We start from the raw sequence: 57,671 nt of genomic DNA on the forward strand, positions 1-57,671 counted from the left end.
AACACAGATTTATTATTTTAGCTAAAGCAGTTTAGTTGGAAATGGAGCCTTTGATATATTTGAAGGCTCCAGCCTAATTTTGAATAGATGCCACCATGAAACAAAAGATGAAAAATAATAAAACGTACGATTCAGTTGATCATATGTTTCCTTTTATTATTGTCGGGCTTGAAAGCATTCTAAAAATAGAGGAGGATAACGATGAGCCAATTTGATAGTCTAACAAAATACATACCGATGCTCCGCGAGGATCATATCGGAGAATGGGTGATCGATCAAGAAAATGATGGAACAGCTGAACGCCCAATCCAGATGCCTTTTGTGCATTATTCCGAAACGGTCCAACGCTTTATCGAAGATATCTATACCTTTGCAGAACAACATCAAGAGCTGGAGCTTATCCGCTACAGAGAAATCCTCAAAGAAAATGGCATTGAAGGTGGATTGAACGAAATCGAGAATGTGGACCTCTCACATTTAAATGCGCAGTGTGTATTTGCTCTCATCATGGGAGTGGTGAGTGCTGAGCGGTTTTGCGATGGTGCCATATTCGATTCTTTTAAAAGTGGAGCCATCTTAAAATGGATTGAAAGATTGAAAAACCTAGATGTATGACATCTAGGTTTTTTTATTTTTGAAACGAGATTACGAGCATGTGAATTGCTCCACTTCTTGACGAAATAGATCAAGCAGCAGCTGCTTGGTGTTTTCCAGAGAGAGATGGCGTTCCTTATGAGTTAAGATTCCTATTGGGATAAAAGGGTCTTCCATTTCAACTGGAACTTTCACAAATTCGTCTGACAATAGAGTAGAAGAAAGAACAACTCCGACAGAGGGGAATTTTTTTAGAAATGATGGAATCGCTGAAATCTGGCTGATGGTGTAAGTGAACGGCTCCACATTTATTCTTGAGAGTTCCTTTTGTAATTTTATGTGATATAAACAACTTTCCCCGCCAATAATCAAAGGCTGTTCATAAAGATCTTTGATCAATGAAATCGGTCCAACTTGATCTGCCTGCTGTTTTGCGATAATAAAAGACATTTCCTCCTTGTACAACTCCTCAAACGGAAGTGTATTCATCACTGGTTCCCCTGAAATGGCAAAATCGAGCTCTCCCTTGAGCAGAAGCTTGTGAAGAAAGTCTGTATTACCAATGATAAAGTGGCATGTGATATTCGGTTTTTGCCTCCTGAATGTTTGAAGGACGGAAGGAAGAATAGTGGCAGCAATTGGTTCTATGACGCCTATATTCAAGGTTCCGATTTCTTCTTTTTGGAGTTTTTGTGATTGCTCTAATACAAAATGCCAATGGAGTATCAGCTGATCAATCTCTTTGGCAAACAATTGTCCCGAAGGGGTTAATTCAGCCTCCCATCCTCTTACAAACAATTGAAATCCTAACTCCTTCTCTAATCGTTTGATCTGATTCGTTATGGTTGACTGTGCATAATTCAATTTTTGAGCGGCTTTTGAGAATGTCCCTTCCTGAATGATGGCTTGAAATGCTTTTAACTCTTTTAAGTCCATTTCTAATAATCTCCATTCATTTTATGAATACAATTTTATATATTATTCAATTATATAAAACAAGTATTAGGATGTAAAATGAATGTAGACAGAAAAAAGGAGATGACATTCATGCCATTTGTAAAAGTCAGCTATATGGAAAATGCGTACGATACAGAAAGCTTAGCTTCTGTTAGCCAAACGATCATGAAGGCGCTGATGAAAGAATTTCAAGTTCCTAAAAAAGACTACTTTCAGGTATTCAGTTCACATAAGAAAGAAGAATTTTTTTATGATCCCCATTATCTTCTTCGTCATGAAAGAGATCATCGTCTTTTATATATCCAAATTACATGTGGTGCAGGAAGAACCGAGGAGCAGAAGCAGTCTTTATATAAGGAAATAGCTGACCAGTTGTATTGCCAGCTTCATATCCCGAAAGAAAATGTATTCATTATGCTGATTGAGACAGGGGTGGAGAATTGGTCCTTTGGAGAAGGACTTGCGCAGATGATCAAGTAACAGAACGAATGAAAGGGGAAATAGCTATGCATCAGCCAATCAAGCCAACTGTAAAATTCACTCTCGGAGATTTTGCCCCAGCATTTGTTGAGTATTCTGAAAAAGTTCTCTTTGGAGATTTGTGGAGGAGAGAGGAACTCTCTCTTAGAGATCGCAGTCTGATTACAGTCTCAGCCTTAGTAAGTACGGGCAGCCTGAATCAGCTGGAATACCATTTACATCTTGCCAAAGAAAATGGTGTCACGAAGAACGAATTGATTGAAGTCATCACTCATCTTAGTTTTTATATCGGATGGCCTAAAGCAGCTTCAGCACTAGAAGCGGCTAAACATATTTTGGAGGACGAATAAAGTTCATCAAACAACGAACCCTATTTGAAATAGGGCTTTTTATATGCGATAAATTGTATTTTAAAATCTCCTGTTGACTTTCCCCTTTACTGAAAGGTTTATACTTTGATCAGATCAACAAAACGGAGGAGATGCAGGATGTTTAAAATCGGTGATTTTTCTATGTTAAGTAAAGTCCCTGTCAAAACCTTAAGGTATTATGACCAAATAGATTTATTAAAGCCTAAGCAGATCGATCAAGAATCCGGATACCGGTATTACTCAGCTGAACAGCTGCTTGAGGTCAATCGGATTTTTCTGTACAAGGAATTAGGTTTTACGTTAAAGCAAATGGGTCAGCTTCTTCGTGAAGATATTTCTGTCGAGCAGATTCAGGGCATGTTTCTCTTGAAAGAGAGTGAGATTCAGCAATTGATCGAGAGAGAACAGCAGAAATTAGCGCGTATTAAGGAGCGAATGCACCTCATCAAACGAGAGGGGTGTGTTGAAAAAGAACAGGAGGTCATCATCAAATCGGTTGAAAGTAAAAACATCATGTCTTTTCAATCCAACGGAACTGTTGACGAAATCCCAACATTCTTTCAAACGTTTCATCATTTGTTACATAAACATCCGCAAGAATTGAACTCTGAGCCGCAAATCGTGCTGTGGAGGGAATCACTTGCTCAAGAAAGTGAGTTCGAATTTGAGGTGGGATATTCAGCGAAAGCGCTAAGGGGCTCTCTGCCTCAGGGTATCACGATGCGTACGTTACCAGCTGAAGAAACCATGGCGACGCTCTTATTTCATTCAGATTCTCCATTTGCACAAACTGCTTGTGTTGATCTGGCGACATGGATTGAACATAACGGATACCGCGTGAAAGAAGATCAGCCGGGGAGAGAGATTTATTACCCATTGTCTGAAAATGAAAAAGGAAGACTCATTGAAATTCAAATTCCTATAAAAAATGAAGTCAAATCGTAAACATTGTCCAAAGGAGAAAAGCCACGATGAAAAATAAAGCCGTTGTCTATTTACTTGCTTTAGCAGCCTTTTTAATTGGAACGATCGAATATATCATTACAGGCATTATTCAAATGGTCGCAGATGATTTACAGGTCACGACATCTGCTGCTGGTTTATTGGTCACATCATTAGCGCTCTCAGCAGCAATCGGCGCGCCGATTGTCATTGCACTGACCATCAATATCGACCGCAGAAAAATATTATCATGGATGCTGATCATTTTTACTGTAAGTAATATCATCACAAGTGTCAGCCATTCGTTTGAAATGGTGTTGATGACTAGGGTTTTACAAGGAATTAGTGGGGGGACTGCCATTGTGGTGGCAATGGCAGTGGCCACTCGTCTTGTCGAACGAGAAAAAAGAGGAACAGCGATTGGCATCATTTTAATGGGATTAAGCAGTTCCTTAGTTTTAGGTGTGCCAATCGGGACATTTCTAAGCAGCATGATTGGATGGAAAGCATTATTTGCAGCCATTGGATTGATCACGCTCATTCCGCTGATTGTTGTGTATAGGCGCATCCCCTCTATGAAAGAACAAGAACCGGTGACGCTAGGTATGCAATTATCGATATTAAAAGATAAGCGAATTTTGCTGGCGGTGGCAGTGACACTTTTTTATGTAGGCGGATATTCCACTTTATTTACCTATTTAACGCCCTTCCTGCAAGAATCAGCAAACCTTAGCATCACAGAAATCAGCGGCATTTTATTACTAGCGGGAATATGCAGCTTTTTGGGCTCCAGTCTTGGAGGGGTTGCAGCAGATAAAAAAGGCCCAACATTCACGATTTTCTCCGGAATTATTCTGCAAATCATCATGCTGATGCTGCTAGCATTTGTGACAGGGAATCTCGTGGTTATGGTGGCGGTGATCATGATATGGATGATCGCTACATGGAGCACATCGCCAGCTCAGCAGCTGTATCTCGTCACACTTGTACCCAAATCTCCTGATATCGCATTAAGTGTCAATACATCGTTTATTCAATTCGGATTTGCTTTAGGCTCGGGTTTAGGAGGTCTTGTATTGAGCAGGACATCTATACTGCACCTGAGCTGGATCAGCGCTGGAACGGTTCTTCTTGCTTTACTCATGACTATCTTGATGGTGGCGTTTGACCGAATCTCTCAGCAGAAGAGTTTGAAGGTGATGGAGCAAGGAAGGTAACATGAACGATTTCACTAGTGAACATACAAATTTAGTTTTGTATTGTGGGAACTACTTATTTAGGGTAGTTCCTTGGCCCATTTCGTGGGCTTTTTTTTATAAAAATTCTTATCTCTGCACTTCTGCTTTATTACTTATGTAAATACCTGATCTCCTTGTCATACTTTTGAATGAAATTGACTCAATAGAATTGACGTAAGAACCGTGAATAGGTGAAGATGAAATAAACTGTAAGATAAAGGGAGACGAATAATGATACATATCATATTTGGGGCGGCAGCTGCCGGTAGTTTAAAACAAGCAGTACGTGAAATGAAGCAAGATCAAATAGATGATATCATCGCTTTTGATGATATTTATTCGATTGGACCACTTCTACATTTACACGAACATAAAGGACAAGCGAACCGTATAGAATGGCTGCGTAACGTGATGTCAAATGAATATGGCTATTTTGACGACATGGTCAACGATCAGCACAGAATGCTTCAGCAAATAAAAGAAATAAAAGCTGGCAGTCGTATACTTCTCTGGACAGGCAGTAATGCCCATGAGCAAATTGGCTTGCGATATGCCGTCTATTTATTAAAAGAGAAAAGCATAGAATTGTCAGTAATCAATACAACGACAGCATTTGATCAGCTGTTCAATACAAATACAAGAAGAATGGATATTCGACATTCCGGAGAAATCACATCTGAAAAATTTAAAATTTTGTACGAGAGTAAAGAGCATATTCACACAATGACAACAGAAGAAAGAGAAAGATTACAAAATGATTGGCTTTCACTTGCTAAAGAAAATCATACGCTGCGGATATGGCAAAAAGGACAAACGATCAGCGTACCAGAAGATGAATTTGATGCTTATTTAGTGAAAATGGCTAAGCGGCTTCATCAGTCCGCGCCAGAAGAGGAGTACATCGTCACTCCACGTCTAATAGGAGAAGTCATTGGTCATTTAGATCAGTATATCGGCGATGATTTTATTGAATATCGACTGAAGACATTAATTGATCAAGGAATTTTTGACATGAAAGGAAAACGAACTTCCATGCGTTATTACTCAATTAAACTGACAGAGTTCGGTCAGAACTTCAAAAAATGGGTATGCTGTCGAGAGTTTGTAGATCATCCTTTTGTGAAAATTGAAGGAGATTACGGTGAACCTTTTCAGTGTGGGTATTGCGAATGTCATTTAGAAAGAGATGATGTACCAATGAGTGATACTCTTTTCTCAAAGATCTGGAATTGGAACATACAGTATGGCCGCTGGTTTGACGAAGAGACCGATGATTTGCTGCCAAATGGCGTAGACATGGAAAGGAAGTTCAATCAAGAAGGAGAGCGTATCACTGAAGAAGTGAAACGAGCCTTATCTCCTGCGTTTCAAATTGAATACAGCCCAAGTGAATACGCGCAATATTATATTTAAAGAATGAATTTTCTTATCACTGCACAAAATAAAGCTTTACACAATCCATCATCATCATGTAAGATATGGAGAAATTAAAAGCGAAGAAAAGGACATGAGCAATTTTTTACTGGTTACCAGAGAGGGAAGTCACGCTGAAATCTTCCTAACGCAGGAAAGTTGTCTTACCACCTTTGAGCTGTATTGGGGAAATCACAGTATCCGATACCGTCAATGCCACGTTACGGCACCAGAGCCATAAAGCGAATACGCGTTATGGGAATTTGGGTGGAACCACGGATATCACATTCGTCCCTTTATGAGGGATGGGTGTGTTTTTTTGTACACTCATATAGGATCATTGCTTTGAAAAGAACATGAGCAGCTTTTACGGTTACCAGAGAGGGAAGTCACGCTGAAATCTTCCTAACACAGAAAAGCTGTCTTACCACCTTTGAGCTGTATTGGGGAAAATTGCAGTATCCAATACCGTCAATGCCACGTTACGGCACCAGAGCCATAAAGCGAATACGCATTATGGGAATTTGGGTGGAACCACGGATTACACATTCGTCCCTTTACGCGGGATGGGTGTGTTTTTTTATTTCAAAAAATAGGAAAGGTGTGTCGGTTATGAGAGAAAACATGGTGAAGATTCAATTTCCGGATGGAAAGATAAAGGAGTTTCCCGCAGGTACGACTGTCGCAGATGTTGCCTCCCATATTAGTCCGAGCTTAAGAAAAAAAGCAGTGGCAGGTAAGGTCAATGATCAAATGGTTGATTTAAGAGAGCAGCTATACAGCGATGTTCGGCTGTCTATTGTCACACTAGATTCAAAAGAAGGGCTTGAAGTGCTGCGCCATACATCTGCACACGTATTAGCTCAGGCTGTGAAAAGGTTATATGACAATGTCACACTGGGGATCGGACCTGTCATTGAAAATGGATTTTACTATGATATGAAGCTCAATCAAACATTAAGTGTAGAGGATTTGGCTGAAATTGAAAAAGAGATGAAGAACATCATTAATGAGAATCATCCTATCCAAAGAAAAGAGGTCTCTTACAAAGAAGCTGAAACGCTGTTTGCACATGATCCATATAAGCTGGATATTTTAAAAGATTTACCCTCTCAAGAAGCCATCACGGTTTATCAGCAAGGAGAATTTGTAGATTTATGCCGCGGGCCGCATGTACCTTCTACAGGGTACTTAAAGTCATTTAAACTAACACGTGTTGCAGGGGCTTATTGGCGGGGAGACAGTCATCAGGATGTCTTGCAGCGAGTGTATGGTGTGGCGTTTCAACATCCAAATCATCTCGCTGAGTATCTTCATTTCATGGAAGAAGCAAATAAACGTGATCACCGGAAATTAGGGAAACAGTTATCCCTCTTTATGTTTTCAGAAGAAGCGCCAGGTATGCCGTTTTATTTACCAAAAGGTCAGATTGTCAGAAATGAATTAATGGCCTTTTCAAGAGAAGTGCGAGGCAAAGCGCAATACGAAGAAGTGAGTACACCGTTTATGATGAACCAAGAGCTTTGGGAAAAGTCAGGGCACTGGGACCATTATCATGAAAATATGTATTTCTCGGAAGTAGACCATACAAGCTTCGCTTTAAAACCGATGAACTGTCCAGGGCATATGCTCATGTTTAAAAACAGCTTATATTCATACAGAGACCTTCCGATTAGAATGGCTGAGTTTGGTCAGGTGCATCGTCATGAATTTAGCGGAGCGTTAAATGGATTGTTCAGGGTCAGAACATTTTGCCAAGATGATGCCCATATTTTTTTGAGAGAAGATCAAATTGAAGCTGAAATCAAACGGATTTTTCAATTAGTTGATCATGTGTATCGGACGTTTGGGTTTGAGTATTCAGTCGAGCTATCCACTCGTCCAGAAAAAGCCTTAGGGGATGACGCTATTTGGGATATATCCGAAACAGCGCTAAAAAATGTGCTTGATCGTCTAAAGGTCGACTACCAGCTAAATGAAGGAGATGGGGCATTTTATGGCCCGAAGATCGATTTTCATATTAAAGATGCCCTGCAGCGGAGCCATCAGTGCGCCACAATTCAGCTGGATTTTCAAATGCCTGAGAAATTTGATTTAACATATATCAACGAAAAAAATGAAAAGGTACGGCCAGTTGTGATTCACAGCGCCATTTTTGGTTCTCTAGATCGTTTCCTAGGTATTCTCATCGAGCATTTTGCGGGCGCTTTCCCATTATGGTTAGCACCAGTACAAGTACAAATCATCCCTGTCTCAACTGTTCACCTTGATCACTGCTTAGAGGTGCAGCAGCAATTAAAAAGTATCGGAATAAGGGCCACAATCGATGAGCGGGATGAAAAACTTGGCTATAAAATGAGAGAAGCACAAATGCAAAAAATCCCTTATATCGCGGTCATTGGCGATAAAGAAATGGAAGACAACACACTAAATATTAGACAGTACGGAGAAAAGACGTCAAAAGAGCTGTCTATTGAGGACTTTAAACACATAGCAGCTAAGCAAATAAAAGAAAGATCGGCTGCTCAGATATGATGTGATGATTTTATGAAGAAGGATCAGACGTTCATTGAATGATGGGCGTCTTTTCATTTGCGAAAAAAGCCGAATTGACAGTAGAAAGGGAAAATATTGAAACATTTTTTCGGTAAAATCGTAATAAAGATAGAGCGTTCAACAGAAACCGTTTAAAACGGAGAGGAGTATTGCATGGAACAAGCAGCACTGAAAAAGATGAGATCGAAACAAGTAGTTACCTCTAATTTACTATTCGGCATGGTGATCTTGATTTTTTTTATTTTGATTCAAAATGTTGAAATTCAATTTACATATTTCTTTCTTTGTTTAGGAATCTTCATGCTCCTTCAAGGTATTTACGGCTTGATCAAAAAAGGATCAACAAAGTCTATCATTCCCATATTTGAGCAGGTAGCCATTTATGAAAAAGAGAAATTAGGAAAAGAGTGGGAGAAAGAACAAAGAGTGGAGAATATTTGGAAATTGGTATTGAGCGGGCTAATGTTCTTCCAGTCATTTAGTTTTCAAACGATGCAAGCCCCATTTTTTCATATAGAACCTAAGTTTCTCATTTTCTTATTTGTTATGGCTCTAGCCATTATCAATATAAGCATGCTCTTTCGCTTTAGAAAAATCGACCGATCGACGGAAGCGCATGGATTAAAAGGCTTTACAAAGGAATCAAACATGATGGCAATGGCTTTAGGATTATTATCAGTGATTGTCATATTCGGATTTATCGTCATCTTTTTTCTTCCATAAAACTGAATTTTGAGGTGAAACAAATGAACGCAAACATTCAACAACTGATCGATCAGACAAAGGCGAAATTTGGTTTAGATCTTTACTATTTAAAAAGACACAGTTTTCATCGCTACGTCAATATGTTCAATGAAACGGTTTATACATTGAATATGGAATGGTTTCCCTCTCATGAAGCTGAACCCGAGGACGATGATCTAAACCCGGACGGCACAGCTGTGATTGACGTGAACTTGAATACAGGCCAGATTGAAACGGTTATTTTTGTCATGGATAAAACCTTCGCGAAGAATGGTGTCACATTTAAGAGGCCTTATCCAGCTCATGTCATTCAATGGATCGAACAAGAAACAGGGTTGGTCTATGGCGAGCACTTTCACATGCAACAAAAGGAGAAAGGGGAACTTTTTTTCGAAGAAGCAATAGATGGTGTGAAAGTGACGCCTTCAGGCAGAATCGAAGTGAAATGGGATGAACATGGGCAGCTCATTCACTATATACATCGAGGGCCATTTATGGCAAAAAAACGACTAAAAACTGAAGAATATGTGCTTTCCATTGATAGGATCGAGGATTTAGCCCAGCAGCAAGTGCAGCGGTTTGATTGGCCATTCTTCGAGCAGAATCGAATCCGCCCTATATATGCGTTAGAAGAAATTTATGTAAAGAACGATGGAACAGGCACGCTTCCGTTTGAAATTGGGCGTGAAGAAACGCATTGCATCCACATGCATCAGGTCATGGAGTGGAATGAATCGTTAAACAAAGCCTTTGAAAAAAAGGAAATCGATATAAACGAGGACATTACTGCTGAACAAGCCTTCTCACTGGAGCCTTCACCAGATACATTCCCGATCTCAAAAGAAGAGCAGGCTGAGTGTATCAAAGCGGTTCGAACCTTTTTGGCGCAAAAATATTCAAAGGATACAGGGAAGTGGGTGCTAAAAACACTCCACCGTGATCATGGCTACATCGAAGCGATATTAAAAACGAATGAGCAAGAAGGCTGTGGTTTTATGGATAAGATCAAGGTCTTCATTGATGCCAGCACCTTTGAAGCTATTAATTACATAGATAAAAAAGAGATGTTTCAAGTATGCGGGATACTCAATCCATCTCAAACAGTTAGTGAAATCACCATATCTCAGAAAGAAGCCTTTGAAACATTGAGAGAACACCTCGAACTTACACCCATCTACGTCTATGACGATGTACAAAAACAATATGTTTTATGCGGAAAGCTCGACTGTCATGATGGTGTTGATGCAATAAGCGGCGAGGTGTTCTCTTTGAAAGACCTTTCATAACTTCTAAAAGAACAGTGAGCAACTGTTCTTTTTTATCCCATTTTCCTCTTTTTAGAATAAAAATGGAATTTTGTAGAAGGAAGTTGTCGTTTCATCACGAAAGAAACAGATAAGAATATGATCATAGGTCCATCGATTGGAATTCGTATTTCATATAGTAAACGTCATACATATTGAAAACCCATTGCAGTCAAGTTGATCTACAAATCTTTTAGAAGAAAAAATGAAATCATGTCTCTAGTAGTAAGCGAAAATAGGCGGACTGAGATCATAGGATGAGTTGAACATGTTTGTTTTTAGGTAAGCTTAAAGCCATAAATAGAAGAAAGTGAGGATATCTACCTTGAGTACATTGGAAGTGTTTCGTCAGTTTTTGGTTGACCATTATCCTGCGTTACAAGATGAGCTTTGGCTAAAAGATGTTGATACCCTTCGAATTTCTCCTATTCTTCATCCTTTTCTGAAAAGCAAGCTGCCAGAAGGAATCGAAAAATTCACCTGTGTTCTATTCACGCAGCAGACAGATCAAACCGCTGCACCGCTCAAAGTCTACCTTTTATTAGATGAATATGAGCAATCGCTTTACGCCATTGATTTGATGAATGAACAAATAGCGCTTCATTAATACAGAAGCAAAAAAGCTGCTTGAGAGCTCCTCAGCAGCTTTTCTTGTGAATATTAGTTTGTCATATCAACCAATCTTGAGTGCAGGTTGTCCAATTCTTTCTTTGTTGGAAAAGAGCTGATCAGCAGCGTAGGGCGTCCTAGTTGATTAGGAAGCTCAGTATCGGTCACAATCATATCAATCCCAAGTCGATCCATTGTCAGTTCATTTAATGTATTTTCTGGACTTGTGAAAATATGAATGAGAGGAGGCAATCTTAATTTAATTAAATCCGCAATCAACAAGCTATGATTATAACCTAATGTTGAAATGACAAAAATGTTCAACACGTTTCTCCGATCCATTTCCAAATGAACAAGCCCCCTCCAGTTAGAAGTAATGATACGAATCAATTCTCGTTCATTTTTCACTAAAGAAGCAAGTATATCGTCTGTTTTTAGCTCTTGGATGATATGAGTAATCCTCGAATAGAAGTAAGGAAGCTGTTTTTTTACCTCTGATAAATACCTCGATTTCTTTTTGAAAAGGAATCCATCTCTTACGGTAATTTCCCTAGAATACACATAATATTGGAGAAGAATCAGTGTCATCGCCTTGCGATTAGCCACCTCTTGATGAAAAATCAACTCCAATTGATTGATAAAGGAATGAATGGCTTCGAAGAGGTGTGGTGTATGCGATTGAAAGAACATCAATTTTTCTTCGACAGTTTCAATTGATTTATAATGGCCAATAGCTGGTTCAATCAATAGTAAAAAGACAAATTCGTGACGATCCAACGTAACACCAAAAGTGTCCTTTGTCATTTGGCAAACGTGTTCTTCCAAGTTTTTGATTTGATTATAGATACCTTTAGCTGTAGATGATTGTTTTTCCTTATCCAATGAGTACCTATAATTGCGTCGTATTGAAAAATTTTTCCTCACTCGGTGTATGGAAACGGCGAGCCATAGGCAAAATTTATCTATAGCCACATCAGGTAGATTGACTTCGAGCACCTGAAAAAGCTTATGTAAAAAATCAACTGCATCTTGCTTTTGAATATCATCGAATGGCCAAAGCCTGCTTCCATAGACTTCAAACAAAAATTCCACAAAAAATTGACGAATCTCCTTCTCATTCCCATGGAACTGCATACTATCTGGTCGTAACTCAATGTCATACGAGATAAGAAGCGAATTGATTTTATGAATGGTGTTATACAATGTGGATCTACTGATATTCAGCGTGTCCATCCATTCATAGAAAGACCTGTTTTGTTCAAAGAAAACGCCGTCAATCAATCGAATTTCAATCGTATCTTTTAGAATTTCTTTGATATAGTAGTCGACTCGTATCGTCTGTGTATAACAAATGGATATGCCTTGTCTTGGCTTTATGTGGATTAACGGCTCTCCGTTCTCTGTTTGGAACGACTTCATTTGTTCTAAATCGCTTTGAATGGCACGAACGGAACCGATATTTTCATTCGATATCTCTTGAAGGCTCCACCACTTATCTTTTGATACAAGCAGTTTTAAAATGTTTATCCATCTCTTTGATTTATTATCAATGAGCTCCATTAAACAACTAACTCCTTCCCTTGGCTTGCCTCTATATGATGAAGTTCACTTAAAGAACATTTGATTTTCTAAATAGGCATAAAATGATTTTAATGTTTAGGCTAAATCGTTTTGTCTTCACTTTTCATGATAAAAGAGAAAAAAATTAGACGAAAACAAATGTTATTCCCTGATTCTCCATATATTTCTTTTAAAAGGTGATAAGTAAGCCATGAATCCTATAAAAATGGATCATTTTAGATATTTAAGTTTATTTTTTTGCTGTTGAAACGGTAAATGTAAGAATAAAACGCAGCAGATTTTTGATTACCATATGAAAGGGAGTAGAAAGGAATGCGATTTATATAATGCTGAACTGACTCACCTTACATACGATATGATACATGCTTGTTTCATATGAACGAACCATATGTGAATACATGCTTATATATGCATGTACACATCGTTTATTGTTCATTCCAGTATAAATATAAAAATTCACATTTAATCTTTTCACGATCCTCTCACTATTCCCCATTTCTATAGACCCCAATCCATTTACTCAATCCACTACTCATGATGACCTTACAAGCTCATGATTGATCAACTCATTTTATTCATAGGGTCTTAAGGTGCAATTTTTAGAAAATATTGATCAGAAGCGGGGTGATTGATCTGACAGTATACTAATGATTTTTTTATCGTTGTTGAAAATTAATTTTAGAAAAGGGTGGATGTATTGAAAAGAATATTGTCGCTGGCACTCATTACAGTGCTAGTCATACAGTCTAGTATATTAGGAGTCTTGCCTTTAGCAGGGGCACAAGCAAAAGAAATTCAAGAAAACATTTATGGGGATATTGAATTTGCTGATAGCGAAGGCAATAAGTTATCAAGCATGGAAGATCAGCAAGTAAGAAAGGCCACTGTGCATTGGTCTATAAAAGGAATTGATCTAAAAAAACAATATCCGTATGTTCTCACTCTTCCTTCAGCCATCCAGGTAGAGAAGGAGCAGAAGGAACCCATTACTGTGGGTGACATACTTGTTGGCGAGTATACCGTTTCAAAACAAAATGAAGTGACGGTGAAATTTAAAGAAGATGTTGAGATCGATCCAAATTTAGAAGGATCAATTGACATCGATGTCACCAGTATAACTCAGCAAGAAGAGAAAACAAAGCAAAATAAGGGTGAAGAAAGCCTTCCAAAAGATGACTCAATCTCATCTGAGAAAGATAAAGCTTCTAACAATCAAGAAGCCGCTCAAACGAAACAAAACGATGAAGATGAATTACTAAAAAACAAAGTGAGCGTATCTAAGCGTGCAGGGCTGCAAAGTGTTTCAAAACAAACGCTGATACAAGAAAATCTCCTCACTGATGCGAAATTAATCTTTGAAGATCAGGAAGGAAATTCAGTTGAGAAACCTGATATCAACTCGCTGATTTCCATTAACTATGAGTGGGCCATCCCGAACGGTCATAGCTATAATGGCGGGGATGAATTCCATTTCAAGGTTCCAGAGGAATTAGTGATTTATGAAAAAATCGATCGTCTTGAGATGAAGTTTAATCAGGCAACCATTGGTTATTTTTCTGTAGATGAGAGCGGAAATGCCTCCATCGAATTCACTGATTTTATTAAACAATATTCAAATATTCATGGAACACTTCAAGTGTGGACGCAATTAGATAAAAAAACTGTCATTACTGAAGAAAAAGAAGTGGTCATTACCCCGATTGAAGGAAAGGATAAAATATCAATCCCGATTCAATACATTCCAAATGGCCCAAACGTCTCTAAAAAGGGAGAACCCAATCGATCTTACAATGCTGAAACCATTCAATGGACAGTAGATTTTAATATGGATTTAGAAGATGTGAAACAAGCGAAACTGTTAGATCCGATTCAAGAAGGTCAAGCGTTGAAAAAAGATTCAATTAAGCTTTATCGTATTGATACAAAGCTAAATGGAGAAACATCGATTGGTCAGCTGCTTGACGAAAACCACTACACAATTGGCCAAACAGCAGATGGTCAAGATTTCACGATTGAATTTAAAGATGACGTTCATCTAGCTTACCGTTTAATGTATGAAACGGATATTACGAATCAGGATCAATCTGCATTTCGTAATAAAGCATCCCTTGTTTCTGGTGATAAAGTGATCAGTTCAGCAGAAGGAACAGTGAATGTGACAAGAGGCAGTCCTTTAAATAAAAAAGCCGCGCACTACGACCCAGTCACACAAACAATTACATGGGAAATTCGTTATAACTATAACGAAAAAAAGATTGCTCAAAAGGACGCTTTGTTAGAAGACTTCTTTAACGGCACACAGGCGCTGATATCTGATTCCATTCAAGTCAAAGAAGTCACAATTGATCAAAATGGCAACGAAGCAGGAACAAAAGCGTTTGAAAATTACGTGGTTCAACCTCAAAAAAAGGATGAACAAAACGGGTTTACCTTGCAATTCAATCAAGATATTCAATCGGCTTATCTCATCACCTATCAAACAAAAGCAACCGAGCGGATTTTTGAAGCTGAAGAGATTATCAATACGGTAACAGCTGGCAAAGAGAGCAAACAAGGGAAGCAAAGAATTGACCAGCAAATCCTAACGAAAAATCATGGAACACCGAATTACAAGACCAAGACCATTCCATGGCGTATCACCTTCAACAAAGATCAACAAACGATGAACAATGTGATATTAAAAGATACGTTTACAAACGAAGGATTGACGCTGCAAAAAGATAGTTTAAAAGTGACGACAGGTAATACAGTGCTTGAAGAAGGCACAGATTATCAAATCGTTGAACATGCAAATGGATTTGATATTCAATTTACGAAAGAAATAAAGACAGAACATACCGTCACATATACAACGTCTTTTGATTATGAAAAAAGAGCAGATAAAGACCAAAAGAACCTGCGTAATCATGTAAAGCTCGAATGGGTAAATGAAGATGGCAAGGATTTAACGAAGGAAAATCAGTCTGTCTTCACGCCTGACACATACACGCAGTCAAATGGCTTCAAAAACGGAACTTATAATGCAAAGAAAAAAGAGATCACATGGAATATCGGTGTGAACTATAACTTGAAACATCTAGAAGAGGCGAGAATCGAGGATTTCATTCAAGGAAACCAGCGTTTGCTTAAAGATTCAATCATCGTCTATTCGCTTGATTTACAAGGCGGGGAAAATGGAGCAGAAGAAAAAGAGGTATTAGCGAAAGAACATTATGATATCAAATTCCTTGAAAATGAAAAGGGAGAAACAGGCTTCGAAGTGATTTTCAAAAAAGCCATTGATTCTCCATACAAAATCACGTATCAAACAAGTGTTGAAGGAATGGATTTAGTACAGAAAACCTACGATAATAAAGCGACCCTTTATGATGGACAGACAAAAGAATCTGATGTGAATGCTGTGGTGTCCATTCCAAATGGGGGGAAATACACGAGCAAATCAGGGAATCAGCAAGGAAAAGTCATTGATTGGAAACTGAATATCAACTTTGGTCAATCAACAGTCCAAGATGCGACGATTATAGATCATCCAAGCAGTAACCAAGCCATAATAGAAAACTCATTTCATCTCTATTCGACGACAATAGATGAAAAGGGGCAAGTGACAAAAGGAGAAGAGCTGGAAAAAGGGAAGGATTATGAACTAGACCTTGAATTCGACCCAGATTCTTTTCAAATCAAATTTAAAGAAGAAATCACAAGACCATATATTTTAGAATACCAATCTCTCATTTTAGATAAAGTGGGAAGTACACTTCAAAACGAAGTAACGTTTAGAGGTGAAAATGTAAAAGAAATCAAAAAGGAATCCGAAGCCTCAATTGTGGTCAAACGCACCGCTGGCATGGGAGATGGCACAGGATCGATTGGTGCTTTAACCGTTAAAAAGGTAGATGCGAGTAGTGGAAAAGCGCTAAAAGGAGCAAGCTTCTCTCTGACAGATGCTGCGAGCGGCATCGTCATTGGTACAAAGACAACAGATGAAGAAGGAGCTCTTCGATTTGATCGTCTTCTGTATGGTGACTATATCGTGACAGAAGAGAAAGCACCTGATGGTTATATTAAAACGAAGGAACCGATCCATGTAACGATTGATCAGCCTTACGAATCTGGAGATCAAGCGAAAACAGGAAATAGCATGACGGTGCAGAACCAAGAAATCCGCCAGCATGTCAAGTTAACGAAAAAAGACAAAGAGACGGGTGCAGCATTAGAGAATGCAGAATTTGAACTGAAAAATGAATCTGGAGAGACCGTCCAAACCGATTTGAAAACGGACGAAAAAGGAGAAATCCTTTTCAAACATCTTGAGCCAGGTTCCTATTATTTTGTTGAGACAAACGCACCGAAAGGCTATCAATTAAATCAGCAAAAATGGCCGTTCACCATTAAAGAAAATCAAACAGAAACAACAATTGTAACTGCATTAAATGACATTATCAAAGGCTCAGCAGAATTGAGCAAAATAGGTGAAGGCGGAGAGCGACTAGAAGGTGCACAGTTCAAGCTCTTAGATCAAGACGGGCATGAGTTAAAAGATTCGCTTGTCACAGGAGAAAATGGCAAGATCACGATAAACGAACTAAGGCCGGGTACGTATCAGCTCGTTGAAACAAAAGCACCAGATGGGTATGTATTAGATGAAACGCCAATCAAATTTGAAGTACCACTTGATCCAAAGGAACCAGTCGTCATTTCGCAAAAGAACCTATATGAGACAAGTGCATTAGAAGTGTTAAAAGAAGGGGAAGATGGCAAGAAGCTTCAAGGTGTTCGATTTGAAGTCTTGGATCAAAATGACAAAGTTGTGCGTAAAGATTTGACAACAGATGAAGATGGGAAGCTTTTGGTTGATAACCTCAAACCGGGCAAATATCAGCTCGTGGAGACAGAGAGTGTTGATGGTTACCAAAAGAATAATAAACCTTATCCTTTTACCATCGAAATCGCACAAAAAACACCAGCAGAGATCAAAGTGATCAATGATCTCAAAACTGGATCTGTTCAGCTCACGAAGCTCGGTGAAAAGGATGATGTGCTTGAAGGAGCAGAATTTAAGCTTGTAGATGCAAATGGAAAAGAGATAAAAACAGGTCTCGTCACTGATCAGAACGGGAAAATCATCGTCAACGATCTGAAACCTGGAACCTATCAGTTTGTTGAAACGAAGGCTCCATTCGGTCATGAGCTTGACGAAACACCTGTCACTTTTGCTATTCCATTTAACCCTGAGAAGCTGGTTAGTGTGACAAAAGAAAATAGCCGCACTACAGGCGGAGTGCTGTTGCACAAAAAAGGCGAAGATGGGAAATCATTAGAAGGGGTTGTCTTTGATCTATCTGATGATAAAGGAAAGATAGTGGCAGGAGGAGAAGGAATCACAACCAATCAGGATGGAAAGATCACCTTCACAGGGCTAAAACCTGGAACCTATCAATTTGTTGAAAGAAAGAGTCTTGAAGGCTATGAATTGAGTGCGAAACCACTTGTCTTTGAAGTTGAATTAGGTCAAAAAGAGTTGAGTCAAGTGGAGGCAATCAATCAGCTTAAGAAAGGTTCTGTTGAACTCACAAAAATAGGAGAAGAAAAAGAAAGATTGAAAGGCGCAGAATTTACCCTTTTCAATGACGATGGTAAAGAATTGATGTCAGGTTTAACAACCAACGAGAAAGGCATCATCACTGTCAACGATTTGAAACCAGGCGCTTACCAATTGGTTGAAACGAAGGCTCCTTTTGGACATAAACTAGATGCAAAACCAGTAGACTTTAAGATTGATTTCAATCCAAAACAACTGGTGAAAGTGACAAAAGAAAATATTCGGACGACAAGTGCTGTGCAGCTTCAGAAAAAAGGAGAAGATGGTCAGTTACTCAATGGAGTGACCTTCGATCTGCTTGATGAGCACGATCAACGTATAAAGAAAGACTTAAAGACAGACAAAAATGGTCAACTAACAGTCGATCAACTGAAGCCAGGCACCTATCAATTTGTCGAAACAGCAAGCATTGCCGGCTATGAACTGGATCAGACACCTGTCTCATTTAGGATTCGTTTAGGTCAAGACAAACCAGCAAAAGTAGAAATGATTAACAAACTGACGCCGGGAGCAGTGGAACTGACCAAAGTGGATGATGAGGGACACACGCTGGAAAATGCAGAGTTTGCTCTTCTGAGTAAAGAAGGAAAAACGTTGAAGAAATCACTTGTAACGGACCAAAAAGGAAAGCTTTACAACAATGATTTAAAACCGGGACAATATCAATTCGTTGAAACGAAAGCACCTCATGGCTATCAATTGGATGATAAGCCGATCCTGTTCACAATTGAGAAAAATCAGCAGAAGCCGCTTCAATTAACAGCGAAGAATCACTTGATCTTAGGAAGTCTGCGTATCATAAAGGTAGACCAGCAGACAGATAGAACCTTAAAAGGGGCATCCTTTGACATTCGTACAAAAGCCGGGAAAACCATAAAATCTGTGACAACAGGAAAAGACGGAGAAGCCATTGTCAAAGGGCTTAAACCTGGAGAGTATCTACTCACAGAGACGAAAGCACCGGATGGTTATGTAGCTTTAAAGAAACCGCTCGCTTTTACAATTCAAATGGGCGAAGTAGAGATCAAGACAATGATTGTGAAAAATGCACCAGTGAAGAATGAAGAGGACCACACGAATCCTCCAGCCTCAGATAAAGGGGATCAGCATCCGCCTCATGACTCAAACGGTGAGCTACCAAAGACTGGTGAAGAATGGCTGCGTTACTTGATGTATGCAGGGATTTTACTAGTAGCTTCTGGAACTGTTCTTCTTGTTGTCAGAAGAAGAACCATTCAGTAAAAGGAAGGAACGAGTGTATTGATGAAAAAAAGAACCTTATTAGGCAGCTTTTTGGTGGTCACGGGGCTGATGCTCACCTCCGTTCCTTTTCTATATGAGTGGCGAACTTCTCAAGAGACAGCAGCAATGGAACAGGCATTAAAGATGATTAAAGAAAATGAAAGTGATGCCCTTTCTTCTATTCCACATTTAACTGTGTCAGAAGAAGACCTGCGAGATGTGATGGAGCTAGAGATCCCGTCAATTGATTTAAACGAAAAAGTGCTTCCTGTTACAACAAAAGAAAATTTAGGTATAGCACTGACTCAAATTAAATCTCATCAAATGCCAGGTAAAGGGAATTTCACGATTGCAGGACATAGAGGGTATAGAGGTGACCGGCTTTTCCGTCAGCTGCCAGAGGTGCCTAAAGGAGAAAAAGTTGTCTTACATCATCAAGCTGAAACATACGAATATAAAATTGTCAGCTCAGCTACGATTGAACCGACGGATGTGGATGTACTAAAGGATCGTGGGAAAAATGAACTGACATTGATCACTTGTACACTTGATGGTCAGAAACGATTTGTCTTAAAAGGAATACGAATCAACGCTTCAAAGGGTGAGCAGCCATCGGATGTATAACACCAACATAATAAATGATGGATGCGATGGAAAAGCAGCGCTCACGACCGATATGTTACACCAATTGTTATCAGAGCATTATCCAACTTTAAAAAACGAACGTTGGGAAGTTGATGTAGATACAATTCGGGCTTCACCTATTCTTCACCCTTTATTAAAAAGAAAGCTGCCAATTGGTATTGAAAAATTCACCTGTGTTTTGTTCACGCAGCAGACAGCAGCTTTTGGAGAGCCTTTGATTGTGTACTTTTTATTGGATGAGAAGGGCGAATCGATTTACGCAATGGATCTCTTGCTCGAGCAGCAAGACACCCATTAAACGAGAAATAAATTAGCGGGTTCGATTTTAAGGTGGAAAAATAAAATCAGTTATATCATGAGGACTCTAATTCGTATATGAATTAGAGTTCTTTTATTTGTTTATATATAGTCGTCTTACTAACTTTATTATCTACTAAGAAGGCGCTGCCTAGCAGATAGTCTCCAATGTTTAGATGATAAAGATTTTATAAAATGGATTGAAAACAGAGGTCATAATCACGATTGGCGACCAAAGAAGATCATCTAGTTTTTATCCTTTCCCTGTTTCTTCAGAAGGAATATCAGAAAGTGCTAAAGATAATCATGTGTTGACTCCAAAATACTGATAAAATTTATTTAGATATTCCTTAATTATAGGTGTGGAGGTAAAAGCATGCGAAAAGAAGACCCCCAATATATTTTTCATCATGATAAACGACCAGAAGTTGTTCATGATTTAGCCGATGTAGATGAAAATTCCACTGAGTTGTTAATCACAGGAAAAACAAAAAATATTGAAAGGTTGAAATCTTTTTCTAACCTAACGAAATTGTGGATTTACAAAGTGAACCAAAAGGAATTCAATACGATCTTAAGCTTAGTTAATCCCAAAATGCTCTTTGTGCATGAACTGAGAGTAGAAGATTTATCAATCATCAGTTCTCTTAAAGATGTTGAGGTATTGGCACTTGAATGGAATACAAAGGCACAAAGTTTATGGGATATATCAAAAAACACGTTTTTAAAATCTTTATCCATAACAGATTTTTCAAAGTTGAATGACATAGCCCCTTTGCAAAAAAATACTGGTTTAGAATTTCTACAATTGTCAGGCGGGATTTGGAATACATTAAATATAAATACTCTTCAACCTTTAAGATACCTCAAGAATTTAACATATCTGTGCTTATCAAATATAAAAGTGAAGGACGAGTCTTTAGAGCCGATATCGGAATTAGAGGGACTCAAGGAACTTGAAATTTCGAACCAATTCCCGACAGAAGAATATGCCAGGTTATCCGTAACCCTCCCACATACGAAGTGTGATCGTTTTGCACCATACATCTATTTATCAAGTCCTATTGTAGATAAAGATGTGATGGTGATTGGAAAGCGAAAACCGAAATTAAATTCAAAAGTTGATGGGGAAAAGTTGCAAAAATACGAAGAACAATTTAAAGCGTACCAAGAAAAGTTTATAAAATAACTTAAAAAGCAATGGAAAATCAATTCCATTGCTTTTTGTATGACTAATACCATCATAAACTTTTTCTTTCTTGTGATTCAATTACGCAAACAACTTCAGCCCAACCACACCAATCACAATCAGCAGCAAGCTGAGTATACGAATCATGTTTTTCGGCTCTTTAAATAGAATCATATTAAACAAGACAGAGCCCGCCGTTCCAAGTCCAATCCAGACCGTATAGGCGACGGATACTTGAACGGATGAGAACGAGGCGTATAAAAACAAAAAGGATAAGGCAAACCCGCCGACAAATAAAATGCCTGTCGTGATTTGCTTTTTCTTACTAAACATATTGAGGCCAATGGTTCCACCGATTTCGCAGGCAGAGGCCAACAGTACAAAAAACCAGCCCATTTATACCGCTTCTCCTTTCTGCTCATGGGCATCTCCATCAGACACTTTCAGTCCAATAATCCCGAGAATTAAAATACCCATAAATAAGAGTTTTTCTAATGAAAACGAACCGCCGAACAGCGCATAATCCATCAAAGATGTACCTATCGTTCCAACTCCGGCAAACACGGCGTACACGGTCCCCGTCGGCAGCTTCTCGCAGGCCTTCATTAAAAAATAAAAATCAACCGGGATCAGGCAGATAATGATCGCCCATTCCCACAGAGCATCAGCTCTATTTAAACCAAACACCCAAAGTAATTCGAATAAACAAGTGAGTGCAACATACATCCAGCTTTTTTTCATCGTATTTCCTCCTAAAAACTTAAAAATGACGATTCGTCATTTTGAAACCAAAAAAGAGCGTACAGCAAGTGCTGTACTAAGTTAAGGTGTCTCTATGCCAAGTGCGTAAAGAAGAAATTGCTTCACCTCTCGCTTTTGAATCAGAACCTCTTCTGTATCTGTTTCCGTAAATAAGTACATTTGCTCAGCAGACGATTCGAGTAAACCGATAATGAATTTAGCTGCATATTGACAGTTCAAATTCGCACGGACTCTTTTGTCCTGCTTTGCTTTTTCTAGAAAAGCAGCGACCCATTTGTAAATCGGCTCATAAATATCTTCCCATTCCTTTAAATGCTCGGTGGCGGCTAAGCCTGAGTAGGTGAGGGCAAGGACATCTCGGTATTGCCTTGTAAAAGCAAAAATGAATTCAACAAGTGCATCTGCTTGATCGAGGACATCTGCATGCTGAGTTAATTCCTTTTCGATTGCAGGCACCATCTGTGCGATGAGATGTTCTGCGATTGCAGGCATGACGGAAAGCTTTGAAGGAAAATATAAATAAAACGTTCCTTGCGCTACTCCTGCTGCTTTCACAATATCCGAAATGGTCGTCTTTTCGATGCCTTTTTCTTTAAACGCATCAATCGCAGCAAGCATAATCTTTTCTCGTTTCGACATATCATCACCGACCTTAAATGACTGAATGTCATTCAGTTTAGCGAGAAACTGACGATTTGTCAATATGGTTTTCTCTTCATTGAATGTGAGAATAAGTGATGAATAGATGCGGGCAAGCCTGAATATGCTGTAAATATGGTCAAGCATCATCATGTGAGAAAGGGGCAGCTCTCTGTATGACTTCCAGTGCTATGTTTTCCATTGCTTATTTTCTCCTGCTCGTCCCGCTCTATTTACATATGAGATACAGACAGGCAAAAAAGCACAATCGTTTTATCTATTTGCGGACAGAATTGGTCCTTGCCAGTCTGTTTATTTATACGAATGTTTTACTATATTTAACGGTCTTTCCAAATCGTTTTTCCGCCCCAAGAGATCAGGTGAATGTCAACCTCATGCCTTTGCAGTCCATTTATCAAAATCTTCACGCGTACCATCATGGCTATCCCAATCTTGTCTTTCTAAATTTAGCAGGGAACATATTGTTATTTGTTCCACTCGGTTTTTTTCTATATCAAGCCTTTCGAACCTTGCGCTGGCAAAAGGCGGTTCTTGGGGGCTTTCTCCTGTCAACCATGATCGAATTGCTCCAATGGATGTTCTCGCAATCTGGTATCATTACAAGAAGCAGCGATATTGATGATATTCTTTTAAATACGCTTGGCACAGCACTAGGCTGTATCGTGTATCAGATCTATCGAAAAAGGAAGGAGAAATTTGAGTGAAGCGAGTTTGTATCATTCCATGTGGCGCGAAGAAAATTTGGGATGTCGATCCAGAAGCAGGGAGCCAGCCAGCGAACCATGTCTATTTAAGTCCCCTGCATCAGCGTACGAAAAGCTATGCTCAAACGTTCTTTTCAGACTGGATGATCTTATCAGCGAAGCACGGCTTCTTAATGGCAGATGATATCATTCACGAAAATTATGATGTGGCTTTTGGTACACCGCATGCTAAGCAGATCACACGAGAAGAACTGAGCCAGCAATTTCATCAAAAAAATCTTTTCGCATATGATGAACTGGTGGTACTAGGTGGAAAGAAATATCGAAAAGTGATCGATCCTTTATTACAGCCTCATCAAAAAGCAAATTATCCGCTGGCTCCATATAAAGGAATTGGCTATATGCTTCAGGCGTTACATCAAGCAGTGGAATCAAAAATAGAACTTCCGCCGCATATTTAACACATTCACATCTACCGGTAAGCAGGGTTTTGATCATTAAAAAGAGAATAATTGAAATAGCGATGCTGATTGTTTCATATCTTTTCAGCAGCCACTAGCATACCCGTATCGCTTGGGTAAATTGGCTCAATGAAAAAGGGAGGCGTATGAACATGACAACCATCTATTTAGCTGGTGATTCGACCGTTTCATCTTATCCAGATCGTCCTGTTCAAGGAGGATGGGGAGAGTTTTTACACCGCTATACAGCGCACGGGGTTAACGTCGAGAACCGTGCCATTGGTGGAAGAAGCTCAAAAACATTCATTGAAGAAGGACGCCTTGATGACATATTGGCTGACATTCAGCCAGGAGACTGGCTTTTCACACAAATGGGGCACAATGATGCTTCCAAGGAAAAGCCTGAGCGGCATACAGATCCTTTCACGACGTATAAAAGCTACCTGTCTCAATATATTCATGGAGCAAGAGCAAAAGGGGCAACACCACTTTTGTTAACGCCAGTCGGACGTTTTCATGAAAAAGACGGAGAATTTATCAATGATTTTCCTGATTACTGTGCCGCTATGAAAGAATTAGCCGATGAAGAAGAAGTTCTTCTCGTCGATTTAAATACCGCAAGCCTTCAGTTTTATCAAATTTCCGGCATAGAGAAAACGACCTCTTACTTTATGCTGTCAACAGGAATTGAGGATCGCACGCATTTTACAAAAGAAGGTGCAGATGCGATTGCAAGACTTATTTCTCTAGAATTAAAAGACCTTGGTTTAACCATTGTGTGATGGATGACAGGACGAGTGAGCGCTCGTCCTGTTCTTTTTTTGCAGAAAGCTATTGATTCTCTTCACTAGAGTAGACTACAATAGGTACATATGATAATGAGAATCAATATCACTGAAAAATAGATCATTCGATGGAAAACTGGAGGGACTCAAATGACAGATCAGCTTGAATTGTTTGACGTCACCATTATTGGCGGCGGTCCAGCAGGCATGTACACCGCCTTTTATAGTGGGATGCGGGACTTAAAGACGAAGGTACTTGAGTACAACGAAAGCCTTGGCGGGAAAATCCTTCTGTATCCTGAAAAGGTCATTTGGGATGTCGGCGGTTTACCGCCAACAAGAGGAGAACAGCTGATACAGCAGCTGGAAACACAGGCGAAAACATTTGAACCAGAGATTGCACTGAATCAAAAAATCACGTCATTTGAGCGAGATGAACATAATCACATCATACTGACGGCTGAAAATGGTGATCGTCATTTGACAAAGACCCTCATATTAGCGATGGGTCACGGCATTCCAGTTCAGCGGAAACTTGAAATCGAGGATGCAGACCGCTATGAAGTGACAAACCTTTATTACACTGTCCAGGAGCTTAAGACATTTGCAGGGAAGCGGGTTGTGATTTCTGGAGGCGGCGATTCAGCGGTTGACTGGGCCAATGCCCTTGCACCGATTGCTGAAAGTGTCACCGTCGTGCATCGGCGTGACATGTTTGGCGGACATGAGAAAAACGTCGCCAACATGAAGGCAACTTGCAAACGAATTTTAACTCCGCATGAACTAACAGAGCTGCATGGTCAAGGCGACAAAATTGCTGCTGTCACTATTCAAAACATAGAGACAGGTGAAAAAGAACGAATTGAAACAGATGCTGTGATTGTCAATCACGGGATGAAAGGCGATTTAAGCGTGCTATCAGAATGGGGCCTCAAGCAAGGTGAGTGGGGACTGATCGAGGTTAATGAAAAAATGGAAACCAATTTACCGGGCGTCTATGCGGTAGGCGACTTGTGTACACATAAAAGCAAGGTCCGCTTAATTGCCGGCACGTTTGTTGATGGAGTCAATGCACTGAATAGCGCAAAGCTGTACATCGAACCAGAAGCTGAAAAAGTGGCATACGTTTCCTCTCATAACGAACGCTTTAAGGAGAAAAACAAAGAATTACAAACAGCTGGAGCTCGGTAATGAATATCCAGTCAACCATTGAAGTGCTAAAATTTTAGCACTTTTTTTATATGGAAGGAGAAGAAGAAAATGACAATCCGTACTCATACCATTCTGCGTATAAAAGAAAGTAGAGAGCGCTTTCTTTCTGTCAAACAAGCAGTCTCCTGGCAGACATCTTTCCCTATGTTCTTGACATGCGATGGATCTGTGAGAATTGAAATGGAAGGATTGCAATATCAGCTAAACGCAAAAGACAGTATGTTGATCCGCTCAGGTATAAACGTAATGCTCCAATCTTTATCAAGCGGGCAGGTGGCGATTTATACGATCACATTTGATCAGTTTATCCTGACAAATGATGCGCAAAATGAATTGGTTTTTAAGATGAGTTATGATGATCTGCCGGATAATGGCGCAATGGTCAAAGGCTCTGCCGTGCTTTTTTCCTACATCAAACAAATGAAGGTGAGTCAGTGCATCCGAGAACAGGAGAAAAGGCTGGAGGACATCATGCACATTTTTCATCGTCAATCCAAGCCATACGCTGAGAAGGTGCATTATTCTATTGAAATGATTTTGCAGTATATGGCGCAGCATTATGAAAAAAAGCTAACGAGAAAAGACTTGGCCCATAAGATGGGTTTTCATGAGAGTTATTTTTCGACCTTTTTCAAACAAAGTATGGGACTGAGTGTGACTGACTATCTTGCACAAATTCGAATAGATGAAGCAAAAAAACGTCTTTTGCAAGCAGATGATCAAATCCAAATGATTGCGCGGCAAGTGGGCTATACAGACAGTTTATATTTCAGCAGGATATTCAGGCAGAAGACAGGAAGGTCCCCTAGTCAGTTCCGAAATAATCGAAGACCAGAGCGAATTGCTGCTTTTCAATTTGTCGGGTCATTGGCCGCGCTAGGCATTCGGCCTGTCTGCATTGACCAAGAAACCTTTCACCATTCAGATATACTCAAAGATCAGCTGGCCGGTGCGCTGGTCATAGATGAACACACACCTGATGACGTATTCACATCACTTCAACTAGATTTAATCATTATTCCTAACTATTTTTATTCGAAGCCTGCGTTGATCAAGCGGTTGGAGCGGATTGCTCCTCTCCTTGTTCTGCCATATGCCGGTGGTCATGTTGTACAAGAGGTCTTATCTACAGGTCGTCTGTTAGGAAGAGAGAAAGAGGCAGATGAATGGGTGAAACGCTTCGAACATCTGAGTGAAAAAGCAAGAAATGATCTATCTTCCTTTAGGGAAAAAGGAGAGACAGCGGCCATTTATGAAATGAGAGGACATGACAAAGTGTATATATGGTCCTATCAGGCTAGAGGCGCCTTCTATCTTTACGAAACGCTTGACTTAAAGCCTCCGAAGATGATTCTAGAAGAAGTTCTTCTCCCCAATCAACATACAGTCATTCCTTTAGAAAGGTTAAGAGAATACGAGGCGGATCACATGTTTTTTATTGTAGGTGTTGAACATGGGTGGTATGAACAAATGGATCAGCGAATGGAGGAAAGCGATGTTCTTCGTCAATTGTCCGCTGTGAAAAATGGAACCTTCTACCCATTAAAGCTAGAGGATTTTCGATTTGATGAAGGGGAGCGGGCTCTTCATTTGATTGACCGTTTTGTCTCCCGATTGACTGTGGCAGCCGATCCAACAATTGTCCATATGTAAGTTGCGAGAATCCTCCATAGACCACTTCGTATGAGGTTGGTAGAATACATGAGACTAGTAATTGATAACTATTCTCATTTGTATTAGAAAAATGAAGGAGGAATACTCATATGAAAAAAACATATTGGATATGTGCTGTCATCTTCATGCTGGTATTGTCAGCCTGTGGCAATAAAGAACAAGCCAAAACGGCAGAAACAAAGCAGCAAATGAAAACCATTGAGACTGTAAAAGGAAAAATCGACATTCCAGCAAACCCAAAACGCATTCTCATAGATGGATATCTAGGCAGTGCAATTGCATTGGATGTTCACCCTGTAGGTGCAACAACACAAGATTTAAAGAATGTACACCTGAAGGACAAGATCAAAGGGATAGAGGATATTAGTGACGAGCGTTCAGCTGAAAAAGTACTTAGCTTAAAGCCTGATCTAATTATCACCGCAGTACAGGACGAAAAAATCTATGATGTGGATAAAAAAATAGCGCCAACACTCGTATATCCTTACAATTCATTCAAAGACGCACATGAGGAAATCACAACTTTGGCTAAGGTGCTGAACAAAGAAGAGGAAGGTAAGGCGTTTCTCGCCTCTTTTGATCAACGCATTGAAGCAGCTCGAAAAAAAGTAAAGTCTGCATTAAAAGAGAATGAAACAGTTTCCATCATGGGCGCATTTAAAAACGATGTGTATGTGTATGGGAACGGAATTTACCGAGGCGGACAGGCGCTATATCAACAATTGAAAGTGAATCCGCCAAAAGAGGTTGAAGATACAATTTTAAACAGTAAGACAGGCTATGAGGTACTCTCTTATGAAACCCTTCCGAAATATGCAGGGGATTATATCTTCATTGATGAATCCAATGGCGGGACATTTGATAAAAATAATTCCATCTGGAAGAGTTTAAAAGCTGTTAAAAAAGAGCAAACCTATCAACTGGATGCAGAATTCTTTTGGCCTTATGATCCCATTGCAGTCATGAATCAAGCTGAAAAGTTTGCTGATTTATTGACAGATTTATCTCATCATTAGGAGGTCTGTCAATTGTTTAAACGCTTTTTTTCATACTACAAACCCTATATGGGGCTATTTATATTAGATTTTTCCTGTGCTGTACTGGCGGCCTTACTCGAACTATCCTTTCCACTAGCCATCAGTAAAGTGATGGACGATTTACTGCCAAATGGTAATTGGGAAGCCATTTGGTTCTGGGGCAGTTTGCTGCTCATTTTATATGTCATCAGCTCCACCATGCATTACGTTGTGACTTATTTTGGCCATAAGTTGGGGATCAATATTGAGACCGATATGCGGAATCAACTATTCTCTCATGTACAAAGAATGTCCTTCCGTTTCTTTGACCAAAAGAAAACAGGAAAGCTCGTTTCCCGTATGACCAATGATTTAATGGATATTGGAGAGATGGCACATCACGGCCCAGAGGATTTATTTATCGCCATCATGACATTAACGGGCGCGTTTGGTTTGATGCTATCGATTAACTGGCAGCTTGCGGTTCTCACATTTATTGTCGTTCCATTCCTGATCGGATTATCAGTCTACTTTACGAAAAAAATGTCTGCTGCTTTTGATAAAATGTTTTCAAGCATTGGACAATTCCATTCACGAGTGGAAAACAATATTAGCGGCATTCGTGTGGTGAAAGCCTTCGGGAATGAGTCACATGAAATGGATCGTTTTATCGAGCATAACGAGCAGTTTAGAAAAACAAAACTGACAACGTATCAAATGATGGCACTGCATACAGCAGTGAGTCATTTACTCATTAAAAATGTCACCGTATTTGGACTGGTGTGCGGTGCATGGTTTGTGCTGCAAAAAAATATGACATATGGGGAATTTGTTTCATTCGTGCTATTAACAGGTATTTTCTTAGGACCCATTCAACAAATCAATGCAGTCATTGAAATGTATCCAAAAGGTGCAGCAGGCTTTAAACGATTCGCATCACTGATCGATCAAACACCAGATGAAAAGGATGATGAGGATGCAATCGAAGTCCATCAGTTAAAAGGGAATATCATTTTTGAGCATGTCTCTTTTCAATATGAATCAAACAAACCTGTGCTGCATGACATCAATCTTGAGGTCAAACAAGGAGAGAAAATTGCCATTGTCGGTCCATCTGGTGCTGGAAAATCGACGCTTTGTAATCTGCTTCCCCGGTTTTATGAATGGCAGGAGGGGAGTATTACAATTGATGGCATAGACACGCGAAAGATGACACTTGCATCGCTGCGCGCACAAATTGGTGTCGTGCAGCAGGAGATTTATTTATTTCATGGAACAATACGTGAAAACATCCAATACGGAAAACTGAATGCATCTGAAGAAGAGATTTGGCAAGTAGTAGAGAAGGCTCAGCTAATGGACTTAGTCAATAGTCTGCCAAAAGGACTTGATACGGTCATTGGTGAGCGCGGGATGATGTTATCTGGAGGACAAAAACAGCGTATCTCCATAGCACGTATTTTCTTGAAAAATCCGCCTATTTTCATTTTAGATGAGGCGACCTCTTCGCTTGATACCGAGACAGAGTCTTTTATTCAAGCATCACTAGAAGAGCTGGCTGAAGGACGAACGACCTTTATCATTGCGCATCGTTTAGCGACAATTCAGCATGCCGATCGCATTATCGTTCTCACAAAAGAAGGCGTAAAAGAGCAGGGAAAACATGAAGAATTACTCAAAATAGATGGTCTGTACCGTCGTTTATACGAAACACAATTTAGAATGTAACATTTCAAAAAGGGCTAAAAATCATTTTAGCCCTTTTTGATGTATAGAAAATGAGAAATTAACTGCGAGGCGCAAATAACATCACACTGACTCCAGCCAAACAGATCAAAGCCCCCATCCAGTCATATAGATCAGGTGTTTTTCGATCGACCCACCAGCCCCACAATACAGCAAGAATGACAAAAACACCGCCATAGGCAGCATAAACCCGTCCGAAAGTCGGGAACTGCTGGAAGGTTGGAATGACGCCATATGCAACCAAGATGAGGCTGCCGGCGATCCCGAAGCTGACAGGTTTTGCTTCACGCAGCCAAAGCCATACCAAATAGCCGCCTCCAATTTCTGCTAAACCTGCTAATAAAAAAAGAACAATCGTCACCATCATATACGGACACTCCAATTTCTCCAATTTACACCCTATTATGACATGTGGAAAGAATGCGTTCTACCTCAATTAAATTGAGAGGGAGATGAGAGTTTACTAAAATCAACTGATCAGAGAGTGGTCACACATGGATTCGGTGATCCAAATGGTCTGTTATGTCGTAAAGTAAGTACATTCTCATGAGGAGCACACTTCCTATTTCAGCGCTCTTTTTTTCTCCTTGAAAAAAGAGTAAAGTACAAGGTAGGCTTATTTCAGCAAATCGAGTGATAAGCAATACGTGAAGGATTTCATGATGGATGCGCATGCTCTTTCTCATGAAAAAGGAAGGAGATGACCATGGACACATTGCAAGATTTTGAGCTGTATCACAAGATCAAATATGATCGTCACAAGCCCTCGCTTGAAGTGCTGTACGATCGTTATGAACGTGTATTATATTCGTTTATTTATAAAATGACTGGCAACCGTGAGCTCGCGGAGGAAGTACTTCAAGAGGTCTTCATCAAGCTCTGGCGCGGCATAGGAGAATATCATACCGATAAAGGGAAATTCTCCTCGTGGTTATTCATGATGTCACGCAACACGGCCATTGACCTTTTAAGAAAGCATCGGAATGAAACGGCTTTGGAAGATGAGCATATTGAATATTTAGCTGATCATCAAGAAGATGTATCAAAAGAAGTGGAATGGAACGAGGAAAAACAGAACATACGTGAAGCAGTATCTACATTGTCAAAAGAACAGCAAACCATTATAGAAGATGTTTATTTTAAAGGGATGACACAAAAGAGCATCGCCGAAAAGCTGGGCATCCCTATTGGTACGGTAAAGGGAAGGGTTCGATTGTCATTGAAGCATTTGCGATCGAAACTGTCGCGCGGTGGAAAGGAGGAAGAGGCATGAATCAGTGTAAACATCAAGTAATTGATTATTTTAATGGGCATTTACAAGGAGAAGAAAAAACGCAATTTGAAGCGCACATCAAGCACTGCTCAGCTTGCAAAGAAGAGCTTGAAGAATTGACATCGCTCATGTCTGACATTCCATTTCTAGCCGAAGACCAAATACCTCCGGCAGGGATGAAAGACCGTATTTTATCCCAGGTGTTTGAAGAGGAGACAGTCGAAGAAAAGAATAGCCATAAAAAAGAGCTCAAGGCTGCACCTGAGCCAAACGAAATTAAACCGCTGCAAAAGAAACGAAACCAGTGGCTCTTACCGCTCGTTGCGGCACTGCTTCTCATATCAGCAGCTGGAAATGTGTATTTCTTATCGAATGGAAAAGAACAGGCGGAAGAACCTGTCAGGGTTGTTGCCACAAAATCACTGGCATCGGCCGCATCACCAAAAACGACGGGTGCTTTTTCAGTGATAGAGCATAACGGCAAAAAAGAACTTGTGGTGAGTGCAGACGGCTTAAAGGGTCAGCTTGATTCATCTGCTGTTTATCAAGTGTGGCTCATTAAAGGAGATCAGCCGGTTCCAGCCGGTGCCTTTAAAACAGATAACAAAGGGGAAGGAACCGTCACCTATGCGTTATCTGAAAAAGAAGCAAGCGAATCATGGGATACCGTGGCTGTGACCCTTGAACCAAAAAAGGATAACAAGCTCCCACAAGGTCCTGTCGTACTAAGCGCTGCTTTTTAAGCTTTATTCATGAAAAGGATGCCTTCTTGGGGCATCCTTTTTTTGATAGCGAAGGGGAACATTTTGGCAATTAAAACGTAGTACATATGGAGGTGAAACAGATGAAAACATCTATAGAAAAAGACCTATTTCTCTTATCAGTCAGACACGCATTGATTGCCTGTTATTTTTTAGTGTTTCCGTTCGTTGCACAAGTCCTTTATACCCCATCACCTTTATTGATCGTCCTCATCGCTCTTTTTATGATTCATAACATAACAGAAAGTATCATTTGGTTCTACAAATCGAGAAAGATTAGAAAGCACCAGTCTGGTGATTTATCAAAACGCGGGCAGCTCTTTAGCCAGCTCGTGCAAAGAGTTGAACAGCTCCTCATCCTCAGTTTTGTCATTGTATTGATCAATGAATGGATACAAGGAAGTGCGGATCTATCTACACTCTCATTCACTCTTTTTCTATTGATCATCGTTTTTCTACAGCACGTCCAGTTTTACTACGTTCAGCTATTTTTTAAATCCAACAGCTGGTTCACTTATGTTCCTTCTTTGCAAAAAGCACGTCCTTCATACATGGCGAGGGAGCGAAAGGCCCTGAAAAGGTCATAAATGTGCCATCACTCGGTTGATCCAGCCATAAACATCAGAAAATTATGATAAAATGTGGAAAGAAAGAATGGAAAGGGAGTGCGAGCGAGTGAAAGCAGTTGGACTATTGGAGTATTTGCCGATTGAGCATGAGCAAAGCCTGATGGATCAGGAGGTTGAAAAGCCTAAGGCGTCTGGAAGGGATGTACTCGTGAAGATAGAGGCTGTGTCAGTGAATCCAGTTGATACAAAGGTGAGATCACCGAAGGATCAGAAGGGAGAAAAACTGAAAATTCTTGGCTTCGATGCAAGCGGTACGGTTGTTGAAGTGGGCGAAGCGTGTACATTGTTTCAGCCAGGTGATCACGTATACTATGCGGGAGATATTACGCGTCAAGGGTCGAATAGTGAATATCAGCTTGTGGATGAACGTATTGTGGCGAAAAAGCCTGCCAATCTGTCCTTTGCAGAAGCAGCCGCGATGCCCCTTACAACAATTACCGCTTATGAGGCTTTATTTGACCGGATGCATATGAAGCGGAATGCTGAAGGTTCAACCTTGCTGATCATTGGTGGTGCAGGCGGTGTTGGGTCTATCGCCATTCAACTAGCCAAATTAGCGAAGGCAAACGTGATCGCTACCGCATCAAGACCAGAAACAAAAGAGTGGTGTCTGTCATTAGGTGCCGATCATATCATTGATCATCACCAGCCGCTTTTAGCGCAGCTCGAGGAAAAAGGAATCGGCGAAGTGGATTTTATTTTATGCTTAAATGATACAGATGGACATTTCAAAGGCATGGCAGAAGCGATAAAACCGCAAGGCACGATCTGTACCATTGTCGAAAACGAACACAACCTAGACATTCAATTACTCAAAAATAAAAGTGCGGCATTTGTATGGGAATTCATGTTCACACGCCCTATGTATGAAACAGCGGACATGATCAAACAGCATGAGCTTTTGACAGAGGCGGGTGAGTTATTTGAGCAGGGAAAAATAACGCATACCTTAACAAAGGTTCTCAGTCCGATCAATGCTGCTAACTTGAAGCAGGCACATCAAACGCTTGAGCAAGGAAAGATGATTGGAAAATTTGTGCTTGAAGGATTTGAGAGAGGAGAAAGCGTATGACGTCATTACAATATCCGATTGGCTTATATGAACCGGTTGAAACAAAAACGAAAGCACAGCTTGAAGCATGGATTGAACAGCTGGCTGCAATCCCAAAAGAGTATGAAGCGGTGACTGCACCGCTGACAGATGCTCAGCTTGATACACCTTATCGCCCGGGAGGATGGACTGTTCGTCAGCTCATTCACCACGTAGCAGACAGCCATCTAAATGCATACTTACGATTCAAGCTTGCTCTCACAGAAGATACACCGGACATACGTCCATATGATCAGGAGGGATTTGCCTCACTTCCTGACAGCAAGGCGCCCATCAGTTTATCCCTGCCTTTGATCAGCAGTCTGCATCGCAGGTGGGTCACTTTACTGCGGGGAATGTCAGAGGAGGACTTCAACGCTTCTTATTATCACCCTGCCGATCAACAAACGGTGTCCTTATATGATGCAGCAGGAATGTACGTCTGGCATTCAAAGCATCACCTTGCTCATATTACGGAATTAATCAAAAGAAATCAGTGGAATTAAAGGAGTAAACGCATGTCTGGAAGAAGAATTGTCGGTGCCATGTTTATCTGTATGGCGGCATTGTTTTATATAGCGAAATATGTTCTTTTTGAGATACGCTATAGTAACAGCTTAGGCTCAGAAAGAACGATTGAGGAACTTGAACAGCTGATTCCTGGCGGTACGTGGATCAGCATTTTTTTCCTCATCATTGGCTTAGCCTATCTTTTATGGGATGATAGGGAAGTGATTCGTAAAAATCTTTTCACCCCAGATCGACAAGTAGAAGAAACAAAAAAGACGGACCTCAAGTGACCGTCTTTTTCCCTTTTCATGTTTAGCCGCGTTCAGGACGCAGTGCTTTTTCTAAGATAGCAAGGCCTTCATTGACTTTTTCTTTTTCCTCGTCATTGAGCCGCTGCAGGGAATTTTTGATTTTTTCGTGTCCTTTTTGATAAATACTTCTGAAAATATTTTTCGCTTCCTCTGTCAGTTCTACGACAATGATTCTCCGGTCACGCTCAGAGTGCTTTCGAACGACAAAGTTAGACTGTTCTAACCGGTCAAGCAGACCTGTCATATTGGACAAAGAAGCGCCCATTTTTTCAGCGATTTCGGGAGAGCCATGGTTATTGAGCAGCATGAGCACCTTCATTTGAGGCATACTCATATCAAGCTTCATCCATTCAGAAACATCTCCAAGACCTGCAGCTGTGAGTACTTTCATATAAAGAACCCATGTCTTTTTTTCTTCTGGAGATAGAATCTCTTCTTTTAATACGGTGGTGTCATGAATATTATATTCCACGCTTGTTCACTTCCTTTAAGCGGCTCTTTTTCTTTATATTACTGATTTTTACTTCTAATTGAAAGGTTCGTCAAGCTTTTGAATGTTAAACTGCATGAATCAAGTGGTATTTGTTGTATAATAATGTTCAGTTGAAATAATGAAGCAACCTAGAAAGTTGGGAAAAACATGTGGAACAAAAAAACGGGTATGACGATCTTAAAAATGCTTTTTCCGATCGTCATTATCCTTGTCTTGATTTTTGTCGCGAAGCAGGAGCTGAGCGGACTTTCCATTAAAAAGACGTTTTATATTATTGACAGCTTGAACCGAATGGACTTGTTTATTCTTGTCTTTCTTGGACTTGTCGCGGTTTTATCGATGTCCTTATATGATTTTATTTTACGAAAAAGCCTTGATATGCCCATCAGCGGCTGGAAAACGATACGCATTTCATGGATTGCGAACTCCTTTAACAGTGTTCTTGGATTTGGCGGTCTATCAGGAGCAGGGCTTAGAACGCTTCTCTATAAGGAGTACATAACAGATACGAAAAAATTGCTGAAAGGCATTGCCCTTTTGACTTCCTCTGTCCTTTTGGGCTTATCTATTTTCAGTGATTTGATCTTGGTCAGGGTGCTTCCTGTTGAAAGTATTATCAGCCAGGAGCCGTGGCTATGGGCATTTGTCATTATCTTTGCCTGTATTGTACCGATTTATATCGTCATGGCATCCATTCGAAAAAGCTCGATCGAGAGCGGTGAAAATGGACTAAAGCATCCAATTTACGCTTATATCGGTGCATCGTTTTTAGAATGGCTGGCAGCTGGACTTGTCATGTACATGGCTGTCGTCTCTATGGGGATGAATGTCGATGTCCGAATAGTCTTAGGTGTATTTGCGATTGCGTCAATCGGCGGTTTAATCAGTATGGTTCCGGGCGGATTTGGTTCGTTTGACCTTATCTTTTTACTGAGCATGCAATACATTGGTTTTGATAAAGAGATGGTGCTGACGGCGCTCGTCTTGTACCGCTTCGTGTACTCGATTTTCCCGTTTATCTTAGGGCTTTGTCTAGCTGCTTACGATTTAACGGGAACGACGCTTAGACGTCTTGAAGGCAATCCGAAAATGGCACCTGCCATTGAAACGACGAACGTTTTAATTGTTTTGCACCGTGCTTTATTAATCCGTTTATTGTACGGATCTTTATCGATTTTAACCTTTGGAAGCGGCTTGCTTATCATGGCATCTGTTGTGCTTCCAGTCGATCGATTAGGTGTGATTACCAGCATTCCGCGCTTTCTGTTATCAGGATTTAATGGTCTTTCTTTAATGTTCGGAATCATTCTGATGATTTTGTCCATTGAAGTGTATAAAAGAACGAAAAGATCGTACGTGCTGACAATGATCTCTTTAGCAGGCGGTTTTGTGTTTACTTTGTTAAAGGGGTTTAACCTCAGTCTGATTTTTATTTTGCCAGTCATCATGGCTGTGTTTTTCTCTCTTCGAAATCAATTTGTAAAGCAGCAGGCACCTTATTCCTTGTATCAGTTTGTGGCGGCTGCCGCTGGTTATTTATTCGTGCTCTTTAACTATAATGTTATTGGCAACTTTATTTGGACAAAAATTGGGCATTTCTTGAGTAAGGATTACTTGGTGCATAATGAACGGCATATCACGATGACAAGCATGATCGCTCTCATCGGCGTACCGCTTTTCTTCTTCATTAGTAAATTGATCTTTAATAAGAAAGCATTTCCGATTGGAGAAAAAGCAGATGAGGAAAAACTAAAAACGTTTTTAGAAGAAAAGGGCGGAAATGCCCTCAGTCATCTTGGCTTTTTAGGCGACAAAAAACTATTTTTCTCAAGTGATGGAGAAGCAATGCTTCAGTTTGGGCGAATTGGCCGCTGCGTCATTGTGCTCGGAGATCCATCTGGACGTGAGGCGTCTTATCCGCTTGTACTTGAAGAGTTTTTACAGGAGACAGAAAAAGCCGGCTACCGCGTCGCTTTTTATCAAGTAGAACGAGAAGGGATGGCTCTTTATCATGACTTAGGCTTTCACTTCTTTAAGCTTGGGGAAGAAGCCATGGTCGATTTAGAAACGTTTACTCTGTCAGGTAAGAAAAAATCAAATTTACGAGCTGTGGCGAATAAATTTGAACGAGCAGGCTACACCTTTGAAATGCTGGAACCTCCCTTTTCAAATGAGTTGATCTCAACCTTAAAGCAGATCTCTGACAGCTGGCTCGGAAAGAAAAAAGAAAAAGGATTTTCGCTCGGTTATTTTCAAGAAGACTATCTTCAAAAAGCACCGATTGCAATTCTAAAGGATGAGCAAGGGCAGATCATTTCCTTTGTATCATTGATGCCGATGTATCAAGAAGGGGAGATTTCCATCGATTTAATGCGTCATATGCATGATGCACCGAACGGGATGATGGATGCGCTGTTTATCCACCTGTTTCAATGGGCGAAAGAAAGAGGCTACAAATCGTTTAACATGGGAATGGCACCTTTATCGAATGTGGGGACGTTCCATCAGTCCTTTCTCACGGAGCGTTTGGCCAGTGTTATTTTCAACAATGTCAGATACATGTACAGCTTCAGCGGTTTACGGTCATTTAAACAGAAATATAAGCCTGAATGGCGCGGGAAATATTTAGCGTATAAAAAGAATACGTCACTGCCTGTCACAATGGTACTTGTCACCAAGCTGATCGGGATGGACCCAAATCGAAAGCGCCGTCCATAAACCAAAAGACCTTTACCTTTCACTAGGTGAAGGTTTTTTTAGACAAAAGAATAGCAAAAGTGGTAAAGTTGAAGGGTAAGGGGGATGTTCATATGACATTAAATGAATGGTTTACAAAGGGATTAGCTGAACGTACATATGTACACAACATGGAGAAAAACCGGGAAAATCTGCTCACGGTGTACAACCAGTATGCAATTCATCAAAAAGAAAAAGAGCTGCTTCAAAAGCTGCAAAAGAAAAAGCTCAGAGCTCTTGTCATCACAGCGGACTGGTGCGGAGATGCGATGGTCAATGTTCCAATTTTCATGCGTATTGCAAATGAAGCACTCATTGATGCGCGCTATTTCATTCGGGATGAGCATCTAGACCTGATGGATCAGTATTTAACGAACGGGACCGCAAGATCGATTCCGATTATCGTCATCATTGATCAGGACGGGAATGAAGTGGGCAAATGGGGACCTCGCTCAGCAGAGGCGCAGCGCTTTGTCGACGAGAAAAAACCGGACAAAGATGCACCTGATTATGAAGAAGCTTTTCAAGTATTTGCGAAAGAAGCCGCACATCACTATACGACAGACCGCTACTTATGGAAAGATATTGAGAAAGAAATAGTAGAAGTTTTGGCAAAAATATAAACCAAAAGACTACTTCGCCGCAATGGGAAGTAGTCTTTTTTTATCTTGTTTTTGCGTTTTACCTACAAAACCACCGCATAAAGATGTAGAAAACCGCAGAATTCTATCAAATACCGCAGAAAACCGCAAAGCACCACGATTTTCCCAACCACTTTTAGTTGAAAAACCTCATATATGCCATGAAATCAATGATTTTGCCCTTATCCAAAGGCTCATATAACGCACAACGGTTGGCTTTTTCCCAATACAAGAGGCCCAGCAACTATAGTAATCTAGTTGTAATCTCCTTTGAACGAACTAAAAAAATGACGGAAAAGGACAGGCGATCAATTTATGAAAAAAATCATTTATCTCGATCAAGAAAAAAAGAAGCTCGCTGAATCGAAAAAAAGAGAACAGCGTTCCATTAAATCACTGAGGCTGCTTGTGTTTTATGACGGACAAAGCCCTGCATGTGCAAAAACGATTGATGTGTTAAGATCACTCGATTGGAAAAATCGGATTCACTTTGAATCCTTTAGACACTCGCAGCTGCTCAGGCTGAATAAAATCAGTGAAGAGAAGGCGGAAAAACGAATTGTGTCTATTTCCCTAGCCAAAAATCAAAAGAATTCAGGGATTTATACTTGGCTGCGTATGGCCTGCCATATCCCTGCATTATGGGGAACGGTCCCATTCATCGTGCTCAGCATCTGGCTTGGCTTTGGACAGCATGCGTACGATTTCTTTGCAAAAAGACGGTATATTCATTCTGTCAAACGGGTGAACCATCATGACACAGATCAACAAGAGACCATTTAATAAATAGAAAAAGCATGACCTTCGATCGGCAGAAGGTCATGCTTTTTTGTAATAGGGAAGATATACTGTTAAATGATCGAGCAATTTTTTTGTGTAGGACTTATAGGCCTGCTCATCAAGCTCAGCACCTGCATAGGTAAGTAAGGTCCTAAGAGCAAACAAATATTCACTGTGCAGCTCATTGTGTTCAAAGTAAGGAAGGGCTGCTTCGACCAAATAGGTTTTCAAATCAAGAGGGTTTTCCTCAATCATCAATTTATAGATTTTGATCATATATAAACAGTTTGGCTGAATACGAGGCTGTTTTAACAGCTCGTGTATGTAGGGAAGTGCTTTTTTGCGGTCATATTCAGCGTATAGTGTCGCAATTTCATATAGCGTTTCACAGTAACGATCTTCTATCTGTTCTTGATTAAAGTAATTGAGTGAATCTAGTAAATAAGGCACAGCTGAAGAGAAATCACCTTCACGTTTTAAGAGCACCCCGTAATAAAAATAAGCGGACATTTTAATATAGGCATCAGGATGAAGGGACGTGTGCAAAATCACTTCCTTTATATATTTCTTCGCAGTTTGATAGGCTTTTAGTTCAAGTGAGATCACGCCGTGAATGAGTGTACAGTGAATAATCCGCTTGAAATTGTTCTTTTGTCTATATAAATCCATCGCTTGATGTGTCGCTTCAAGCGCATCACCCAGCTGTCCCATGTTTCCAAGGGCTTTTGCATAGTGATAATACAAATCACTTTGTTCGACTGAAGCGTAGGAAAAGCAGCTTTCAAGCTTTTTGAGCCCATCTTCAAGCTGACCAATTTTAATTTGATGAATGCCGTCAAGATATTCAAAAATTTCTTTTTCCGTTTCAATAAAGGTTTTTTCGAATTTTTTGAGCACGCGGTGTGTTTTTAAGGCAAGCGGCTGTTTGTCCGTTAATAAATAAAATTGAAATAAAGACAAATGGTACTGAATTCCTAAATCGAGCGAAAAGAACTGCTCCTCGTGCTGAATGATCATTTCTGCATTTTGTTCAGCCTGATCGAGAGCATAGAAATACATATTCATTTGAAACTCATCCAAAAGTGACAGCAGATGACGCGCCTTTTGTGACAGCTTTTCTTGGCTGATGCCAAGCCGTTCAAGCAGCAAATTGATCGTATCTTGATTGGCCTCCTTTGAGCCATTTTCAATTTTACTTAAATGAGAGACAGAACAAATTCCTTCTGCCAATTCAGATTGGGTCATATTTTGTTTATAACGGTAGAGTTTAATGATTTGTCCAATATTGATTTTCATTCCATCCAGAAGCCTCCCTTCCAATCATGGTTGAAAGCCTTTTGACAAAAAAACCAGATCAGACAAAATGGGAATACTTGAAAATCATTTCATCATCTTGGCTTTTTTCTCAAAATTTGTTTAAAACGTAATATGATTGTAACATTACTTGAAAAAGTCAAACAACTATTTAGACGGGGAGGAGGGATACTTGATTTGCAACTGCACGAGATGACGTTTATAATGTGAATGAGAATCAATTTCAATTAAGTTGATTGAAAGGATGACATATATGCCAGAAACGAAACAACAAACAGAAGCGTTAACGGTTCGAGACGCTGTCAGATATAGACGATCGATTCGAAAATTCAAAGACATACCGGTGACGATTGAGCAGCTTCAGCCGCTATTAGAGGATGCGGTCTATGCACCGAACCATAAAATCACGGAGCCGTGGCGCTTTTTATATGCGGTGACGGATGAAGCGAAAGCGACTTTTGTAGAGCGCTTTATTGCTTTCTTTCAGCGCATCAACCCAGATGCAAAAGAAGAAAAAATTAATCAATACAGAGAATACTTTTCTAAGGTTCCAGCACTTTTACTTGTCGTGCTAAAAGAAGACGAGAACCCTGTGGTGAGAAATGATGATTTTGCCGCTGTCAGCGCACTTATTCAAAATCTTCAGCTGCTTGCGTGGGATCAAGGGATCGGTATGGTATGGAAGAGCGGACGTATTTTATACGACAAAGGCTTTCAACAAGAAATGGGATTAAAGGAAAACGAACGGTTTGCTGCGATCCTTCATATAGGTTATCCAGAAGAGGTGCCAGAGGAAAAATCACGCCAGAAAGCATCAAGTCTTCTTACTGAAATCAAATAAAAGAAAAGCAGACCGCTGAATAAGGTCTGCTTTTTTACTTATTGTTTTTTGGCGCGCTGATCGGCCGCTTTCATACGTGCCATTGCTTTTAAGTCATTCGGATCTGCAAGTTCTTTGGAAAATTCAACATATTCGCCATCCGTCTCTTGTGCTGCGAGCTCGTGGTTGGATTTTTTGTGTTGGTCTTTTTTCAAAGCCTTTCCCTCCTTTACAAGATCACTTTAGTTATGTGCTTGTTGGAGGGGAATATCCGTCTTATTTGTTTCTTTTTTCTGCTGCTCTTTCCGCTTTTTTGAATTCCTGCTGATACAGGACTTCCTGGGTTTTCTTCAACTTCGAAGTTGGCTGGTGTTCTTTTTTCTTCATCAAAATCGCCCCCTCATATCATTTCTAATAGGATGGGTGTTTTTGACAACATTTATTCCTTAGAATGCAAAATCGCTTCTTTTAGTTCAGGATGCAAAAAGTCATAAGAAGAAAGCAGTGCCTTTTTCGGAAGAGCACGCTGGCCTTCTAAAACAAGTAATGACATTTCGCCAAGTACCGTTTTCATCGCAAAAGATGGGACCTTCAGCCAATGAGGACGGTGAAGGACAGAGGCGATGGTTTGTCCGAGCTGCTTCATTTGAACAGGATTCGGAGACGTGACATTAAGTGGTCCTGAAATGTCGTCGTTTTGAATGGCATATTGAATGAGGTGTGCCACATCCTCGACATGTACCCATGAAACCCATTGTGTGCCAGAGCCCATGGTTCCGCCGGCAAACAGCTTATATGGCAGTGCCATCAGTGGCAATGTCCCTTTTTCGCCTAACACGACGCCAAAGCGGGTGTAGACCGTACGAATGCCGAGGGCTTCAATCTTTTGCCCCTCAGCCTCCCAAAGCTTTGATGTATGACTTAAGAAATCAGTATCTGCAGGAGGTGATTCCTCCGTAAAATCTCCTGTTTGAGATGTGCCATAAATTCCGACAGCACTTGCTTGAATCAGCACAGATGGTTTTGATTCCTGCACCTCTATAATACGTCTTACCTCTTGTGTTGATTTGAGACGGCTGGAGAGGATGCCTTCTTTTGCCTTGTCTGTCCAGCGTGTAAAAATAGATTTTCCAGCAAGGTTAATCCATACATCGATGGCAGGCAATTCATGCTCAGGCGCAGCACCTTCAGTCAGCCACTGCACATAATGTAAATGATTTTGTTCGGATTCCTTTGGATTTCTTGTTAAAATATATAAATGATGTCCCTCAGCAGCGAGCACTTTTGTGACATGCTGGCCGATAAAACCGGTTCCTCCGGTAATGGCGATATTCAATTGACATCTCTCCTCTCATATACATACCTATATCTTTCACGATTTTGAATCAGAAGAAACATCCTGACTGTTTTGGAAAAGGAGTGATCACAGGATGCCCTATATTACAAAAATTTCTGCTCAGAAAAACAATACCGAGCGGGTCAACATCTTTCTTGATGAAAAGTACGCCTTTAGCGTTGATTTAGATGTGCTCGTCCAGCATGATTTGAAAAAAGGAAAAGAGCTGGACGAAGCAGATATCATTGAAATTCAATTCGGTGATTCGGTGAAAAAAGGATTTCAGCAGGCCGTTGATTATTTATCCTACCGCATGAGATCAGTGAAAGAAGTCACCGATTATTTAACGAAAAAAGAAATCCCTGCACCTGCTATTAGTGAAATTATACACAAATTGAAGCATTATAAGTATGTAAATGATCTTGAATTTGCAGAAGCCTATGTCAGCACCCACCGGAAAACGAACAGCAAAGGACCGTCCGTCCTAAAAAAAGAATTGAAGCTCAAGGGGATAGACGATGAAACGATTGAACAGGCGCTATCGCAATACCCTGATGACTTACAGCTGGAGGAAGCTGTAAAGCAGGTTCTCAAGCTTGTCAAAAAAGAAAAAAATCGTTCTGCAAAAGAGATCGAGCAGCGCATCAAGCTGCAGCTGCAGCGAAAGGGATTTTCGTTTGAGATCATTGATAAAGCCCTTCAAGAAGCCTATGATGGACAAGAAGAGGAAAAGGAAGAAGAAGCCCTCCTTTATATGCTGGAGAAGGCAAAACGCAAGGTAGGATATGACGGATCATTTGAAAAGAAGATGAAAGTGAAGCAATTTTTATTCAGAAAAGGCTTTGATCTCGATACAATTGATCACGTTTTAGACAAAGGGGAATGACAGATGGAAAAACGCTATAGTGAGATGACAGAATACGAATTGAAGCAGGAAATTGCCGCCCTTTCTGAAAAAGCACGAAAGGCTGAGCAGCTTGGCATTGTGAATGAATACGCAGTTTTAGAACGGAAAATCGATATGGCGAAAGCCTATTTATTAGATCCAGCCTTGATTCAAACGAAAACGACTTATCAAATCAAAGACACAGAAGAAGAGTTTTATGTGGAATATCTAAATGGCGTTTTTGCGTGGGGATACAGAGTATCGGCTCCAAATAAAGAAGATGCCCTGCCGATTTCAATGCTGACGCAAAAGGACTGATCCCAAGTGATCAGTCCTTTTCTTTACTTAGAACGCTGTTTACGGACGTTGTTCTGAAGTACGATGTCGTGCTGCGTTTGCTGCGTTTCTCCGTTGACCTGAGAGGCAGAATGCTTTGCATTTGCCCATGGTTGAGGGTAAGCGGTTGTCCTTAATTGAACAAAGTCTGCCATATACGATTTCCCATTTGAACTCATATCTCAAGCACTCCCTTTGGAAAAATTAGCGTTTCCCTGATGCCCTCATACGTTCCTGTGGACGTGTATTCGTTTCACCATTCGGCCGTTTAGACGCATAAGCATCTGTAGCGCCTGGTTCGCCTTCAAACTTGTGATTTACCTGATTTGGAAAGCCTTTTGCTTTATTACGCATATCGATTCCCTCCAAACAATACAAATCATTTGCGTCTTTTGAAGACGTAAGGGTAGTATATGAAAAAAGAAGTTTTTTTAAAAAGGCACTTTCTGCTAGATGAAGGAGGAACAAGCATGGAACAATACTTTGAGCGACTAACAGAACAACTCATGGAAAAAAACAATATGCTGACATATGACGAAGCACGTACATGGGTAGAGCTGCTTTGGAGTGATTTTGAAACGACTTATGCAAAGGCTGGCCGCAAGTATAAAGGACAGGAAACAACAGAACGAATTGTCCAAGAGTGGATCGAGAGCTACGGTGCGCAGCTGCATTTATTTCAAAATAAACAATCAAAGGCAAACGAGCATCTGCAACAAAACAATCGAGGGCTGCTTCATTAAAAGGTTGCCCTTTTACTTCCATTCATCTTTTTCAATCATAAGGAAAATATACAAACGAACAAATAACTTTATGAAACAATACCCAGTCTGTGATCGAAATTACAGGCTTTTTACAATGATTAAACTTAAAATTACATTAAATTCATCCTGCTGAAAATCACTGGAAATAAAACTCTGATATAATGAAACGATTGAAGAGACATGTAATTTATGGATAATAAAAAAGGGTTTCGTTTTCTGACAAAAAAGGAATAATGAACATATCAGACTATGTGAAAAAAGTGAAGAGAAGGTGCGATATGGAACGGGAACTGCTCTCTGTTATAATTCCTTCTTACAATGAAGGTGAAAACATCAGACGAATCTTTGAGGCACTCGAGGAAGAGTTTCGCGATTTTCATTATGACTTTGAAATCATCTTTGTGAATGATGGAAGCAAAGACAACACGCTTCAATACATGAGAGAGCTCTCTCGCAAAAGTGCAAAGGTTAAATATATTTCCTTTTCGCGTAACTTTGGAAAGGAAGCCGCTATTTTGGCAGGTCTTGAACATGCAAAAGGAGCAGCTGCGATTATTATGGACGCCGATCTGCAGCACCCGACGTATTTAATTCAGGACTTTGTCAGAGGGTATGAAGAAGGATATCATCAAGTCATTGCCAAACGGAATCGCAAAGGTGACAGCAAGCTGCGCTCTTACCTGTCATCCATGTACTATAAGGTGATGAACAAGGTAGTAGAAGTGGACTTGCGTGATGGCGTCGGGGATTTCCGTTTAATTTCACGCCAAGCCATCGATGCATTGCTTCAGCTGAAAGAGGGAAATCGTTTTTCGAAAGGGCTTTTTTGCTGGATTGGGTTTGAAGAAAAGGTCATCTATTATGAAAATGTAGAAAGACAGCATGGTGATACAAAATGGTCACTGAAGAAATTATTTAACTATGGCATAGATGGCGTCATTTCTTTTAACAATCGCCCGCTGCGAATTTGTTTTTATACTGGCATACTGATCTTATTTCTCTCATTGATTTACATCGTAGCCACCTTTATTCAAATCGTCAGAACGGGCATTATGGTGCCGGGTTATTTTACTTTAATATCGGCTGTGCTGTTCCTCGGAGGTGTCCAGCTTTTGAGTCTAGGTGTGATTGGAGAATATATTGGCCGTATCTATTATGAAACGAAAAAGAGGCCGCATTATTTAATCCAGGAATCAAATGTGATGGAACAAGAGACAAGCTCAAAGGAACAAGACCGAGTGTTAACACAGTTATTTAAATAACGTGGAGTCAAATAACCGGCAAGCACGAATCGCTTGCTGGGTTGTTTTGTTTCAAAGAACAGTGGATCTTTTGTGGAAAGGATTTAGATGATGAAACGTAGATGGATAATCATTGGAATGTGCCTCATTCTCGCTTTATTAGGCCACTCTTTTTTCTTATATGAATATACGCAAGGGCGGTACATGACAGGAGATGGAGACGGGATCTCGCAAATGCTCCCTTTTAAAAAGCTGCTTTACGATGAATACGTCAAAGGGAACTTCTTTTATTCCTATCAATTCGGGCTGGGCGGCGGTACATATACGCAATTAGGTTATTATTTCACAACGTCGACTGTCTTTATGGTCACAGTCGCTGTCGTCTGGCTGATGAATGCGCTCCATCTCATCCAGTCAACGGACATTCATTTCTGGGCAAATGCCGTCATTTGGCTGAGTGTGATCAAGCTGACGCTTATTCTTTTCATCGCTTACCGTGTGCTTCTTTCAATGGTTCAGCATAGGCTGAGCGCATTAACAGGAGCCGCAATCTACGGATTGTCTATTGTGTATTTTCGGCATCAAACGTTTTGGGAGTTTTTCACCGACAGTATGATGTGGCTCCCGCTGCTTGTACTTGGTGTTGAACGGATTTTCAAAACAGGTAAACCGGCTTGGTTTATTGCGAGTTGCAGCCTGATGCTCATCAACAATTTTTACTTTGCTTATATTCATTTTATCTTTTTAGCGATCTATCTTGTCTTTAGGTATATTATCAAGCTGCGAAGTGAGGAGCATGGGTGGAAGGTGTTCTGGACGCTGGCGGTCTCTACGCTGTTATCCTTTGGAATCAGTGCTGCCTTTTTTGTCCCGTCTGTCTATGGATTTCTTAATAATATAAGACCTCCTTATGAACAGGCCATTCCTTGGTTCGAGCTGCATGATCATCTGCTGTTTACAAGCAGAGTGTATTTATTACCTGTGATCTTTCTCATTTGTATGTTCCTCGTTCCGCTTTACCGGAACAGGTGGTTTTTCATGTTTACATCAATCAGCCTTCTGCTCATTGTTTTTCACTACAGTCCAAAGATGGCGAGCGTGTTTAATGGTTTTTCAGCACCGCAGTACAGGTTTGAATACATTCTTGCCTTTACAGTTGGAGCGGTCGTAGCCATCACCATCAAGCATTTCTCGCAAATCGAGTGGAAGTGGAAAAAGCGTGCGGTCTTAGGCGCTTGGATCGTGTTTCTTCTCGCAGTCATCTTATCAGAACGAGCAAAGGGAAATATGGATGTTGTTGTATTTACAGGCATAGGACTGCTTGTGATCAGCTTGTTTTTCCTTGTGATTCATGCGGAAAAACGCCAGCACCTTCGTCTCTTTTCAGCTGTGCTCATCGTTGTCAGCTTACTGACAGCAGGCGTGTACCAGCAGGGCTATTTATCTGAAAGAAGCAATATTAAGAGCGTATCAGAAACGTATCTGAATAGTGAGGCATATGCTGGACATGAGCAAATGAAGCTCATTCAGCAGATTCAAAGCCGCTCCTCAAAAGATCCGCTTGCCCGGATTGATTGGATGAATGGTGTGCGCAACAATACCCCGTTATTTGAAGACTTTCAAGGCATGAGTGCGTATTCAAGTATATTGAATCAGCATTTGCTCAATTTCTACTGGAATGACCTGCAAATCGATATGGGACGAGAAAGTGTCAGCCGTTATGCAACAATGGGGGACAGGGCGAATTTATACAGTCTGACCTACGGAAAGTATTATATGAGAGACAATACGATGTCTTACTCACCGCCAGCTTATTTTAAGCCAATATTGGAAAGCGAGCATTATAAAGTGTATGAAAATACACGGCCGCTGCCATTTGCAAGAACAACAAGCACGATTTATTCAGAAGAATCCTTAAAGGATGCCTCAGCACTTGATAGAGAGCATGCGATGCTGCAGGGTGTTATTTTAGACAAAAAAGGCAACGCTGAAATTGAGCACGCGCCAGATCGAGTCAAGGATACAAAGATTCATACGGAACAAGCTATATACGAACATGGCGTGCTTGATGTATACGGAGAAACAGGCGGACTGAATATCACGCTGCCAGATGATATGGCCCGCGCTGGGGATGTGTATGTGAGCTTTTATGTGAAGCGGACAGACCGGAACGAAGGATTTCAGTTATCCGTTGACAACTACGTCACCTCACGAAAAAGCAATACATCCATCTACAAAACAGGCGTCAATGAAGTGACGATTCGAGTCCCTGCGGAAAAAATCCTTTCCATTCGAGTACCAAAAGGGACGTATGAACTCGATCAACTGAGGCTGTATCAAGAGCCTTACCGCATCCTAGAAAAGGCATATGAAAAAGAAAAACAGGATGATGGCAGCCAGCAAGTAAAGCTCGAAAACAACCGCTTTACGATTTCATATGATAACAAACGCGGCGATGATTATATGATCTTGCCAGTACCATATGAAAAAGGCTGGGAGCTCACGGTAAACGGAAAGCAGACCGATATTGAACAAGCCAATTACGCCTTTATCGGTTTTCCAATAGAAAAAGGCAAAAATGAGATTGTGCTAACCTACTATCCGCCTTATATCAGAATTCTCGCGTTGATTTCACTCGTCAGTTTGATCGGTGCGATCCTATATGCACGAAGAAAACACAAGAAACATCACTTTTTATCATAAGTGGTGTTTTTTTATCTTACAAGGGCTGATCGATTATATGAAGCAAATCACTAAGCTTCTTTCTCAAACGAAAACGTCGCATAATCAAACAAAAAATGAAACAACCAAAGACTTAGGGCAAAGAGAATTTCCTCAGAAGTAGACAGTAAAATACCGCCTACCAATTCATCTGATAAATAGACAGCACCCCAAATAAACAAAAGATGAATGGAAATGGCATAGAAAACGATGGAGCGTTTTTTGGAACGGCATTTTCTAACAACTCTCATAAGCACATGCTCCACATGCTCAAAGGATATCCCAAGTACCACATAGATGCCCATAAATAAAAGCATCGATAAAATCGATTGATAAAAAGCACCCGTTAAATGAAAGAACAGTACACAAAACAACAAAAATATGTAACAGACAGCCGACGCCGCCATGAGCCATTTCAGCCCTTGCCATAAAGCGTGAACAGATTGCTGCATAGTTGAACAAACACTCCTTTACATGAAGATACCTGCAAAAAGGACAGCCTTTTTGCAGGAAGTTATATGTTAATCCTCTTTTTTAGGCGCAGCGATCACAGGATGTTTTTCAGTATCAAGCAGTTTTAAGAAATCTTCACCTTGATCCAAATGATCAAGAACAAGCTGTTTCGGTGTGACCGCAAGCCACTGATTGAGTGAGATATCTGCATAATGATCGCTCTTAAAGATTTCTAAGAAATAAAGCGGTTCGTCGCCTGTATTTTCTACATAATGCCCCATCGCAAATGGGACATATCCAACGTCTCCGGCCTGATAGTTGAAGGTTCTCGCATGTCCATCAGAAGCAAATACCGTCATTCGTGCTTTTCCAGAAATGAAATATTGCCATTCATCCGTATTTGGATGCCAGTGCAGCTCACGAATGGCACCTGGATCAACTTTCACAAGAGCGGATGCAATCGTTTTAGATGCTTTGAAATTGGTAGAGTCCGCAATCCACACTTGTCCGCCGCTTGATGTAATCGGCTCCTGTTTTAACAGCTCATATTTAAAGGAATTCGGGACTTCTCCTTGCTCTGTTTTCACCTTGTCACATTCAAGAGAACCAGGAATTCCTTTTTGGAAAATATACTTTTCTTTCTCTGGCAGCTTGTCAAACTGCTCTTTTGTCATACCGAAATTCTTGAGCACGACTTCCTCTGGCGTGTGGGCAAGCCAATCGGTTACTTGGAACGTACTATTTTCTGAGAATGACCCATCATCAAACACAAGCAAGAATTCAGCTCCCGGTTCAAGTGCTTGGATAGAGTGCGGCAGGCCAGAAGGGAAGTACCACAAATCACCCTCAGTCACATCCTCTGTAAAATTGCGCCCCTCTGCATCAACCGATGTAATCCGGGCTTCCCCATAAATCATGTACGCCCATTCCGCTTCCTTATGCCAGTGAAGCTCACGAATCGCACCAGGCTTTAACCGCATATTAACAGATGCAAGACTTTTAGAGATCGGCAGTTCACGTACTGTTACCTCACGGGCGTAGCCGCCTTTTTCTAAACGATTGTGTGTATCAGAAAAAGAATATTTCAGGTTGGAGACCGTTCCATGATCGGTTTCTGGCGGCGTGAGCATATCTGGATTTTGTCTGTCCCGCTCGAGATTACGTGGAATTTTGACCGTTGCTCCTTTTTCTCCTCGAATCGGCTGTGGTATTCCATTTTGCTTTTCACTCATGATAAAATCCCCTTTCAACATCGTATTGTGTGAGGTGACAAAAGGCCTTTCATTTCGCCCTCGTTTTCATAAGGTGAAACGAATCAGGCAGATGTCAATCTGATTCATCATTTTTTTGAGCAGCGACTAATCGTTGGATGAGCTTGCTTAATTCATCAAACTTTCGTTCAAAGCGTGTCAGCAAGTACACCGTCAAAATGGCAGGGAAGCCAGCCTGACCGAGCTGCTTCAGCCATTCCTCTGAAAAAAAGGTCTCCATTTGTCTCACCTCCCAGCGGATGCTCGTCTTCTATATAAGTGGTATGAAAGAAGAAAAAGGAAAGCAGAGGGGGATAAAATGAACCATTAGACCCGTTTCACGAAGTTTACTTTTTTTAACTTTTGTCCACTTAATGCTAGTAGAGGGAACAAAGGGGAGGATGCACATGGATTATCGGCTGTTATTGAAAGCAAAATGGAAAGAAATCGTTGATCACCCGCTCATTCAGCAGTTTTTAAGCAACCCGAAAAACGAGCAGCTGCTCCGGCAAGTCATGGAAGAGCCAAACGAGGAAAATGCCAAAAAACTAGATTCCGAGTTCAAACAGTTCTATCAGAAAATCCGCATCATCAAGTATATCTCCACAATGATACGCATCTTTTCAGTCGACTTTGACAAACGAGTAAAAAAGAAACAGCAGCGTTTTCCGCTCATACTCGATCATCCTGATACACAAGAAGTGAAAGACCCTGTTCAAACAGATACGTATGAAGCCGTGCTCTTCAACCAGCAAGACCTAGGGGAGCATCTGCAAGACCAAACATTGTACAAGGCCTACCAGCAGCTAACAGACAAACAAAAAATGGTCCTAACCCAAATCTATGTCGAAGGCCAAACGATGAAAGAAATAGCCGATCAGTTCGGCGAAACAAGACAAAACATCTCAAACATTCACAAAAAAGCACTCAACAAACTAAAAGAAGAAACAGGGGGAGATGTCCGTGCACGAAGACAAAATGACCAATGGAGAAATGGAAGAACTCATTGAAACCTTCACACCCATGATCAAAAAGAAACTACAAAACACGGCATATCAAGAAAGAGAAGACCTCGAACAAGAACTCTATATCAAACTCATCGAAAAAATAGACCGGCTGATTTACCAAGAAGGACCTGGATTTTGGGAGTTTATTGTGGAATATATGACGAAGTTGTAAGAGAGGCTGATGGTGCGAATGTGAGGTGAACATAAAATCCCCGGTGCATTCGCACCTTTTTATTCGACAAAAATGAGAAAAAATGTATATTTTATAAAGGGGAAAACAAAATTCTTTATTGAAAGTTGTGGATTTTGCCTTTCATTTCCTAAAAAATGTTACAATTAGGGCAGAAATCGCAGTCGCACTCTATATGAGTGCGTGGATTGAAATTTAATATCTTTGTAAACCGCATCAAAAACGCCTGGTCGCACTCTATATGAGTACGTGGATTGAAATTGACCTAGTCCCTCGTTATTATAAAGGTGAAAAATTGTCGCACTCTACTTGAGTGCGTGGATTGAAATGGAACATAGACAACCTTTCCGGTTTGTTTTGCTGTCGCACTCTACATGAGTGCGTGGATTGAAATTTACTATCTGTATAACTTTCGGAGACGGATTTGAGTCGCATTCTATATGAATGCGTGGGTTGAAATTCGGTATCGTCACTCTACCTCGGATATGCAAAAACGTCGCACTTTACATGAGTGTATGGATTGAGGTAGCTTGAAAGAAATGTTGACAGTTGCGCTTGATTTAGGTGTGAAAAACATGACTCTGGCTCAGTAGTCATATTTTTAAATGAATTCAAACCTGTTGATGAAATCATGAAAATACCTTAGAGCAATAGTTGTTAATTAAATAGGATTAAGAAATATTCGGTGCGAATGTGAGGTGAACATAAAATCCCCGGTGCATTCGCACCTTTTTATTCGACAAAAATGAGAAAAAATGTATATTCATGAAGGAGAAAACAGAATCCTATATTGAAATTTGTGGATTTTGACTATTATTTCCTAAAAAATGTTACATTTAGAGCGAAAATCGCAGTCGCACTCTACATGAGTGCGTGAATTGAAATGGATTTACAGCTTAATATCAACTATCTGAGATCGGTCGCACTCTACATGAGTGCGTGAATTGAAATCCAATCCACATCATATTGGCCCAAATTTGTGTTAGTCGCACTCTATATGAGTGCGTGAATTGAAATGATGCTAGTGATTCCATTACAAAGTCCCCCATAGGGTCGCACTCTATATGAGTGGGAGGAATAAAATTCTTGTCAGTAGGTAGCTTGAATCATGAGTAATAGTTTTTAATTAAATAGGATTAAGAAAAATTCGGTGCGAATGTGAGGTGAACATAAAATCCTTGGGGCATTCGCACCTTTTTATTCGTTAAAAATGAGAAAAAATGTATATTATTTAGAGGTGAAAACAAAATTCCGTATAGAAAATTAAGGGTTTTGGCTATCATTCCCTAAAAAATGTTATAATTAGGGCAGAAATCGCAGTCGTACTCTACATGAGTGTGTGGCTTGAAATATGCAGTGACCTCCTGAATGTATGATGAATTGTTGTCGCACCCATATATGAGGTGCGCATGGTTTTCAATGATTGTGTCTTAAACGGTTATGACTACCTTAAAGATCATCTTCTTACAACACCCTCTTTCAGATACAAAAGCCATCAGAATTTACTGTTCATTTGTAAAGTGAAAACATGACTCCTTGCAGTCATGTTTTTTTCTTCTTCTTTTTCCTAAATAAACCTTAAAAAATCTCAAAATAAGTCGAAATGAAAAGTAGTCATTTAGATTCAAATTTTATCCATTCGTAGTGAATGATGAAGGAGGAATTGGTTTGGGTGAAACGGAGCGAACCGGTAAAGTTGAGCAGCTGATCTTAGAGAATTATCAAAGATTAAACAGCATGATATCAGAAGAAGTGGACTTTGCTTCTAATCATGGTGGGCTGACAGGGGATTCTAGAGAAGTGATGTGGATGGAGTTTTTTCGGAAAATCATTCCTAAAAAATATTCAATAGCACAAGGTGTCATCATTATTGACTCAGATGGAAATCATTCTAACGAAGTCGATATTGCCGTATTTGATGAGCAGTATACGCCGTATGTGTTCCAACACAATTCCTTGAAATTTATACCGATTGAGGCGGTTGCGGTTGCTATTGAATGTAAAAGCTCTAATTTGAAAGAAAAAGGTTTAGAAGAATGGTCTGAAAAAATAAAACAGTTAACACCAAAAACAACAGGAATTGCTAGAATGGCTACAGGTTACTTTACAAGTGAAAGTAACACACAAAAGAGGACGCGTCCTTTGCTCATTTTAGCAAGTAACTTTAAAAGAGAAGGAGACCAAACAATTTCAAGTAAAGCAGCTAAATTAGCGGCGTCCTTTGATTTCATGCTCATGAAAAAAAGCAATGAATTTCAATTGAAAGTACCTAATGAACATGAACATCTAAGATGGTGGTCAAACGAATTAAATTGTTTCAAACAAGAAAAACGATATAAGGAAGAAGAAAAATTTTTAGATGAAAACAAACTCAGCGATTTACGTATTGATGGATACGATCTGTTAACGCTGAACTTCCAATTAAATCAATTGCTGATGCTCATTAACAATCCCATGTTTTTCTCTCACTATGCATATGCCAAGCTGTTTCAGAAACAGATAACAAAGTGAAGAAAGGAGAGCGACATGACAAGGGAATCTAGAAAACCCAAAACCAATTGGCATGATGTGAAACATGCGATTGATACGAAAATCCATGAAGACCAAAGACTTTTTAAAGAGCCGCTTACTATTCATTTGGTTACGCCAATGTTTGGGGGAGGGCCCCAATCAAACTCAATTGATCAAGAGAGACCGATTCGAGAAAGTGCGATTCGTGGACATCTTCGTTTCTGGTGGCGTGCAACTAGAGGAGCTGCTTGCAAGAATGCAAATGAATTATCTAAACGAGAAGCAGAGATATTTGGTCATACAGAACAAGCGAGCCAGATTCAAGTGGTAACGCATTATGAAAAAGACGAAGTGAAAAGAAATTCAAAAGTATTTTTTAAAAAGAAAAATCATCCTTTTCCACGGTATGTTCTTTCAAATATGAAAGATAAAACACCATACCTCATGAAGGCGCAATTTTCTTTAAATATCCGGTTATCTAAAAAAACAACCCAATATGAGTTAATCAAAAAAGAAGTTGAAGCTGCATTATGGGCTTGGATCAACTTCGGTGGACTTGGGTCAAGAACGAGACGTGGGTGTGGCAGTTTATATTGCAAGCAATTTTCACCATACAACAAGAGGACAAAAAGCCAATTGGAAAAATGGTTTGAGCAAAAGCTTTTAGAATATGACATCCAATTGCCAGCATCAAGTCGAGAATGGCCAACGCTTAGTCGAGAATTCAAAGTACAGGCATTTCCATCATCTATGATCTCAAGCTGGCAGTCTGTCATTCAGACATATGAAACATTTCGAAGAAGATCTAACCCGGACAAAAAAAGAGGAAGAAGTTGCTGGCCGGAAGCAGATACTATTCGTCTGTTAACAGGTAAGGCTAAATCAGGTCATCACATCCCTTATCCAAAAGAGAAACCATATAAATATCAAGCATTTCCTAGAGCTCAATTTGGTTTGCCTATTCAGTTCCGATTTGCTCCTAAAGATAGTGGGAAAGATCCAGATCCTGTAACGCTCCTACCTAAAGGAAAGGATCGCTTGGCTTCACCACTCATCTTAAAACCGTTAGCTATTAATCAAAAGGAATCGGTGGGCATGGTGATGGTGCTGCAGCAACCAAAGATCGAAGCTTTATCGCTTTTAGGGGACAGAAAGCTTTTGCCCAATGTGACAGATGAACAAAGTATCTACCCAACAGCCACCTACTCAAAAAACCCATTACAAGACGAGAGTGGCCGGACGCACTCATCGGCGATTCAAGCCTTTTTACATAGCAAGGAGGTGCAAACATTTTGTCAGAAGAATCACAAAAACAAACATTGATGCTTATTTCGATAGGGCCCGTTCAAGAATTTATTGCGCAAGCACGGCGGACGCGTGATTTATGGTTTGGCTCTTTTCTACTTTCTGAATTAAGTAAAGCAGGTGCGAAGAAATTTCAACAACTGGGTGGAACGCTTATTTTCCCTGTGTTCAACGAATCCTCAGCAGAACCAAACAACGCACCAAATAAAATATTGGGGGAAATCTCACACGAACAGCCTTCATCCGTTGCAAGACAAGTGAAAAAAGCAATATATGACAAATGGAAGGAATACGCAGACTTTGTTAGAGGAATAGTTGATCCTTATATTCAAATAGGCACATGGAATCGACAAGTAGATGATTTAATAGAATTTTATGCTGTATGGACTGAGATGCAAACTCAAGAGGAAGCGGCAAATGCGTCCGCAAGTCCATATCATTTGGCTCTTCAAGAAGTCGAAGGTTTAATGGCGGCACGGAAGACGTTAAGAGATTTTAAACAAAATGAACCAGGGGCGTTATTCGGTGAACCAAAATCATCACTTGACGGTGGACGAGAGTCTGTTTTCCAAAAGCAAAAAAAACCACAGCAAGTGGCGCAACTAGCAAAATGGGGAATTGGTGAACATGAATCATTAGATGCGATTTCAGTGATCAAACGATTGTCCTTACATAAGCATCCGAGTATGACATTTCCATCTGTATGTGATAAAGCTTTTGCTCCCTATCAAAATATGTTGGACCAAAATGAACAGATGAAGAAAGCAGCCACACAATATGTGAAAGATGTAGAAACATATCTTAAGAATATGAATCTGACAGTAGCCCCTATTGATTTGAGTGAGGCATCGCTTTTTTATGAAAGAAGAATAGAAGATTATCTTGAACAACGTGGACTTGTCGGGACCACACGAACAGAAGCGAAAAATGACATCACACAGCTGCTCGAAAAATATTTCAAAGGTGAATACAGCAAGCATCACGGCCAGCCGATTAAACCACCAGCACCTTCACCTTACTATGCCTTTCTCATGGCGGATGGAGATAAGATGGGCAGCCAACTACGAAATATACAGCATGTAGAAAGTCATATTGCATTTTCTAACACGCTCTCAACTTTTGCTTCAAAGGCAAGTGAGATTATTTCCGAATGTGAAGGTACATTGATTTATGGTGGTGGAGATGATGTCATGGCTTATGTACCGGTTCACAAATGCTTAGAAGCAGCTGGGAAATTGCAAAGTAAATTTGTTTCAACGATGAAGGCTCATCAACATAGTGAGACACCTCCTTCGATTTCAATTGGCATCGCCATCGTTCATATGCTTGAGCCTCTTGAAGAAGTAAGAAGCATGGCACGTCAGGCCGAACAATATGCAAAACAAGAGCGAAATTCATTAGCGATTCATTTCCAAAAGCGAGGCGGAGGAGACACAATGAATATCTCAGTCTCATTTCAAATAGATCCAGTGGCCTCTATCCAAGAGATGACGACGTGGTTAAAACAGTCTTATTTCACGAATGGCTTTGCA

58 protein-coding genes and 2 other annotated features (2 of these 60 only partly in view) are annotated in these 57,671 nt (G+C 40.2%); of the genes, 42 read left to right on the plus strand and 16 right to left on the minus strand.

Annotation, left to right across the window (positions count from 1 at the left end):
• On the plus strand, positions 1-35 hold the final stretch of the coding sequence (locus tag NSQ76_RS04475; RefSeq protein WP_034623173.1) for a methyltransferase domain-containing protein. It extends 724 nt beyond the left edge of the window; only the last 35 of its 759 coding nucleotides appear in the window; the start codon falls outside the window, past its left edge; the stop codon is at positions 33-35.
• A gap of 166 nt (positions 36-201) precedes the next feature.
• The gene (locus tag NSQ76_RS04480; RefSeq protein ID WP_056767715.1) at positions 202-615 is read left to right on the plus strand and encodes a DUF6508 domain-containing protein; all 414 of its coding nucleotides are present in this window, start codon (positions 202-204) and stop codon (positions 613-615) included.
• A gap of 30 nt (positions 616-645) precedes the next feature.
• Here the strand turns inward: NSQ76_RS04480 and NSQ76_RS04485 are convergent, their stop codons facing one another.
• Positions 646-1,530, minus strand: a complete 885-nt coding sequence (locus NSQ76_RS04485; RefSeq protein WP_341052703.1) for a LysR family transcriptional regulator — start codon at positions 1,528-1,530, stop codon at positions 646-648.
• 111 nt (positions 1,531-1,641) lie between these two features.
• Between NSQ76_RS04485 and NSQ76_RS04490 the strand changes: the two genes are divergently transcribed.
• The 9 genes from NSQ76_RS04490 (at position 1,642) to NSQ76_RS04530 (ending at position 11,206) form a co-directional block, all read left to right on the plus strand.
• On the plus strand, positions 1,642-2,031 hold the full coding sequence (locus NSQ76_RS04490) for a tautomerase family protein (protein WP_025093498.1): 390 nt from the start codon (positions 1,642-1,644) through the stop codon (positions 2,029-2,031).
• Positions 2,032-2,057: 26 nt separating this feature from the next.
• Positions 2,058-2,381 carry a carboxymuconolactone decarboxylase family protein gene (locus tag NSQ76_RS04495; protein ID WP_025093497.1) on the plus strand — a complete coding sequence of 108 codons (324 nt, stop codon included), beginning with the start codon at positions 2,058-2,060 and terminating at the stop codon, positions 2,379-2,381.
• Between the two features lie 138 nt (positions 2,382-2,519).
• Entirely contained in the window at positions 2,520-3,347 is an 828-nt protein-coding gene (locus NSQ76_RS04500; protein WP_341052708.1) for a MerR family transcriptional regulator, read from the plus strand.
• 26 nt (positions 3,348-3,373) lie between these two features.
• Positions 3,374-4,561 carry an MFS transporter gene (locus NSQ76_RS04505; RefSeq protein WP_098676643.1) on the plus strand — a complete coding sequence of 396 codons (1,188 nt, stop codon included), beginning with the start codon at positions 3,374-3,376 and terminating at the stop codon, positions 4,559-4,561.
• Positions 4,562-4,813: 252 nt separating this feature from the next.
• On the plus strand, positions 4,814-5,995 hold the full coding sequence (locus tag NSQ76_RS04510; RefSeq protein WP_341052714.1) for a DUF1835 domain-containing protein: 1,182 nt from the start codon (positions 4,814-4,816) through the stop codon (positions 5,993-5,995).
• A gap of 74 nt (positions 5,996-6,069) precedes the next feature.
• Positions 6,070-6,294, plus strand: a binding site (T-box leader).
• Between the two features lie 37 nt (positions 6,295-6,331).
• Positions 6,332-6,555, plus strand: a binding site (T-box leader).
• Between the two features lie 52 nt (positions 6,556-6,607).
• Positions 6,608-8,530: a threonine--tRNA ligase gene (gene thrS, locus NSQ76_RS04515; protein ID WP_341052716.1), complete on the plus strand. Its 1,923-nt coding sequence runs from the start codon at positions 6,608-6,610 to the stop codon at positions 8,528-8,530.
• Between the two features lie 174 nt (positions 8,531-8,704).
• On the plus strand, positions 8,705-9,274 hold the full coding sequence (locus NSQ76_RS04520; RefSeq protein ID WP_070326765.1) for a hypothetical protein: 570 nt from the start codon (positions 8,705-8,707) through the stop codon (positions 9,272-9,274).
• A 23-nt stretch (positions 9,275-9,297) separates the two neighbouring features.
• Entirely contained in the window at positions 9,298-10,581 is a 1,284-nt protein-coding gene (locus NSQ76_RS04525) for a hypothetical protein (RefSeq protein WP_268421833.1), read from the plus strand.
• 343 nt (positions 10,582-10,924) lie between these two features.
• On the plus strand, positions 10,925-11,206 hold the full coding sequence (locus NSQ76_RS04530) for a hypothetical protein (RefSeq protein ID WP_024425245.1): 282 nt from the start codon (positions 10,925-10,927) through the stop codon (positions 11,204-11,206).
• A 53-nt stretch (positions 11,207-11,259) separates the two neighbouring features.
• On the opposite strand, the gene NSQ76_RS04535 is transcribed toward NSQ76_RS04530, so the two are convergent.
• Positions 11,260-12,768 (minus strand): helix-turn-helix domain-containing protein, encoded by a 1,509-nt coding sequence (locus NSQ76_RS04535; RefSeq protein ID WP_216100181.1) that lies wholly within the window; start codon positions 12,766-12,768, stop codon positions 11,260-11,262.
• Between the two features lie 709 nt (positions 12,769-13,477).
• Here NSQ76_RS04535 and NSQ76_RS04540 point away from each other — a divergent pair.
• The 4 genes from NSQ76_RS04540 (at position 13,478) to NSQ76_RS04555 (ending at position 21,761) form a co-directional block, all read left to right on the plus strand.
• The gene (locus tag NSQ76_RS04540) at positions 13,478-19,630 is read left to right on the plus strand and encodes a SpaA isopeptide-forming pilin-related protein (protein WP_341052727.1); all 6,153 of its coding nucleotides are present in this window, start codon (positions 13,478-13,480) and stop codon (positions 19,628-19,630) included.
• A 21-nt stretch (positions 19,631-19,651) separates the two neighbouring features.
• Positions 19,652-20,254, plus strand: a complete 603-nt coding sequence (locus NSQ76_RS04545; RefSeq protein WP_025093489.1) for a class D sortase — start codon at positions 19,652-19,654, stop codon at positions 20,252-20,254.
• Positions 20,247-20,573: a hypothetical protein gene (locus NSQ76_RS04550; protein WP_024425241.1), complete on the plus strand. Its 327-nt coding sequence runs from the start codon at positions 20,247-20,249 to the stop codon at positions 20,571-20,573. The genes NSQ76_RS04545 and NSQ76_RS04550 overlap by 8 nt, the downstream gene beginning before the upstream one ends.
• A gap of 375 nt (positions 20,574-20,948) precedes the next feature.
• Positions 20,949-21,761: a leucine-rich repeat domain-containing protein gene (locus tag NSQ76_RS04555; protein WP_341052731.1), complete on the plus strand. Its 813-nt coding sequence runs from the start codon at positions 20,949-20,951 to the stop codon at positions 21,759-21,761.
• An 81-nt stretch (positions 21,762-21,842) separates the two neighbouring features.
• Here the strand turns inward: NSQ76_RS04555 and NSQ76_RS04560 are convergent, their stop codons facing one another.
• From NSQ76_RS04560 to NSQ76_RS04570, 3 genes are all read right to left on the minus strand, one after another.
• Positions 21,843-22,157 (minus strand): DMT family transporter, encoded by a 315-nt coding sequence (locus NSQ76_RS04560; RefSeq protein ID WP_003217878.1) that lies wholly within the window; start codon positions 22,155-22,157, stop codon positions 21,843-21,845.
• Complete coding sequence (locus NSQ76_RS04565; protein WP_024425239.1) at positions 22,158-22,502, minus strand: DMT family transporter; 345 nt, start codon at positions 22,500-22,502, stop codon at positions 22,158-22,160.
• A gap of 81 nt (positions 22,503-22,583) precedes the next feature.
• The gene (locus tag NSQ76_RS04570) at positions 22,584-23,162 is read right to left on the minus strand and encodes a TetR family transcriptional regulator (protein ID WP_024425822.1); all 579 of its coding nucleotides are present in this window, start codon (positions 23,160-23,162) and stop codon (positions 22,584-22,586) included.
• A gap of 176 nt (positions 23,163-23,338) precedes the next feature.
• Between NSQ76_RS04570 and NSQ76_RS04575 the strand changes: the two genes are divergently transcribed.
• From NSQ76_RS04575 to NSQ76_RS04605, 7 genes are all read left to right on the plus strand, one after another.
• Positions 23,339-23,887, plus strand: coding sequence for a VanZ family protein (locus NSQ76_RS04575; RefSeq protein ID WP_268422577.1), 549 nt, complete (start codon positions 23,339-23,341; stop codon positions 23,885-23,887).
• On the plus strand, positions 23,884-24,348 hold the full coding sequence (locus tag NSQ76_RS04580; RefSeq protein ID WP_341052736.1) for a DUF6884 domain-containing protein: 465 nt from the start codon (positions 23,884-23,886) through the stop codon (positions 24,346-24,348). Before NSQ76_RS04575 ends, NSQ76_RS04580 begins: the two co-directional genes overlap by 4 nt.
• A 152-nt stretch (positions 24,349-24,500) precedes the next feature.
• Positions 24,501-25,130, plus strand: coding sequence for a rhamnogalacturonan acetylesterase (locus NSQ76_RS04585; RefSeq protein ID WP_024425236.1), 630 nt, complete (start codon positions 24,501-24,503; stop codon positions 25,128-25,130).
• Positions 25,131-25,283: 153 nt separating this feature from the next.
• On the plus strand, positions 25,284-26,324 hold the full coding sequence (locus NSQ76_RS04590) for an NAD(P)/FAD-dependent oxidoreductase (RefSeq protein ID WP_025093482.1): 1,041 nt from the start codon (positions 25,284-25,286) through the stop codon (positions 26,322-26,324).
• Between the two features lie 69 nt (positions 26,325-26,393).
• The gene (locus NSQ76_RS04595) at positions 26,394-27,998 is read left to right on the plus strand and encodes an AraC family transcriptional regulator (RefSeq protein WP_341052742.1); all 1,605 of its coding nucleotides are present in this window, start codon (positions 26,394-26,396) and stop codon (positions 27,996-27,998) included.
• A gap of 110 nt (positions 27,999-28,108) precedes the next feature.
• Positions 28,109-29,035: an ABC transporter substrate-binding protein gene (locus NSQ76_RS04600; protein ID WP_341052744.1), complete on the plus strand. Its 927-nt coding sequence runs from the start codon at positions 28,109-28,111 to the stop codon at positions 29,033-29,035.
• 12 nt (positions 29,036-29,047) lie between these two features.
• A complete protein-coding gene (locus tag NSQ76_RS04605; protein ID WP_341052745.1) occupies positions 29,048-30,763 on the plus strand; it encodes an ABC transporter ATP-binding protein in 1,716 nt (571 codons plus the stop codon).
• 58 nt (positions 30,764-30,821) lie between these two features.
• Here NSQ76_RS04605 and NSQ76_RS04610 read toward each other — a convergent pair whose 3' ends face one another.
• Positions 30,822-31,148 carry a YnfA family protein gene (locus NSQ76_RS04610; RefSeq protein WP_098676633.1) on the minus strand — a complete coding sequence of 109 codons (327 nt, stop codon included), beginning with the start codon at positions 31,146-31,148 and terminating at the stop codon, positions 30,822-30,824.
• Positions 31,149-31,487: 339 nt separating this feature from the next.
• Here NSQ76_RS04610 and NSQ76_RS04615 point away from each other — a divergent pair, with 339 nt between their 5' ends.
• The 6 genes from NSQ76_RS04615 to NSQ76_RS04640 all read left to right on the plus strand — a co-directional run bounded on the left by NSQ76_RS04615 (position 31,488) and on the right by NSQ76_RS04640 (position 35,334).
• Positions 31,488-32,054 (plus strand): RNA polymerase sigma factor, encoded by a 567-nt coding sequence (locus NSQ76_RS04615; RefSeq protein ID WP_024425234.1) that lies wholly within the window; start codon positions 31,488-31,490, stop codon positions 32,052-32,054.
• Complete coding sequence (locus NSQ76_RS04620) at positions 32,051-32,797, plus strand: anti-sigma factor (protein ID WP_125587469.1); 747 nt, start codon at positions 32,051-32,053, stop codon at positions 32,795-32,797. Before NSQ76_RS04615 ends, NSQ76_RS04620 begins: the two co-directional genes overlap by 4 nt.
• Positions 32,798-32,898: 101 nt before the next feature.
• A complete protein-coding gene (locus NSQ76_RS04625) occupies positions 32,899-33,402 on the plus strand; it encodes a hypothetical protein (RefSeq protein ID WP_198457178.1) in 504 nt (167 codons plus the stop codon).
• An 88-nt stretch (positions 33,403-33,490) separates the two neighbouring features.
• Positions 33,491-34,516, plus strand: coding sequence for a zinc-binding alcohol dehydrogenase family protein (locus tag NSQ76_RS04630; protein WP_341052751.1), 1,026 nt, complete (start codon positions 33,491-33,493; stop codon positions 34,514-34,516).
• The gene (locus tag NSQ76_RS04635; protein ID WP_034623237.1) at positions 34,513-35,040 is read left to right on the plus strand and encodes a YfiT family bacillithiol transferase; all 528 of its coding nucleotides are present in this window, start codon (positions 34,513-34,515) and stop codon (positions 35,038-35,040) included. The genes NSQ76_RS04630 and NSQ76_RS04635 overlap by 4 nt, the downstream gene beginning before the upstream one ends.
• A 12-nt stretch (positions 35,041-35,052) precedes the next feature.
• The gene (locus tag NSQ76_RS04640; protein ID WP_163115487.1) at positions 35,053-35,334 is read left to right on the plus strand and encodes a hypothetical protein; all 282 of its coding nucleotides are present in this window, start codon (positions 35,053-35,055) and stop codon (positions 35,332-35,334) included.
• A 22-nt stretch (positions 35,335-35,356) separates the two neighbouring features.
• Here the strand turns inward: NSQ76_RS04640 and NSQ76_RS04645 are convergent, their stop codons facing one another.
• Entirely contained in the window at positions 35,357-35,827 is a 471-nt protein-coding gene (locus tag NSQ76_RS04645; RefSeq protein ID WP_341052756.1) for a MarR family transcriptional regulator, read from the minus strand.
• Between the two features lie 168 nt (positions 35,828-35,995).
• Between NSQ76_RS04645 and mprF the strand changes: the two genes are divergently transcribed.
• The 3 genes from mprF to NSQ76_RS04660 all read left to right on the plus strand — a co-directional run bounded on the left by mprF (position 35,996) and on the right by NSQ76_RS04660 (position 40,008).
• On the plus strand, positions 35,996-38,566 hold the full coding sequence (gene mprF / locus NSQ76_RS04650; protein WP_341052758.1) for a bifunctional lysylphosphatidylglycerol flippase/synthetase MprF: 2,571 nt from the start codon (positions 35,996-35,998) through the stop codon (positions 38,564-38,566).
• Positions 38,567-38,658: 92 nt separating this feature from the next.
• On the plus strand, positions 38,659-39,207 hold the full coding sequence (locus NSQ76_RS04655; RefSeq protein WP_024425227.1) for a thioredoxin family protein: 549 nt from the start codon (positions 38,659-38,661) through the stop codon (positions 39,205-39,207).
• A gap of 333 nt (positions 39,208-39,540) precedes the next feature.
• The gene (locus NSQ76_RS04660; RefSeq protein ID WP_024425226.1) at positions 39,541-40,008 is read left to right on the plus strand and encodes a thiol-disulfide oxidoreductase DCC family protein; all 468 of its coding nucleotides are present in this window, start codon (positions 39,541-39,543) and stop codon (positions 40,006-40,008) included.
• Between the two features lie 36 nt (positions 40,009-40,044).
• Here NSQ76_RS04660 and NSQ76_RS04665 read toward each other — a convergent pair whose 3' ends face one another.
• A complete protein-coding gene (locus NSQ76_RS04665; RefSeq protein ID WP_024425225.1) occupies positions 40,045-41,301 on the minus strand; it encodes a transcriptional regulator in 1,257 nt (418 codons plus the stop codon).
• 271 nt (positions 41,302-41,572) lie between these two features.
• Here NSQ76_RS04665 and NSQ76_RS04670 point away from each other — a divergent pair, with 271 nt between their 5' ends.
• Positions 41,573-42,160 (plus strand): nitroreductase family protein, encoded by a 588-nt coding sequence (locus NSQ76_RS04670; protein WP_341052764.1) that lies wholly within the window; start codon positions 41,573-41,575, stop codon positions 42,158-42,160.
• A gap of 38 nt (positions 42,161-42,198) precedes the next feature.
• Here NSQ76_RS04670 and NSQ76_RS04675 read toward each other — a convergent pair whose 3' ends face one another.
• The 3 genes from NSQ76_RS04675 to NSQ76_RS04685 form a co-directional block, all read right to left on the minus strand.
• Positions 42,199-42,354 carry a YfhD family protein gene (locus NSQ76_RS04675; protein ID WP_041087330.1) on the minus strand — a complete coding sequence of 52 codons (156 nt, stop codon included), beginning with the start codon at positions 42,352-42,354 and terminating at the stop codon, positions 42,199-42,201.
• Between the two features lie 61 nt (positions 42,355-42,415).
• A complete protein-coding gene (locus NSQ76_RS04680) occupies positions 42,416-42,526 on the minus strand; it encodes a YfhE family protein (RefSeq protein WP_017358836.1) in 111 nt (36 codons plus the stop codon).
• 52 nt (positions 42,527-42,578) lie between these two features.
• Positions 42,579-43,475, minus strand: a complete 897-nt coding sequence (locus tag NSQ76_RS04685) for a TIGR01777 family oxidoreductase (RefSeq protein ID WP_268422590.1) — start codon at positions 43,473-43,475, stop codon at positions 42,579-42,581.
• Between the two features lie 94 nt (positions 43,476-43,569).
• Between NSQ76_RS04685 and recX the strand changes: the two genes are divergently transcribed.
• Positions 43,570-44,361: a recombination regulator RecX gene (gene recX / locus NSQ76_RS04690; protein WP_024425221.1), complete on the plus strand. Its 792-nt coding sequence runs from the start codon at positions 43,570-43,572 to the stop codon at positions 44,359-44,361.
• Positions 44,362-44,364: 3 nt separating this feature from the next.
• Positions 44,365-44,679: a YfhH family protein gene (locus tag NSQ76_RS04695; protein WP_047202061.1), complete on the plus strand. Its 315-nt coding sequence runs from the start codon at positions 44,365-44,367 to the stop codon at positions 44,677-44,679.
• 23 nt (positions 44,680-44,702) lie between these two features.
• Here the strand turns inward: NSQ76_RS04695 and NSQ76_RS04700 are convergent, their stop codons facing one another.
• Both NSQ76_RS04700 and NSQ76_RS04705 read right to left on the minus strand, forming a co-directional pair.
• Complete coding sequence (locus NSQ76_RS04700) at positions 44,703-44,876, minus strand: YpzG family protein (protein WP_008360604.1); 174 nt, start codon at positions 44,874-44,876, stop codon at positions 44,703-44,705.
• 25 nt (positions 44,877-44,901) lie between these two features.
• Positions 44,902-45,051: a small, acid-soluble spore protein K gene (locus tag NSQ76_RS04705; protein WP_003217849.1), complete on the minus strand. Its 150-nt coding sequence runs from the start codon at positions 45,049-45,051 to the stop codon at positions 44,902-44,904.
• A gap of 116 nt (positions 45,052-45,167) precedes the next feature.
• On the opposite strand from NSQ76_RS04705, the gene NSQ76_RS04710 reads away from it, so the two are divergent.
• The 3 genes from NSQ76_RS04710 to NSQ76_RS04720 all read left to right on the plus strand — a co-directional run bounded on the left by NSQ76_RS04710 (position 45,168) and on the right by NSQ76_RS04720 (position 49,405).
• A complete protein-coding gene (locus NSQ76_RS04710) occupies positions 45,168-45,440 on the plus strand; it encodes a YfhJ family protein (protein WP_024425219.1) in 273 nt (90 codons plus the stop codon).
• 299 nt (positions 45,441-45,739) lie between these two features.
• Complete coding sequence (locus NSQ76_RS04715; RefSeq protein WP_024425218.1) at positions 45,740-46,723, plus strand: glycosyltransferase family 2 protein; 984 nt, start codon at positions 45,740-45,742, stop codon at positions 46,721-46,723.
• Between the two features lie 87 nt (positions 46,724-46,810).
• Positions 46,811-49,405 (plus strand): YfhO family protein, encoded by a 2,595-nt coding sequence (locus NSQ76_RS04720; protein ID WP_341052771.1) that lies wholly within the window; start codon positions 46,811-46,813, stop codon positions 49,403-49,405.
• Positions 49,406-49,455: 50 nt separating this feature from the next.
• Here the strand turns inward: NSQ76_RS04720 and NSQ76_RS04725 are convergent, their stop codons facing one another.
• The 3 genes from NSQ76_RS04725 to NSQ76_RS04735 all read right to left on the minus strand — a co-directional run bounded on the left by NSQ76_RS04725 (position 49,456) and on the right by NSQ76_RS04735 (position 51,367).
• Positions 49,456-49,875, minus strand: coding sequence for a regulatory YrvL family protein (locus NSQ76_RS04725; protein ID WP_024425804.1), 420 nt, complete (start codon positions 49,873-49,875; stop codon positions 49,456-49,458).
• Between the two features lie 69 nt (positions 49,876-49,944).
• On the minus strand, positions 49,945-51,108 hold the full coding sequence (locus tag NSQ76_RS04730; RefSeq protein WP_024425215.1) for an oxalate decarboxylase family bicupin: 1,164 nt from the start codon (positions 51,106-51,108) through the stop codon (positions 49,945-49,947).
• 94 nt (positions 51,109-51,202) lie between these two features.
• Positions 51,203-51,367: a YvrJ family protein gene (locus NSQ76_RS04735; protein WP_073204399.1), complete on the minus strand. Its 165-nt coding sequence runs from the start codon at positions 51,365-51,367 to the stop codon at positions 51,203-51,205.
• Between the two features lie 166 nt (positions 51,368-51,533).
• Here NSQ76_RS04735 and NSQ76_RS04740 point away from each other — a divergent pair, with 166 nt between their 5' ends.
• From NSQ76_RS04740 to cas10, 5 genes are all read left to right on the plus strand, one after another.
• Positions 51,534-52,136, plus strand: a complete 603-nt coding sequence (locus NSQ76_RS04740; protein ID WP_341052773.1) for a sigma-70 family RNA polymerase sigma factor — start codon at positions 51,534-51,536, stop codon at positions 52,134-52,136.
• Positions 52,084-52,305 carry a sigma-O factor regulator RsoA gene (gene rsoA, locus NSQ76_RS04745; protein WP_029707333.1) on the plus strand — a complete coding sequence of 74 codons (222 nt, stop codon included), beginning with the start codon at positions 52,084-52,086 and terminating at the stop codon, positions 52,303-52,305. Before NSQ76_RS04740 ends, rsoA begins: the two co-directional genes overlap by 53 nt.
• A 1,686-nt stretch (positions 52,306-53,991) precedes the next feature.
• Positions 53,992-54,834, plus strand: a complete 843-nt coding sequence (locus NSQ76_RS04750; protein WP_341052775.1) for a DUF6602 domain-containing protein — start codon at positions 53,992-53,994, stop codon at positions 54,832-54,834.
• Positions 54,835-54,849: 15 nt separating this feature from the next.
• Positions 54,850-56,157, plus strand: a complete 1,308-nt coding sequence (gene cmr1, locus NSQ76_RS04755) for a type III-B CRISPR module RAMP protein Cmr1 (protein ID WP_341052777.1) — start codon at positions 54,850-54,852, stop codon at positions 56,155-56,157.
• Positions 56,127-57,671, plus strand: the 5' portion of a protein-coding gene (gene cas10, locus NSQ76_RS04760) for a type III-B CRISPR-associated protein Cas10/Cmr2 (protein WP_341052779.1). 267 nt of this gene lie beyond the right edge of the window; only the first 1,545 of its 1,812 coding nucleotides appear in the window; the start codon lies at positions 56,127-56,129; its stop codon lies beyond the right edge, outside the window. The genes cmr1 and cas10 overlap by 31 nt, the downstream gene beginning before the upstream one ends.

It is taken from the genome of Bacillus sp. FSL M8-0256 (assembly GCF_038005765.1).
In the GTDB taxonomy this organism is placed as follows: domain Bacteria; phylum Bacillota; class Bacilli; order Bacillales; family Bacillaceae; genus Bacillus; species Bacillus safensis.

What these genes read in the sequence shown, in the direction of transcription:
- NSQ76_RS04505 (WP_098676643.1), top strand. Translation starts at nt 3,374, where the DNA reads ATGAAAAATAAAGCCGTTGTCTATTTACTTGCTTTAGCAGCCTTTTTA.
- NSQ76_RS04710 (WP_024425219.1), top strand. Translation starts at nt 45,168, where the DNA reads ATGGAACAATACTTTGAGCGACTAACAGAACAACTCATGGAAAAAAAC.
- NSQ76_RS04705 (WP_003217849.1), bottom strand. Translation starts at nt 45,051, where the DNA reads ATGCGTAATAAAGCAAAAGGCTTTCCAAATCAGGTAAATCACAAGTTT.
- NSQ76_RS04680 (WP_017358836.1), bottom strand. Translation starts at nt 42,526, where the DNA reads ATGAAGAAAAAAGAACACCAGCCAACTTCGAAGTTGAAGAAAACCCAG.
- NSQ76_RS04535 (WP_216100181.1), bottom strand. Translation starts at nt 12,768, where the DNA reads ATGGAGCTCATTGATAATAAATCAAAGAGATGGATAAACATTTTAAAA.
- NSQ76_RS04670 (WP_341052764.1), top strand. Translation starts at nt 41,573, where the DNA reads ATGCCAGAAACGAAACAACAAACAGAAGCGTTAACGGTTCGAGACGCT.
- NSQ76_RS04720 (WP_341052771.1), top strand. Translation starts at nt 46,811, where the DNA reads ATGATGAAACGTAGATGGATAATCATTGGAATGTGCCTCATTCTCGCT.
- NSQ76_RS04665 (WP_024425225.1), bottom strand. Translation starts at nt 41,301, where the DNA reads ATGAAAATCAATATTGGACAAATCATTAAACTCTACCGTTATAAACAA.
- NSQ76_RS04635 (WP_034623237.1), top strand. Translation starts at nt 34,513, where the DNA reads ATGACGTCATTACAATATCCGATTGGCTTATATGAACCGGTTGAAACA.
- NSQ76_RS04485 (WP_341052703.1), bottom strand. Translation starts at nt 1,530, where the DNA reads ATGGACTTAAAAGAGTTAAAAGCATTTCAAGCCATCATTCAGGAAGGG.
- NSQ76_RS04525 (WP_268421833.1), top strand. Translation starts at nt 9,298, where the DNA reads ATGAACGCAAACATTCAACAACTGATCGATCAGACAAAGGCGAAATTT.
- NSQ76_RS04570 (WP_024425822.1), bottom strand. Translation starts at nt 23,162, where the DNA reads ATGTCGAAACGAGAAAAGATTATGCTTGCTGCGATTGATGCGTTTAAA.
- NSQ76_RS04600 (WP_341052744.1), top strand. Translation starts at nt 28,109, where the DNA reads ATGAAAAAAACATATTGGATATGTGCTGTCATCTTCATGCTGGTATTG.
- NSQ76_RS04495 (WP_025093497.1), top strand. Translation starts at nt 2,058, where the DNA reads ATGCATCAGCCAATCAAGCCAACTGTAAAATTCACTCTCGGAGATTTT.
- NSQ76_RS04715 (WP_024425218.1), top strand. Translation starts at nt 45,740, where the DNA reads ATGGAACGGGAACTGCTCTCTGTTATAATTCCTTCTTACAATGAAGGT.
- NSQ76_RS04565 (WP_024425239.1), bottom strand. Translation starts at nt 22,502, where the DNA reads ATGAAAAAAAGCTGGATGTATGTTGCACTCACTTGTTTATTCGAATTA.
- recX (WP_024425221.1), top strand. Translation starts at nt 43,570, where the DNA reads ATGCCCTATATTACAAAAATTTCTGCTCAGAAAAACAATACCGAGCGG.
- NSQ76_RS04545 (WP_025093489.1), top strand. Translation starts at nt 19,652, where the DNA reads ATGAAAAAAAGAACCTTATTAGGCAGCTTTTTGGTGGTCACGGGGCTG.
- NSQ76_RS04640 (WP_163115487.1), top strand. Translation starts at nt 35,053, where the DNA reads ATGTCTGGAAGAAGAATTGTCGGTGCCATGTTTATCTGTATGGCGGCA.
- NSQ76_RS04480 (WP_056767715.1), top strand. Translation starts at nt 202, where the DNA reads ATGAGCCAATTTGATAGTCTAACAAAATACATACCGATGCTCCGCGAG.
- NSQ76_RS04500 (WP_341052708.1), top strand. Translation starts at nt 2,520, where the DNA reads ATGTTTAAAATCGGTGATTTTTCTATGTTAAGTAAAGTCCCTGTCAAA.
- NSQ76_RS04555 (WP_341052731.1), top strand. Translation starts at nt 20,949, where the DNA reads ATGCGAAAAGAAGACCCCCAATATATTTTTCATCATGATAAACGACCA.
- NSQ76_RS04735 (WP_073204399.1), bottom strand. Translation starts at nt 51,367, where the DNA reads ATGGAGACCTTTTTTTCAGAGGAATGGCTGAAGCAGCTCGGTCAGGCT.
- NSQ76_RS04620 (WP_125587469.1), top strand. Translation starts at nt 32,051, where the DNA reads ATGAATCAGTGTAAACATCAAGTAATTGATTATTTTAATGGGCATTTA.
- NSQ76_RS04660 (WP_024425226.1), top strand. Translation starts at nt 39,541, where the DNA reads ATGAAAAAAATCATTTATCTCGATCAAGAAAAAAAGAAGCTCGCTGAA.
- NSQ76_RS04510 (WP_341052714.1), top strand. Translation starts at nt 4,814, where the DNA reads ATGATACATATCATATTTGGGGCGGCAGCTGCCGGTAGTTTAAAACAA.
- NSQ76_RS04520 (WP_070326765.1), top strand. Translation starts at nt 8,705, where the DNA reads ATGGAACAAGCAGCACTGAAAAAGATGAGATCGAAACAAGTAGTTACC.
- NSQ76_RS04585 (WP_024425236.1), top strand. Translation starts at nt 24,501, where the DNA reads ATGACAACCATCTATTTAGCTGGTGATTCGACCGTTTCATCTTATCCA.
- NSQ76_RS04590 (WP_025093482.1), top strand. Translation starts at nt 25,284, where the DNA reads ATGACAGATCAGCTTGAATTGTTTGACGTCACCATTATTGGCGGCGGT.
- cmr1 (WP_341052777.1), top strand. Translation starts at nt 54,850, where the DNA reads ATGACAAGGGAATCTAGAAAACCCAAAACCAATTGGCATGATGTGAAA.
- NSQ76_RS04695 (WP_047202061.1), top strand. Translation starts at nt 44,365, where the DNA reads ATGGAAAAACGCTATAGTGAGATGACAGAATACGAATTGAAGCAGGAA.
- NSQ76_RS04740 (WP_341052773.1), top strand. Translation starts at nt 51,534, where the DNA reads ATGGATTATCGGCTGTTATTGAAAGCAAAATGGAAAGAAATCGTTGAT.
- NSQ76_RS04730 (WP_024425215.1), bottom strand. Translation starts at nt 51,108, where the DNA reads ATGAGTGAAAAGCAAAATGGAATACCACAGCCGATTCGAGGAGAAAAA.
- NSQ76_RS04655 (WP_024425227.1), top strand. Translation starts at nt 38,659, where the DNA reads ATGACATTAAATGAATGGTTTACAAAGGGATTAGCTGAACGTACATAT.
- NSQ76_RS04575 (WP_268422577.1), top strand. Translation starts at nt 23,339, where the DNA reads ATGACTTCCAGTGCTATGTTTTCCATTGCTTATTTTCTCCTGCTCGTC.
- NSQ76_RS04625 (WP_198457178.1), top strand. Translation starts at nt 32,899, where the DNA reads ATGAAAACATCTATAGAAAAAGACCTATTTCTCTTATCAGTCAGACAC.
- thrS (WP_341052716.1), top strand. Translation starts at nt 6,608, where the DNA reads ATGAGAGAAAACATGGTGAAGATTCAATTTCCGGATGGAAAGATAAAG.
- NSQ76_RS04700 (WP_008360604.1), bottom strand. Translation starts at nt 44,876, where the DNA reads ATGAGTTCAAATGGGAAATCGTATATGGCAGACTTTGTTCAATTAAGG.
- NSQ76_RS04725 (WP_024425804.1), bottom strand. Translation starts at nt 49,875, where the DNA reads ATGCAGCAATCTGTTCACGCTTTATGGCAAGGGCTGAAATGGCTCATG.
- NSQ76_RS04615 (WP_024425234.1), top strand. Translation starts at nt 31,488, where the DNA reads ATGGACACATTGCAAGATTTTGAGCTGTATCACAAGATCAAATATGAT.
- NSQ76_RS04490 (WP_025093498.1), top strand. Translation starts at nt 1,642, where the DNA reads ATGCCATTTGTAAAAGTCAGCTATATGGAAAATGCGTACGATACAGAA.
- mprF (WP_341052758.1), top strand. Translation starts at nt 35,996, where the DNA reads ATGTGGAACAAAAAAACGGGTATGACGATCTTAAAAATGCTTTTTCCG.
- NSQ76_RS04550 (WP_024425241.1), top strand. Translation starts at nt 20,247, where the DNA reads ATGTATAACACCAACATAATAAATGATGGATGCGATGGAAAAGCAGCG.
- NSQ76_RS04610 (WP_098676633.1), bottom strand. Translation starts at nt 31,148, where the DNA reads ATGATGGTGACGATTGTTCTTTTTTTATTAGCAGGTTTAGCAGAAATT.
- NSQ76_RS04595 (WP_341052742.1), top strand. Translation starts at nt 26,394, where the DNA reads ATGACAATCCGTACTCATACCATTCTGCGTATAAAAGAAAGTAGAGAG.
- rsoA (WP_029707333.1), top strand. Translation starts at nt 52,084, where the DNA reads ATGTCCGTGCACGAAGACAAAATGACCAATGGAGAAATGGAAGAACTC.
- NSQ76_RS04560 (WP_003217878.1), bottom strand. Translation starts at nt 22,157, where the DNA reads ATGGGCTGGTTTTTTGTACTGTTGGCCTCTGCCTGCGAAATCGGTGGA.